We start from the raw sequence: 45,342 nt of genomic DNA on the forward strand, positions 1-45,342 counted from the left end.
GCAGCCTTCCCCGGAGGTCATGCAGGCCGCGATGGCTGGCCCGGATATCCAGGACCTGGTGCCGCTGTCCGAGCAGGAGCAGCAGGGCAAGACGCTGGGGAAGATGACTCTTCCGCTGGTCTTCGCCGGTCTGCTGCTGGGGCTTGCGTCGGTGGGCCTGCTGCGCGGCACTCAGCAGCGCGTGCTGACTCTGCTGGCGGGCTCGGTGCTCGGCGGCCTGATCGCGGCTGTCGTGACGGTGCTGACGGTGGGTTTTGTGGACGGCAACCTGGTCTCCCTGTGGCTCTCCTTCACCCTTGGCATCCTGGCTGTCGCCGCTCCGGTGGCGGGCCTGGGCGCCCTGCTGGGCAGCTACGGTGCGTGGATCGGCGTGGCGATCCCGGTGCTGGCTTACCCGCTCTCTGGGGCGAACGAGCCGCGCGAGTTCCTGGGCGCGCTGGGCAACCTCGGCGAGGCGCTGGCCCCAGGTGCCGCGACGAGGCTGAACAAGCTGCTGGTGCACTTCCCGGATGCCGCGCTGTGGCAGCCGCTGCTGGTGCTGCTGGCCTGGTCGGTGCTGGGCATCGCGCTGATCGCGGTGGGTCAGTTGCGCGACCAGCAGGAGACCAATGAGGATCATGAGGTCTTCGGCGAGAACGCTGACGAGCCCGTTGGCGCGGAGGCCGGCGAGGCCGCCCCGGGCGCCGAGAATCACGCGGCCGCCGAGAATGGGGCATTGGCCGGGAGCGGCGCTGCGAACCACGCCGCTGGGGTCCACGGCGCCCAGCAGGCGAATGCTGGCGAGGTTATCGCCTCTGTCGAGGGCACTCCCACGGACCGCACCTAGCCTCTGCGAATAGCTCTCGGGCAAGACAAAGGGAGCGGCCTAGCGTGATGCTAGGTCGCTCCCTTTCGCTATGCGCCGTCCACTGGAGCATGCTTTCGGAGCACACGCCAGATATGGCGCAGGGCCGGGCGCTCGCCCGCCCCCGGCAGCGGGCTACTTATCGAGCAGCAGCTCCGCGATCTGGATGGTGTTGAGCGCCGCACCCTTGCGCAGGTTATCGCCGGCCACGACGAACACCAGGCCGCGGTTGCCGTCGACCGCCTGGTCCTGGCGGATACGGCCGACGAGGGTGTCGTCGATGCCGGTTGCCTGCAGCGGGGTCGGGACGTCCACGACCTTCACGCCCGGGGTGGCCTCCAGGACCTCGCGGGCGCGCTCGGCGGTGAGCTCGTTGGCGAACTCCGCCTGCACGGTCATCATGTGGCCGGTGAACACCGGCACGCGCACGCAGGTGCCGGAGACCTTCAGCTCCGGGATGCCCAGGATGCGGCGGGACTCGTTGCGCAGCTTCTGCTCCTCGTCGGTCTCCCCAGTGCCGTCGTCCACGAGGTTGCCGGCCATCGGCAGGGAGTTGAAGGCAATCGGTGCCACGTAGGGGCCGAGATCCTCCGCGCTGAAGACGGAGCCGTCCTCGACGAGCTGTTCCATCTTGTCCAGGTTCTCGCGCAGCTGGTTCATCAGGGTCTGCACGCCAGCCAGCCCGGAGCCGGATACCGCCTGGTAGGAGGAGACGTGCAGGTGGGTCAGGCCGGCTTCCTTGTGCAGCGCGCCCAGTGCCGGCATGCAGGCCATGGTGGTGCAGTTCGGGTTCGCGATGATGCCCTTGCCGGCACCGGTCTTATCGCCGGGGTTGACCTCGGAGACGATGAGCGGGACCTCGGTGTCCTTGCGCCAGGCGGAGGAGTTATCCACCACGGTCGCACCGGCCTCCGCGAAGCGCGGGGCGTGCTCCCGGGAGGTCGCGCCACCCGCGGAGAACAGAGCGATATCGATGCCCTTGAGCTCCTCGGTCGGCGTGGCGGCGATGTCCTCAACAACAATCTTCTTGCCACCGAACTCCAGCTCCTTGCCTGCGGAGCGGGAGGAGGCGAAGAAGCGCACCTGGTCGGCTGGGAAGTTGCGCTCCTGGAGCAGGTCGCGCATCACCTGGCCGACCTGGCCGGTGGCGCCGACGACAGCAAGCGTGGTCACGGGGAATCAGTCCTTAAAAGATTGTTTTAGAGAAGTTCTTGTGGGCGTAGTGTTTAGCGGCCGGTTCCGGCGTAGACGGTGGCCTCTTCGTCGCCGCCCAGCTGGAAGCGGTCGTGCAGTGCGGTGACGGCCTTATCGACGTCGTGCTCGCGGATCAGCACGGAGATGCGGATCTCGGAGGTGGAGATCAGCTCGATGTTGACGTTCGCGTCACGCAGCGCCTCGGTGAAGTCGGCGGTCACACCCGGGTGGGACTTCATGCCGGCGCCGACGAGGGAGACCTTGCCGACCTGGTCGTCGTAAAGGACGTTCTGCCAGTCGCCGGACTCCTGCATGCCCTTGAGCAGCTTCACGGCGCGGGCGCCGTCCTCGCGTGGGCAGGTGAAGGTGATGTCGGTGCGGTTGTCATCCAGCTTGGAGACGTTCTGCAGGACCATGTCGATGTTGATCTCGGCGTCCGCGACGGCGCGGAAGATGCGGGCTGCCTCGCCCGGCGCGTCTGGGATTCCGACGACGGTGATCTTCGCCTCGGAGCGGTCGTGGGCAACGCCCGTGAGTACTGCTTCTTCCACTGGAATATCCTCCATCGATCCGGAAACTAGGGTGCCATTGTCGTTGCTGTATGAGGAGCGCACGCGCAGGGGGACGTCGAAGGCCCGGGCGTACTCCACGGAGCGGAGCATGAGGACCTTGGCGCCGACGGCTGCCATCTCCAACATCTCCTCGAAGCTGATGTTATCCAGCTTCTTTGCATCGCTGACGATGCGTGGGTCGGCGGTGTAGACACCGTCGACGTCGGAGTAGATCTCGCAGACGTCTGCGTCCAGAGCCGCGGCGAGGGCGACGGCGGTGGCGTCCGAACCACCGCGGCCGAGGGTGGTGATGTCCTTCGTCTCGCGGTTCACTCCCTGGAAGCCTGCGACGATGCAGATCTTGCCCTCGTCGAGCGCCTCGCGGACGCGGCCTGGGGTGACCTCGACGATGCGTGCGTTGCCGTGGCGCTCGGTGGTGATCACGCCGGCCTGGGAGCCGGTGAAGCTCTGCGCGTCGGCACCGAGGGATGCGATTGCCATGGCCACGAGGGCGTTGGAGACACGCTCACCGGCGGTGAGGAGCATGTCCATCTCGCGGGCCGGTGGTACGGGGTTGACCTGCTCGGCGAGGTCCAGGAGTTCATCGGTGGTGTCACCCATGGCGGAGCAGACGACGACCACGTCGTTGCCCTGCTTTTTAGTGTCCACGATCCGTTCCGCCACGCTGCGGATGCGCTCTGCTGATTCCAGCGAGGAGCCGCCGTATTTTTGCACGATGAGTGCCATGTAGTTTTGGCCCGCCTTCCCGGATGCTCGGAGTTGATTGGGGTGGTTTTTCTTATTGCCGTTGTGGGGCGTTTTCCGTGTTACACAGATTACAGCAGGGGCTAGTGCTCCCCTATAGGAGGGCGTTGGCCGGGGGCAACCGCTTGTTGGTTTAGGGTGGAGGCCGATGATGCATAGCAACGCACTGGCGATCCTCTTCGGCCTCGCCTCCGCGCTCACGATCGCGTGGGGCACGGTGGTTCGGCACCGGGTCGCCGAGGATTCCGGTGGGACGGATACCTCTTCTGTGGTCGCGGCGATCACCCGTGTGCGGTGGTGGGCCGGGTTGGGCCTGTCTTTTTTGGGCTATGCCTTCCAGATCGTGGCGTTGGGATTCGGCACCTTGTTGGTGGTGCAGCCGATTCTGGTGCTCTCCTTGATGTTCACCTTGCCGCTCTCGGCGAAGCTTTCTGGTCGCCGGATTTCGAAGTCGGAGACGGCGTGGGCGGCGTTGCTCACGGTCGCGGTGGCGGTGATCGTGGTCTTGGGTCGCCCGCAGGCCGGGGTGGCGCAGCCTTCCCTGCCGCGGTGGTTGACGGCGCTGGGCATCGGCGTGGTGATCTTCGCGGTGATGTACCTGATTTCGCTGCGGTCGCGGAGCTCGAATCGGGCGCTGATCTTGGGCTCGATCACCGGCGGGATCATGGGCTATGTGGCGGTGCTGTCCAAGGCTGTGACGAATATTTTCTCCCACTCCGGAGTGGTGGATCTGCTGATCAGTTGGGAGCTGTGGGGGCTGATCGGCCTGGCTGTGATCGGCACGGCCGTGCAGCAGGCCTCCTTCAACGCGGGCCCGTTGAAGAACTCCCTGCCGGCGATGACGGTGGTGGAGCCGATTTTCGCTTTCGCCCTGGGGTACACGATCCTGGGCGAGAAGTTCGACGTCTCCGGCTACGAGTGGATCTACATGGCCGCCGCGTTGGTGATCATGATCGTCTCCACGGTGGTGCTCTCCCGGAAGACGATCACCGACTAGGCGGAACTAGCCACGCGGGCCGGGGTGGCTGGCTTATCATCGTGAGTCGGGCTTGATTCAAACCCCCAACTACTGCCCTCAATTGTCCGGAGGAACCCCACCGTGAGCACTGCACCGTCCCAGAACAGCTCTTCTGACCAGGCTAAGCCGTGGCTGAAGTTCTATACGGAAGGGACCGTCCCGAACCTGGATTACGGGGAGACCACCCTGGTCAGCATCTTCCGCGACGCGGTGCGGAAGTACGGCAAGCGGGATGCGATGTGGTTCCTGGGCACGCAGATCACCTACAGCGAGTTCGGGGAGCTGGTGGATAAGGCCGCGGCCGTCCTGAAGGAAAGCGGCGTGAAGCGGGGCGACCGGGTGGCCGTCGTCCTCCCGAACTGCCCGGCGAACCTGGTGGCGTTCTACGCGATCGTCTCCCTGGGGGCCACGGCGGTGTATCACAACCCGCTGTACACGGCGCACGAGCTGGAGGGTCCGTTCGCAGATCACGGCGCGAAGGTTGCGGTGTTCTGGGATAACGCGGCCGATATTGCGCAGCACCTGGTGGATACCACCCCGCTGGAGAAGGTGTTCACGGTGAATGTCACTAAGTCGATGCCGCTGCTGCAGCGGGTCGCGCTCTCCCTGCCGGTGCCGGCGCTGCGCAAGGCGAAGGCGAAGCTGACGGGTGGGCCGACTCAGTTTGAGGACTGGGACGCCGCCGTCGATGCGATGGCACCGGGGTTGGGTCGCCGCGCGATTCAGGACGCCCTGCCGATGGTGCGGCCGGAGTCCCCGGCGCTGATTCTGTACACCTCGGGCACGACTGGTTCGCCGAAGGGTGCGGTGCTGAGCCACCGGAATATTTGCGCGAATCTGATCCAGGGCAAGGCGTGGGTGCCGGGTCTGGGCGAGCAGGCTGATCCGGAGCGGATGCTGGCCGCACTGCCGATGTTCCACGCTTATGGCATGACGATGAACGGTGCGCTGGCACCACTGATCGGCGGGGAGTTGCTGCTGCTCCCGGCCCCGGAGCCGAGCCTTTTGCAGCAGGTGATTAAGAAGAAGAAGCCGACCTGGGTGCCGGGCGTGCCCGCGCTGTACCAGGCGATCGTGAAGCTGGCGGAGGAGAAGGACCTCGACCTGTCCACGATGCGAAACTCCTTCTCCGGCGCTTCCGCCCTGCCGGTGGCGACGGTGGAGAACTGGGAGAAGCTCACCAACGGCCGCCTGGTGGAGGGCTACGGCCTGACCGAGACCTCCCCGATCGTGCTGGGCAATCCGATGAGCGCGGACCGCCGCCCGGGCTACGTCGGTGTTCCGTTCCCGGATACGGAGGCCCGCGTGGTGGATCAGGACGACCCCACGAAGGTGCTGGACTACGGCGAGGAGGGCGAGCTGGTGGTGCGCGGCCCGCAGGTCTTCGGCGGCTATTTGCACCAGGAGCAGCTCAACGAGAAGATCTTCGCCGATGGCTGGTTCCGCACGGGTGACATGGCCGTGATGGAGGCCGATGGCTTCGTGAAGATCGTCTCCCGGTTGAAGGAGATGATCGTCACCGGTGGCTTCAACGTCTACCCCGCCGAGGTGGAGGAGGCTCTGCTGGAGCACCCGGAGGTCAAGGAGGCCGCCGTGGTGGGCCTATCGAAGGAGGACGGCTCCGAGCGCGTGGTCGCTGCGGTGACGCTGGCGGAGGCTGCGGAGGGCGAGGAGCATGAGCCGCGCCGCGTGGGCGAGAAGCTGCACGAGTCGCTGCGCCAGCACTGCAAGAAGGTGCTGACTGGCTATAAGGTGCCGCGGGAGTTCTTCCACGTGGCAACGCTGCCGGCAGACCAGATGGGTAAGGTTCGCCGCACGGAGATGCGCGCGATCCTGGAGGAGCTGGAGCGCCGCTAGTTCGGACGAGACCGGCCTAGGGGATGAGGCCGGACCTCCGTCTTTGGGCTTGACATGCAATTGACAGAACTTACTTAGCCCTGCTTAACTACCTCCTAATCTTTCGGCGCCCGCCGGAGGTCTACTCACTTTCACTAACTTAAAAAGGAGTGGGATGAAGAAGGTCATCTCCACCACCGCGACGCTGGCACTGCTGGGCGGCGGTATGTTGTTCATTCCCCAGGCTTCCCTCGCGGAGACTACTTCCGCCTCCATGTCCCTGAGCTGCCAGGCAACCCCCGCTACCAGCCTGGCAGGGCCACAGGAATTCAGCACGGATAACGTCACCGTCAATATCGATGCGCCGAAGAGCGTTCGCATCGGCGAGGAGTTCCGCGCTGGCTTCTCCATTGACCCCGTGGAGGTCGACCTGCCCTCGCTGCCATTGAGGGCGAAAATGGAGAGCGCTAGCCGCCTGAAGCTGGACATGGCGCTGCCGGCAGGCGTCGAGTTCCTGGGTGCAGAGATCGACGAGTCGAAGTCCAACCTGAAGGGCATGAAGATCCTCCAGGTGGATGCCGCGGGCAACCCTAGCTCTACTGGAGAGTTCCTCCGCGTGACCAGCTCCGATAACGCCACCATCGGCAATGGCCCGAACTCTTCCCGCAACCGCGAGGGCGGGATCAAGTACACGCTGAATGGCTCCAAGATCGACCTGCGCTTCCCGGAGATCACGCTGCGCCTCAAGGCGAAGACCGCCGGGGAGAAGGCGCTGGGCGTTCGCACCCAGGGAGAGGCGGGCACCTTCGCCAGGGACGAGAACTTCCTCACGATGCTGGGCAGGGTCTCGGCCCCCTTGGTTGGCACCATCTGGGCCCCGGTGCAGTGCTCGCCCCGTGCTAGCGCTGGCGCACCGCTGGACTCCCGTGCCGCCAAGCTGGCGAGCGTCACCGTTGAGGACGCCTCCGAGGTGGCCCTGAACCTCGAAGCCACCGGCACTCCGGTCGCCGGCCAGCCCGCAACCCTGAGCGCTCGCCTCGAGCCTGCGGCCGAGGGCACCGTGGAGTTCACCTCCGGTTCCCTGAAGACCAGCGCCCCAGTGGTCGATGGCGTGGCCACCGCTGAGCTGACCTTCCCCATCACGGGCGAGCACGAGGTCAAGGCCAACTTCCAGCCGAAGAACTCCGGTGAATTCAAGCCAGCCACGGCCACCACCACCGTGACGGTCGCGGGCCAGGACGCCGGCCTGAACGTCGAGGTTCCCGAGAATGCCCCGGCGCGTTCGCGCGTGGAGGTCAAGGCCACCGTGGCGCAGGGCGCTGAGGGCACCGTCCGCTTCCGCCTGGGTGATTCGACGGTGACGGCGAGGGTCAACGATGGTGTCGCCACCGCTGAGCTGCCCACCGGACCGAACCCAGGCCAGCAGGAGATCACCGCGGAGTTCACCCCCGCGCCACGCAGCGCATTCGCGGCGGGCACGGCCAGCGCTCCGATCACGATCGATGCGGTCACCGGTACAACGATCGAGCTGAGCGCGGACCAGACCGGCCCAGTTCGCCCCGGTCAGCCGGTCAACATTAGCGCCACCGTCACCCCTGCCGAGAACACTGAGCGGGCAGAAGGCACCGTGGAGTTCCTCATCGACGGCGAGCGGATCACCCGCCCGCTGGAGGACCACGCCACCAGCGTGGAGTTCACCCCAGACCGCGAAGGCGATTTCCCGGTGGAGGCCAAGTTCATCCCGGCGGATGACACTCAAACCCCCGCCGAGGATGTGCTGACTGTGCAGGTGAAGGGCGCTACCAAGACCCAGCTGGAGGTCGACGCCCCGCAGGGCGTCGAGCCTCTGGTTGAGGCCCCGACCACCGTGACCGTGACTCCGGCGGCTGCTGGCACCGTCACCGCAGTGATCGACGGGCGCCGCATCTCCGCGGAGGTTCAGGAGGACGCGGGTACAGCCACCCTGCCGCTGGTGTTCCCACGCGAAGGGGAATTCGAGGTCCCTATCACCTTCGTCCCGGCTAACCCGGCAGACGCGAAGCGGGCGACGACCACCACGACGATCACCGTGGCTGCCCCGGCAGCGAGCGACGTCGCGATCGCCCTCGACGGGCCGGATGCCGCGGAGAAGGGCCAGAGCACGAGCTACACCGCAACCCTCACCCCAGAGGTCGGTAGCCAGCGCAGCGTGACGGGCTTCCTGGAGATCCTCATCGACGGCAAGCCGGTCACCAAGGACGGCGAGCCTGCCCGCATCCCGGTTGTCGAGGGAATCGCGGAGTTCGACGTGCTGTGGAACCGCGCCGGCGCGCAAGAGCTCACTGCGGTCTTCCACAATGCCTCCGGCGAGGAGGTCTCCCGCACGGCGACGACTGTGACCGTGGCAGGCGATACCGGCACGCCGGGCGACGGGAATAACCAGAACCCCGGCGATGGCAATGACAACCAGGTGTCACCGGGTGGCTCCAGCTCCTCGGCGACCAACCCCTTCGCCCCGCTGATCGACTTCTTCCGCATGCTGTGGGAGTGGCTGACCTCGCTGTTCTCCGGTGGGGGTTCCTCCTCCAGCAGCTCTAGCGCGTCCCGTGACTAAGCCCTCCCCCACTCCTACTCCTGCAAGGACTTTTCTATGACTCTGTTGCCTTCTCGTCGCTCGGGCCGCCTCGCCCTGGGCGCCATCACCTCCCTGTCCCTGAGTTTCACGCTGCTTTCCGCTGCCCCCATGAGTGCTGCCGCGCCGGTCAAGAAGTCGGTGCGGGTCAACCACCAGTGCGTTGAGGACAAGGGAACCTTGTCCACTGGTTCTGGATTGACGCTTTCACCGGATAATGTCGCCGTCGAGTACCCGGAGACCGTGCTGCCGGGCCAGACCTTCACCGTCAAGGTCCAGCCAGGCGGGATGCGCACCGGCGACAAGGACACGGGGCGGATGAAGTACGACATCGCGCTGCCCCAGGGGGTGAAGATCAGCAACCTGCGACTCGATGGCGGGGCCTCCGGGTTGAACGCGAACCCGGCAGCCGTGGTGCAGCGCGTTGACGCCTCGGGCAAGCCCAATGCCAATGGCGCTTTCGCCCGCATCTGGGACGGCGCGCACTCGGTGAATAACGGCGGTCAGGAAAACGACAACTGGGGATTGAGGACCGGTCGCGCTGGCCTGGCGGTGGATAGGAAAAAGTCCTTCCGCCTGCCACGGATTGCCTTCGATGTCACCGCCCCCACCACGGTCGGTTCGAAGATCGTGACCGGCCTGCGAGCAGCAGGCACCGGCGCGGGCCCCGCCAGCAAGGAGAATCGGGACAACACGCTCTCCATGCTCGCCAGATCCCTCCGTACTGACGCGGTCTACTGCACCGCGGATGCCGCTGGCAAGACCCTCACCAGCACCACGGTGGCCCTGCGCGATACGCAGACCGAGTTTGATGAGACCTCAACCGACCTTGAGATCACCAGCGGCGAAGGGGAGGTCACCCTGAAGGCCCTCGTCAAGGGCACGGATGGCCAACCCATCACCGAGGGCAAGGTCGAATTCGATCTGGGCGACGGTCAGCGCCGCACCGTGGACGTTCGCGATGGTGTCGCGGAGCTGCGCTACACCTACGCCGAGCTGGCGGACCGCGAGTCCGTCAAGCACAAGGTTGTGGCCCGCTACCTGGGAGTCGAGGGGCGCACGGGTGCTTCGGAGGCAACCACGACGGTGACGGTCAACCCGAAGCCGCGCACCCCGCTGAAGGCCACCGTTGACCTCACAGGCGAGGTCGACGCTACTGCCCCAGCAGACGGCAAGCTGCCGCTGAACCTGCGCGCGGCCGTCGGCGCTGAGCTGGCTGATCCGGCAGCGGACCCGGACGCTGACACCACCCTCGAGGACGGCGTGGAAGTCGTCTTCTTCAACGGTGACCAGGAAATCGGCCGCGCGAAGACCGCCAACGGGGTGGCGGAACTGCAGACCACCGTGCCGGATGAGCCGGCCACGCTGCAGCTGCGCGCCGTCGTCGCGGACTTCGAGAACGACACCCAGGAGGTCTCCGGCGCCGAGGACACGCTTGAGCTGAAGGTCGCTCCGTTGTCGAAGACGACCCTGCAGCTGGGCTCGGTCGAACCGGCCTTGGTCGGCGAGAAGCGGACGCTGAGCGCTCGCTACGAGGTGTCCGCGGGTTCCCCCGAGGGCGCCGAGGTGATCTTCCGCGCCAATGGGATTCGCGTGGGCACCGCGCAGACCGACGCTGAGGGCAACGCGAGCGTGCAGCACGTCTTCGATCAGGCGGGTCCGCAGAAGATCACCGCGGAGGTTCGGGAGCGCGAAGTGGAGGGCCGGATCTTCAGCAAGGCTGTGGCAGAGCCCGTCACGTTCCAGGTTCTGGATGCCAAGGATGTGGAGACCGGGACTACGCTGACCCGCGAGGGTGTCTCGGTGGACCTGGATGCAACCCCGCTGACCGGCGATGCGGTGGCTTTCATCGCGAAGGTGACGGTCCAGGGTGAGGAAAAGATCACGGAGGGAGCCACGGTCTCCTTCTTCGACGGCGAGAAGTTCCTGGGCACCGCGCCGATTGACCCGGCTACCGGGGAGGCTCGCTTCGAGTACCGCTTCCCGACCCGCGGTGAGCACCAGGTGCGCGCGGTCTTCGGCGGCCAGGAGGTCGTCAATGACGAGGGCGTGGTCACGGCTGTTTTGAAGCCTTCCACCTCCGAGGAGCTCACCGTGGAGGTCAAGGCCCACGAGATCGAGGTTGAGGACACCCCCGGTGCCGGTGACGGCAACGACGATGACAACGGCGATAACGGTGGCAACGGCGATCAGAATCAGGGCGGTTCGGACGGCTCCGATATGGGCTCGGCGGACGGTTCGATCCTGCGCAAGCTGCTGATTGCGCTCGGTGCGATCGGCGTGATCAGTGCGGTGATCGCTGCGGTGATGCACGTTCTGAACCAGCGCTAAGCGGCCTAGTGTGAACCCAGGGTGCGGACCCCGCGCCCTGGGTTTTTCTTTGTTTCCCTCAACCGGCGCCCATCCCCTCTGAACGCCTGCCTCTGCTTCTGGTGTGAGGCGGAGGTTCGTGCCCGCCCGGGGATAGCGGTTCTTGGCATCGAGATCCTGCCGGCGCGGCATGTAATGCAAAGCAGAAAGGGCGGGCTCAGCGTTATGTGCTGAGCCCGCCCCTTCTTTATGCGCCTACCCCCTGAGCTGGGTGGCGCGATGCACGCGCCACTCCCCTGCCTAGGTTTGACCTTTAGGCGGTCTTGCGGCGGCCGAGTAGGAGGCCCGCGCCTGCGAGCGCGGCACCGATGAGCCCCAGAAGGCCCACGCCGTAGCCGCCGGTCTTGGGGAGCGTTCCGGACGCGGTATCGACAACCGTCAGGATCATCGCCTCGCCCGTGCCGCTTGTTGTGATCAGACCGTTGCTCGTACCAGCCGAAATCGTGTATTTCTCGGTGTTCTGATCCATTGCGATTTCGAACTTGACAGGGTGCGGCAGCAGGTTCAGACCCTTCGGCGCTTTGGTTTCCACGAGGAAGAACGTGCCGGTTGTCTTGACCTCAATCGATTCCTGGCCAGGCTTGATGGTGTACAGCGGTTTTCCAGCGCTGTAGTCAGGCTTGCCGTCCTTAGCCGGGTAGATCTCAAAGGTCGCGCCGCCCAGTCCTGGCATTTCTGTGATCTTGCCGTCCTTATACTGGGCCTTTTTGAAGGTCAGCTTTCCTTTCGCTTCCGGCGTCTTGTAGTTGTCAACCACACACGACACACGTGACAGCTTCTTGTCCTTTTCACTCATGTTCACGGTGAAGCCGAACTCGCCGACATTCTGGACTGGAATCTGTACGGTGTTGCCTTCACGAGTTTCGTGGCAGACAGCGTTGGCATTGTCGCGTTTGTACAGCGAGTAGCCCGGCTGCTGGCTTTCAACAAGTGTGAGTTTTTGCTCTTCTTCACTTTGGATTCCCCAGCGTGCGGTGCCTCGGTCTTCGTCCCGCGACGAAGTGACTTTGCGCCACTGCGTGACGAGTGAACCATTTCCGGGATCAATGACCTTTTGACCGTTAGCCGACAGGGTGAACTCCCAGCCGGGTTCACCGTCGGACAGAACCTTGCCGTTCTCATCGACGATGCGCTTCTTGACGATTACTTCGCCGTTGCACTTCTTGGTGAGGTCCTGAGCCATCGACTTCATCTGTGCGGCCAGTTTTCCATAGCCTTCGATGCGAACCGTGTCCCCAGTACCCGAGATGTCTTCACCCATTTGCTTGACGTCACGTGTACCGTAGGTCCACCTCGATTGATTGAGAGTGATCGTCTCCTGTCTCCCATTGGGCATACGCTCAAACACTTGCAAGGTCTGGCTGCCTGCCGCGTCGTACGCCATTTTCAGATTCGCCAAGGTGTCAGTGTTGATGTAATTGGCGTGCAAAGCCTTCGGGTGATCACTTCGAATTTTGTAGTAGATGCCTGGGGCTTGTCCCGGATCTGCTGTCCAGGCAATGCGTTTGGCGTCTTTGAGCACAAGATCATTCTGCACAACGGGGCGTTGGCTGCTTCGTCCGCCAAGTGTCAGATCAACCATGAGCGGGACAACGCGCGTGCCAGCTTTTTTCAGTTCGTTCGCTGCGGCAATTGCATCGTTGAGTGCACTTGCCTGGACGAACTCTGCACCGATTCCTTTGCTTTTTATCGTGCTCGATGTCGTAGGCATACCGTCGGTAATGAAGTACACGACGTCATAGTTCCCAGCTTTGACCTGTTGCAAACCAGCTTGCCAGTTCGTCCCGCTGTTGCCCGGGTTATAAGCCCAGTTTTCGACGAGTTGTTTTGCCTGGTTGACTCCTGCTTCTGTCTGCATGGAAATGTAGGGCGGGTTGTTGCCAACGGTCGATCCTGCGCCATTCGCTGGAGCGCTACTCGCAAAGTTGTAAATACCGAGCTCTGCGGGGGTGCCTGCGAGAGCATCGATGAAGGCTTTTGTCGCTTTTTTCGACTCATCGAAACCATTCGCATTGTCCGCGTGACTCAACGACGTCGACAGGTCAGCGACAACCGCAATGCGCAGGCCACAGATCATGGGAATCTGAGGGTTCGCTACGCGCCCGTGCACCCAGTCCGCTCCGTCCGGCGGGGAAATGATGGGTGGGTCAGTGGGATCTGCAGACTTTGTGCCGTAAGCGTCCAGCTCAACTTCGAGCTTCTTGTTCTGGGCGAGGTTGTTGGTGAATGTGAACACTGCGTCCTTGGGAAGAAACGCCGAGTCGACCTGTTTGCCGCTCTTCATCGGCACAACGTCCATTGTGATGTAGCCGTTGCCGATTTTGACGTTGCGCTTCTGCAACGTCACACCGTCTTCGATCTTGTCGACCGTCAGCTGGTAGTGCTGCGGATCGAGGAACGTCGCGTCGGTTTTGATGCGCACGGTGATGTAGTTCAGCTTCGCGTCTTCCCCAACCTTCGCGGTGAAGCTGTTTGGCTTCTTGGGGTCGACGGGATCACCTTGCAGAGCAAAGCCATGACCGGTCGCCTTGAATGCGCGTGTTGCGCCATCCGGCAGGGTTGGCTGGTCATCTGAGCAGTCTTTCACCGCGCCGCTGAAGTCGAAGGACCACTCGGCCTCCGCATCGGCAGCGAACTGGTATCCCTCCTGGGGCTTGGCGGTGACCTTAACGGTGGCCTTTTTTCCCTCGTAGAAGTGCTGACCGGCTTGCTTGCGCTCGCCACCAATGAAGTAGTCGACACCCTTCGTGTCTGGAATGTTGATGTAGCCCTTCTCAACACACGATGGCGCGGTGGCTGGATCAACTGCGGTTGGCGCCGCAGGAGTCACGGACGCCCCCGGGTTCGGTTCCGGAGTTGGCTCTGGGTCAGGCTGCGGCTCCGGGTTCGGCTCGGTTGGCGGAGGGGTACTGCCGCTCAAAGTGCCCTTCGGGCTAACGGACACCGTTCCCGATACTTTAGGCGCAGTAAAGTACGGCGAAATTCTAATGATTTCGCCCTTTTTCACTGCAATATTCAGACCATCATGGGTAACCGTCAACGGAGCTTGCTGTGCACTGCCCGATGGTGAAATTTTCGGGGAAAGTGTAGTGTTCCCGACCTTCAGCTCGTATGCCTGCAGCCAGCCAGATCCACCAATTTGAAAATCAAGGCTCGTGATCGTGGCGTCTTCCTCAACCGTGAACTCGAACGGCGGGTTGTACTTTCTGGTATCCAGGTTTTTGAAGTCTCGCTTTTGTGGGCTCACCGGGATCGCCGTGGCCTGCGCCTGCGCAACAGGGGCCGGCAGGCTCGGCAGCGCGCCCGGGACAGCGACGCCGAAAATCAGCGCGAGCGCGGCGGTCAGCGCGGCCGCTACACCCATGAACTTTGTTTTCATTGTCGCTACCCTTCTTGCTTTCGCTTCTTCGTGATCAACAGCATCAACAGTCCGGCGCCCATCAGCGCCACCGCGGCGAGGACAAGCCCGACGATCTGCACACCAGTCATCGCCAGGTCGCCCTGTCCGCGTTCTTGCTCATCACCCGGCCCGGGGGTCTCCCCTGGTGGCGGGGTCTCACCCGGCGGGGTGTCCCCTGGGGGCGGGGTGGTAGGCGGCGTCGACGGTGGCGTCCCCGGTGGGGTCGACGGCGGCGTCGTCGGAGGTTCGGTCGGCGGGGTGGTCGGCGGAACCGTCGTATTCGTCTTCGCCACGATCACGCCCTCCACCGGGCGAGGGTTATCAGCGACGGTGTGGAAAGGCACCGCCACGAGGAAGGGCTCGATTTCCCGGTACTCCCCCGCCGCAGCACCAGTCGGCGCCTGGGAGGTGACCAGGTAGATGCCCTTCTCGAGCCCCTGGAAGCGGACCTGGCCGGCGTCGTTGGTCACGGCCGTGATCGTGCGGTCGGTCGGCCAGTTCGCGATCTTGTCAGCACTGGTATTGCGGATCTTCGCCATGTCCGCAGCGTTCTCCGGGTCGATGCCTTTCAGCCGCTCCAGCTTGATGGTCACGCCCGCGACCTTGCCCGTGGCTGGGCTGAGTGGATCGCCATTGCCCGGGGAGAGCGTGATGCTCAGCGTGTCGGTCCCGTAGTCGCGGGACACGCCGGGCTGATCGCTCAGCCCAGCAACCTTGGCTGCATCGGCGATACCGACGGCACCGTGTGCGCCGCCGAGCAGGCCAGCGCTGAGGGCGATGGCCACCACAAGGCTGCGGCTGATCCGCACCGCGCGTGCGTGGCTAGTCATCTGATCCAGCCCCTTCGTTATTCATCGTCTCTGTCGTTTCTTGGGATTCGTTATCTCGCTTTTGCTTCAGCAGCCACCGCAGCAGCAGGAGCAGCACCAGCGCTGCTGCCGCGACGAGGGCGTACATCCACCACTGCCACCCAGCACCGTGGTTCTTGTCGAAGATCTCGTGGTCCGATTCGTCCAGCGGAACCTGGTGGCCGCGCACCAGCAGACGGTGCGTGTTGATCCCGTAGGGGGTGCAGGTAATCAGGGTGATGTAGTCCTTGTCCTGCTCCGGGCGGAGGTCCTCGGTTTCGGTGGGGAGCACAACCTTGATCTGGTCGACCACGTACTTCAGTTTCTCGCCGGAGACCTGGACGTAGAAGGCATCACCCTTCTCCGCCTTGTTGAGGTGATCGAACATGGTGGAGTTCGCCAGGCCCGTGTGGCCAGTGATCACCGAGTGCGTGCCCTTACCGCCGACCGGCAGGTCGGAGCCGAAGAGATGCCCCAATCCCTTTTGCAAAGTGTCGTTATCTGTCCCGTGGAAGATCGGCAGGTCTGCCTTGATCTTGGGGAAGATGAGGCGCGCCATCGCGTCGTTCGCGTCGAGTTGGTCCAGGTATTCCTGGTAGTCCGGGTTGTTCTCGTCGAAGCGGGCGAGCCAGGGGTCGAGGATGGGGCCGGTGGTTCGGTTCTCGTTGTATTCGTGGGCGTTATCCCACTGCGTGTTTTTGACTTCTTCTGGGATGCTTTTTTCGAGTTCCGCGTAGTCTTGCGCGACCTTCGTGGCGACGTAGTTGTTCCACAGGGTGGACGTCACCGGGTACAGCATCACGAGCACCCCGAGGATCACGAGCACCGCGGCCAGCACGGGGCTGGTCTTGGTGCTGTTGGCACGGCGTGGTTCCTTCTTCGGTTCCGCGTCGGTGCTGAGGGTGTGATCCACGGGGTACTCCTGGGGCTGGTTCTGCTTGAGCTTGCTTGGGTGAAACCTTCACCCGTGGAGTTGTCCGTTGGGTGAAGGTTTTACCGGTTCAGCGGGCTATTAGTTCTTAGCGCCGCGGCGTGCGAACCATGCACCGGCTGCCACGATGGCGGCACCGATGGCGGCCAGGATGCCGACACCCATGCCACCGGTCATTGGCAGGTTCGGGGTGTCGCGCTTAATGTTCTCAATCTCGGAGACGAGGGTTACCGCGTCGTCGCCCTCACCAGTCTTCGAAATCTCTGCACGGGTGAAGTTGATTTCAATCGGCTTGTCGAGCTTGGCGTAACCAGCCGGAGCCTTGGTCTCCTTCAGGCAGAACTTCTTGGTTGCGGGAGCTTCCTTGTTGTCCTCGAAGTCGGTGACGTGCAGACCATCGATGATGAAGGTGCCGTCAGCACCGGTGGTCCACTTGTCTGCACCGTTGACGGTCAGCGGATTCTCGCCCAGTTCGGTGGCGGAGGTGCACTGGTAGAGCTCGAACTCTGCACCCTCGAGGACCTTGCCCTTTTCCTCGCCATCCTTCTTCACGACCTTGAGCTTGCCGTGGTAAGTGACGACCTCGTTGGTCTTGTTCTTGACCTCGTTGTCGGTGTTCGGGTTGTTGAAGATGACGTCAGCCTGGTTCTTCAGCGCAGTGGTGTCACCGACGGTGGTGCGCTTGGTTTCGAAGGTCAGGGACAGCCTGTCACCGGAGTTCACCTTCGCCAGGCCCTGTTCGGTCAGGGTGACTACCAGCTTGTTGCCGTTAGCCTTCGGGTCGTTGACCGTGTAGTCCCCCTCGCCGAGAGCGGTGTTACCAGCCTTAACCTCGGTGACCTTCTGGAAGTCCAGGCGCTGGTCCAGCTGATCCTCGAAGCGGAAGGCGGTCAGCTTCTTGCCCTCGCCCCAGGTCGGAGCGTCCGCGTTGATGGTGTAGGTGTACGCGTCCTGGATGTTCTTGTCGGCATCCTTGACGGTCTTCTCGGTCTTGGTCTCGGTGTTCTTCGGGTATGCGACGACGTCGTAGTTCCAGGCGTCGGATGCCTCGTTGACCATCGGGATGGAAACGATGAACGGTGCACCGGAAACAATGCCAGCCGGAGCATCGGTCTCCTCAACCAGGTAGATACCCAGCGGCAGGTCCGAGAACTTGGCTTCACCCTGACCTGATGTTGTCTTTTCATAGGTCGTGGTGGTCTTATCAGTGTCCTTGACGTCAGCCGCGGTCTTCGGGAAGTTCGTCCAATCGCCGTTCTGCAGGTCGAAGTTCAGCTTCGTGATCTTGAAGGTCACGCCGTTAAGTGCCTCACCCGGCACGTTCTGCATTTCCTTACCGGTGGCCGCATCGCTTGACTCAGCACCCTTCTTCTTGAAGAGAGTCAAGGAGCCCTTCTTGCTGAAGTCGATGTTGCCCTTCTGGACCTGGGCTTCAGCTGCCGGGCTGTCCTGCGCAACGGCGATCGAACCCGGGGCAGCGATACCCAAGGAGAGACCAGCGATGGCGGCGAAAGTGACCGAACGAATGGTCAGAGAGTTCTTCTTCACTGGAGTGAATTCCTTTACATCAGTAGTGACTGGAGCGCCCAGCGCCCCTCGACGTTCAGCGACCCGCTCCGGTTAGCTGCTTTTAAGCTTGCCGCCCTTTCGGCCACGACACCTTAAAATTCGCTGGTGGTCACACGGACCCAAAACCCCTTTGTTGACAGATCACCTTTGTTGTGGTGTCACCAATTTTCGAGTTTCAGTCCCGCGATCCCCACCTTGTGGATCGCACACATTTAACATATAACAAACGCCGCATCTCCAGTATCCCCGCAGCTAAAACGTATTGAGGCATACATTATTCCTCCCCCAAAACGAACCCACCGGGCGCAACATAAAACTCACCCTACCTGGACTGTTGAACATTCTTTCTTTATAAATGCACAAGCAATAACCTCCCCCCTAATTGGGGTACAAATCGATAAGGGTCTCACAGGAAAAATTGAGCCTTTCCGGACCTCACAGCGAAGAATAGACTTCAGTTCTCCAGGCTCAACCGGAGCGAACACTAGCCCCTTCAACAGAAGTTAAGACCAATGACAGACCAATCCCCAGCGCCGAACACGACGGACGCGCCCCCGGTCCGCCGAGGCAAGAAACTGAACGTCAACGCGATCATCGCCGTCGTCCTCATCCTTGCTGGCCTGGGCGTGCTGCTGTATCCGGTGCTCGCCACACAGTGGAATAACTACCAGCAGTCCCGCGCCGCCGAGGCCTACTCACAGCTGGAAAAGGGTGTCCCACCGGAGATCCTCAACAAGGCCTGGGAGGAGGCCCAGCAGTACAACGCCAACCTTGGGGACATCGACCCCGGCGATGCGTGGACCAGCTCCGATGACGAGAACTCCCCCGCCTACCAGCGTTACCTGAAGTACCTCTCCGTCCTGAACGACACCGAGGCCATGGGCCGCATCGTGCTGCCCTCCATCAAGTCCGACCTGCCGATCTTCCACGGCACCTCCGACCGGGTACTGGCCCGCGGGGTGGGCCACCTCTACGGCACGGATCTACCCGTCGGCGCACCAGGGGAGCTCGGTGAGGATGGCTCCATCCCGCCCGCCCCACCGGAGGGCCGGCTGTCCGCACTGTCTGCCCACACTGGCCTGCAGAACGCCACCCTGTGGGACAACCTCGACCAGATCGAGAAGGGCGACCCGGTCTACGTCGCCGCAGCGGGCGAGAAGCTGAAGTACGAGGTCCGGGACATCGAGGTCGTCACCCCGGATAAGACCAGCCTGCTGCGCCGAACGCCGAACAAAGACCTGCTCACGCTCATCACCTGCACCCCCTATGGCGTCAACACACACCGGCTGATTATCACCGCCGAGCGCGTGCCGATGGACCCGCAGGAGGAATCGGTCTTCGACGGGCAGGGCACCACCTGGCAGTGGTGGATGTGGGCCATCCTCGCCGCCGCGGCAATCATTCTGTTGCTGCTGATCCGCTGGTGGTGGAAGAACTTCCGCAAGCAGAAGGGCGAAGAGGAACCCGCAACCTCCGGCGCTGGGGACACCACGGAGAGTTAACGGGCTTTTGCCTGGTGCCTTGATTAGCATCATGAACTCATGAGCTCATCTTCCTCTCAGGCTTCTACTACCCGCCGCCTCACCACCACCGGTGCAGTCGCCCTGGCGGTGGCCACCGCCACAACCCTGGCCACCGCACCGGCCTCCGCCGCTCCCCGCCCAGTGCAGGACCCCCAGGGCTTCATCGTCTCCCCGGCGCGCACCCAGATCAGCTTCACCCACTCCCCCACCGGCTTCGTCGCCGGCACCCGCAACCAGCACGAGGCACGCCCCGGGCTATCCATCGTGAAGCTCTACATCGCGGATTACGTGTTTAAGCACGGCACGCCCGCGGATAAGGCCCGCGCCTCCGAGATGATCCGCACCTCCAACGACGCGATCGCCTCCCAGCTCTACCGCAAGTATCCGCAGTCCATCTCCGCGACCGCGCGGACCTACGGGCTGCGCAACACCCACTCGAACGCGCACTGGGGCTACGCCCGCACCTCCTCCTACGACTCCATGAAGTTCGTGGAGGCCAAGAAGCGGCGCAACTACAACGACCCGGTGCTCGTCGCGATGCGGCAGGCCACCCCGCGCGCCGCGGACGGCTACGCCCAGGACTACGGCACCGCCGTCCTGCCGGGTGCGGTGGGCACGAAGTGGGGTTGGTCGGACGACCGCCGCAGCGTCCACGCCTCCGTGACCTACGGGCGGGACTTCACCGTCTCCGCGAATACCTGGGGCAACAAGCATGCCCTGACCAACGACGTCCGCGGCGCCTTCCGCGGCACCATGGGTGCGCCCGCTCGCCCGGCGCCAGGGCGACCACTCACCCCGGCGCAGCAGGCCGCGACCAATTGGGCCAATGACATGGAACGCGCTGCCCTCAACGCGCCAGGCTCCTCCGTGAACGAGCGCGCCATCCGCGATGCCCGGCGCGGCCTGGACCCGTGGATCATGCGGCTGCCCTAGCGTCTAACCAGCCCTAGCGCCGCACTAGCTCTAACGTCGCACCAGCCCCGCCACCGGAAGCCACTTCCCACTAGGTGAACACCCCCGCCCGGGCAATGGAACTGACATGTGTTCTGTTTCACGCTACACTGAGCCACATGATTTCCCCTCACCCGCGCAGCGGCGGCGCCATTCTCCTTATTAGCCGCGGCGGGGCCTAGTAGGTAGACACACCAAACCGACCGGCTCCCCGTCGCGGGGTTTTTGCATGCCGGTCGGTTTTTTCATTGCCACAGCACGACACCGACAACACTTAGGGAAGACACCATGAGCAACACCGACTCCTTCATCTCCGCACCAGCCCAGATCCAGACCCCCAACGGGGAGATCCCGGCCGACCAGCCCGCCTGGAACAAGCAGCGAACTCGCAGATGCCGAACCGCCGCTACCTGCCATTCTTCGAGGAAGTCGACCACATCACCCTGCCGGACCGCACCTGGCCAGATAAGGTCATCGACCGCGCCCCACAGTGGTGTGCCGTCGACCTGCGCGACGGCAACCAGGCCCTGATCGACCCCATGAGCCCAGAACGCAAGCGCCGCATGTTCGACATGCTGGTGGAGATGGGTTACAAGGAGATCGAGGTCGGCTTCCCGTCCGCATCCCAGACGGACTACGACTTCGTCCGCGAGATCATCGAAGAGAACAAGATCCCGGACGACGTCACCATCCAGGTCCTGGTCCAGGCCCGTGAGCACCTGATCCGCCGCACCTTCGAAGCCTGCGCCGGCGCGAAGAACGTCATCGTCCACTTCTACAACTCCACCTCCGAGCTGCAGCGCCGCGTCGTCTTCCGCAAGGACAAGGAAGGCATCAAGAAGCTGGCCACCGACGCAGCCCACCTGATCAAGGAAATCGCCCAGGACTACCCGGACACCAACTGGCGCTGGGAGTACTCCCCGGAGTCCTTCACCGGCACCGAGATCGAGTACGCCAAGGAAGTCTGCGACGCCGTCGTCGAGGTCATCGACCCGACCCCGGAGAACCCGATCATCATCAACCTGCCCTCCACGGTGGAGATGATCACCCCGAACGTCTACGCGGACTCCATCGAGTGGATGCACCGCAACCTGAACCGCCGCGACTCCATCATCCTCTCCCTGCACCCGCACAACGACCGCGGCGAGGGCGTGGCCGCCGCCGAGCTGGGCTACCTGGCCGGCGCCGACCGCATCGAGGGCTGCCTGTTCGGCAACGGTGAGCGCACCGGCAACGTCTGCCTGGTCACCCTGGGCCTGAACATGCTGACCCAGGGCGTGGACCCGCAGATCGACTTCTCCGACATCGACCAGATCCGCCGCACCGTGGAGTACTGCAACCAGCTGCGCGTCCCGGAGCGCCACCCGTACGGCGGTGAGCTGGTGTTCACCGCGTTCTCCGGCTCCCACCAGGACGCCATCAACAAGGGCCTGGCAGCCATGGCGGAACGCGACGCCGCCGAGGACACCCCGGAGGACCCGGCAAACGCGGACTCCGAGACCCTGACCGAGGCCGTCCGCAACGTCACCTGGGAGGTGCCGTACCTGCCGATCGACCCGAAGGACATCGGGCGCTCCTACGAGGCCGTGATCCGCGTGAACTCCCAGTCCGGTAAAGGCGGGGTCGCCTACATCATGAAGACCGACCACAACCTGGATCTGCCGCGCCCGATGCAGGTGGAGTTCTCCGGCATCGTCCAGGCAGTCACCGACGCCGAGGGCGGCGAGGTGAACCCGAAGGCCATGTGGGACATCTTCGCCACCGAGTACCTGGACCGCACCGCGCCGGTGGACGTGATCTCCACGACCGTCGACGGCGGTCAGAACGAGGGCGAGGAGTCCGCCGTAACCTCCCAGATCGAGTTCAACGGCGAGGCGAAGACCCTCAAGGGCCGCGGTAACGGCCCGATCGCCGCCTACTGCAACGCCCTGGAGTCCCTGGGCGTGGACGTGGAGGTCCAGGAGTACAACCAGCACGCCCGCACCAGCGGTGACGACGCCGAAGCCGCAGCCTACGTGCTGGCCGAGGTCAACGGGCAGCGCGTTTGGGGTGCCGGTATTGCGGGCTCAATTACCTACGCCTCCCTGAAGGCGGTGACCTCCGCGGTCAACCGCGCGCTGAATAGCTAACAGGGAGGCTCCTGGGGGACGGGGCGGGGCACGGGCGCATTGGTAGCGTTCCGGCCCCGCCCTTCGTCGTGCGTGGGGTGGGTGCGGGGAATAGCCCACGGGGCGCTATCCGGGATCGCGCGCCCGCGGGGTGGGTGCGGGGTGCGTGGACTAACATGGTTCCCAATGAATAACCAGCAGTTTTCGGATTCGGGAGACCGCCCCGCACCCCGTCGCCGCGCCCGCCGCAGGGTCAGCCGCCGCGCCGGCTCCCCGTCGGCGGCAGCCGTCGCCTCCGCATCCGCCGTCGAGGCCGCCGAAGCGCTCCGCCCGGGTAGCCGACGCTCGGACGCAGACGGCGCCAGCTACCCCACGACCAGCCGGGACGGCTCCGACCAGACCGGCTCCAACCAACCCAGCTCCGACCAGTCCGGCCCGGGGCACTCGGGTTCCGGCAGCGCAGGCGCAAACTCCGCAGGCACGAGCGCCGCGACGACCGGCAACGCCGCCGAACCCTCCGAGCACCCCAGCCCGGCCCACACCATCCCCATCCCGCCCAGCGTTGCGGACGCCCCCACCGTCGCGGTGGCCGTCACCACCAGCGGGATTCACCCGACCACGGCCCGGCTCATCGCCCTAGCCGGAGTCTACTACGACGCCGACGGCGCCGAGGTCGGCCACTTCGTCCAGGCCCTCAACCCCAGCGAGGACCCCGGCCCGTGGCACACGCACGGCTTCGACGCCGGCGAGCTCGCCCAGCAGATCGGTTTCGCCACCGCCGCCGCGGAGATCAAGGCAGCCCTCGACGGCCGCGAGGTGATCCTCCACGACGCCCCCTTCGCCTGGGGATTCATCACCCACGAGTTCCGCCGGGCCCAGCGGGCCGCCAACCGGGGCCGCGGGCGTGGCCGCTCCGGCAGGGGTCGTGGGCGCGGCCGCAGCAAGGCCATCCCCACCCCGGAACCGGCGGCACTGATCGACACCCTGGCCACCACACGTCGCCAGGAAATGCCCGCCGTCGACCCCCGCGCCCGGGCTGTCGCGCAGCTCTACCCACACAACGCCCCGGCCGATGCTCTCCCGGAGTTCGGCGCGGCGGCGTCCGACCAGCGGGCAGCAACCCCTGCCGAGGAGCTCCTGGTCGCCGACGCCCGCCTACTCGGGGCACTGCATGCCACGCAGCAGGAACGGGCAGACCAGGACGGCGGCGACGTCGTCCGCCTTGACCCCGAGGACCTGACCGCGGACCAGTTCGGTTTGCAGCGCAGCGCCATCCGCGTGGACGCCATCAATGCCCCGCGCCCGCTCGAGAACCCCGGCACCCCGGATCACGACGACGGCAGCTGGCAGCTCGTCGCGGGCATGGAATTCGTGGTCAGCCCGGACGTCGCCCGCGACCCCGACGAGCTCATCGAGCAGGGCGTGGCAGCCGGGCTGGTGTACTCCGAGAAGCTGAACCGCACCTCCAGCCTGGTGGTCTGCAATCAGAACTTCGAGCTGCGCGGCAAGGCCATGCACGCCGATCGGAAGGACATTCCGCTGCTCAGCGACGAGGAGTTCTTGGGCGCGCTCGAGGACGTCGCCGAAGGGACGCGGAACACCGACGCGGGCCGCGGTGGCGGGCAGCGGGGTGGTCAGCGTGGTGGTGGTCAACGAGGGAATGGCCAGCGCAGTGGGAGCGGTGGCGGCCGTGGCGGTAGTGGCCGTGGTGGTGGCCAGCGCTCCGGTGGTCGCGGCGGCGGCCGGTCTAGTTCGGGCGGCTCGGGGTCGGGCTCCGGTAACCGGCGCAAGCGCTCGCGCGGGGGACGTCGTCGTAGTGGCGGCGGCTCGCAGGGCGGCGGCCGTAACAACGACGGCGCTCACAACGGTTCCGGCAGCGGCAGCAGCCACGCCGGGAAGAACAACTCCGGTGCCCAGAAAACCGACAGCAAGAACCCGAAGAACACGGGGAAAAACAACTCCGAGCAGCCGAAACGTAAACGTAAGCGCGGTGGGCGCCGCCGTGGCCGCGGCGGACGCGGGTCGAACGGACAAGGCAGCAAGACTAACGTAGGCAAACGTGAAAACTAAGAATCCGAACGGCAACGGCGGCACCCGCCGCATGAGCCTGCGCAGCCGCATCGCCTGCCAGGCCGCAGACCTCGCGACGTGGGCGTCCCAAAAGACCGGCCGCGGCGCGGGCGGAATGATCGGCGGGCTCATCGCCAACGCCATCGACCCGAACCTCCTCGCGCAGCTCGGCCAGGGCCGCCCGACCGTGCTGGTCACCGGCACGAACGGCAAGTCCACGACCACCCGGATGCTCGCGCACGCGTTGGAGTCCCGCTACAGCGTCGCCACCAACGAGGGCGGCGACAACATGGACGCCGGCGTCATTTCCGCGCTGCTCGCAGGAAGGGACAAGGAGGTGGTCGCGCTCGAGGTCGACGAGCTCCACGTCCCGAATATCGCGGAGAAGCTGGACGCGGACGTGCTCGTCCTGCTCAACCTCACCCGCGACCAGCTGGACCGCGTGGGTGAGATCAACAAGATCGAACGCGCGCTGCGGGCCTGCGTGGAGGCGCGGCCGGACATGACGGTGATCGCGAACTGCGACGACGTCCAGGTCACCTCTGTGGCGTGGGACGCGCCGAACGTCGTGTGGGTCTCCGCCGGCGCCGGCTTCGTCGGGGATTCCACCAGCTGCCCGCGCACCGGCGGGCACATCGTGCGCACCGAGGACGACTGGTACGCGGTGAAGAAGCTCCCGGATGGGCGCGAGTTCCGCCGGCCCGAGCCGACCTGGTGGGTTGATAAGGCAGGGCTTGGCCATGCTGGGGACGGGACTGGTGCGGGTGACGCTGGCGCTGACGGGGCTGGTGCGGGTGCCACGACAAACGCGAGCGGGGAAACCCTGCCCATGAACCTGCAGCTCCCCGGCCGCGCCAACCGCGGCAATGCGGCCCAGGCGATCGCGACAGCCGTCGTCATGGACGTGCCAGTCAAGGATGCGCTGCGCGCCGCGGAGGAGGTCACGGACGTCGCCGGGCGCTACTCCCTTGTCGAATTCGAGGGCCGCACGCTGCGCCTCATGCTCGCGAAGAACCCCGCGGGCTGGCAGGAAGCGCTGTCGATGATTGACCGCGACGTGGACTCCGTTGTGATTGCCGTGAACGGGCAGGTCGCGGACGGTCAGGACCTCTCCTGGATTTGGGACGTCCGCTTCGAAGACTTCGAGGGGCAGCAGGTGCTCGCCGCGGGTGAACGCGGCACCGACCTGGCCGTGCGGCTGGGCTACGCCGGGGTGCGGCACACGCTGATCAAGGACACGGTCGATGCCGTGCTCGCGTGCCCGCCCGGGCGCGTGGAGGCGCTCGCGAACTACACCGCCTTCCGCGACCTGAAGCGCGAGCTGGAGCGGCGCGGCGCGACAACCGTCGGGGCTGATGAGGCCGTTGAAGCTGACGGCACGGACGCCACCAGCACCACCGGCGAGGCGACAACCACCGCGACCGAGGAGGACGCACGATAATGGCAGAGCTCAACATTGGCCTGGTACTGCCCGACGTGCTCGGCACCTACGGCGACGACGGCAACGCACTCGTGCTGCGGCAACGCGCCCGCCTGCGCGGCATCACCGCGGAGATCCACACCATCCGTTACGGGGAGGCTGTCCCGGAGACGCTTGACGTCTACACCCTGGGCGGCGGCGAGGACGTCGCCCAGCTGCTGGCCGCGGAGCACCTGCGCGCCGACGGTGGTCTGGTGCGCGCGGTTGGGTCGGGGCGGCCGGTGCTCGCCATTTGTGCGGGCCTGCAGGTGCTCGGCGAGTCCTTCCACGCTGGTGGAAAGCTTGCGGAAGGGCTCGGGCTGCTGGATGCGACGACATCCCAGCTGGGCGAGCGCATGATCGGCGAGCTGCACTCGGAGCCTTACCGGGGTGCGCGTGCGGGTGCCGGTGCGGGGACCAGCGCTGACGGTGCGAATGCTGGCGACGGGGCGGGCGCCCAGTCGCTGGCCGCTGACCTGAGCGAACTGACCGAGCCACTCACCGGCTTCGCCAACCACATGGGGGCGACGATTCTTGGTCCCGATGCGCGCCCGCTGGGCATCCTGCGGGCCCGCGGCGGGATGGTCGGAAACACGGACGCGCACGGTGTTGAGGCTGCTGACGTCGTCGTGAAGAACAGCGAGGAACAGCAACGCTACGAGGGCGCGGTGCAGGGTTCCGTGATCGCGACGTACATGCACGGGCCGGCGCTGGCGCGGAATCCGCAGCTCGCGGACGTGCTGCTCGCGCGTGCGCTCGGGACGACCGTGGCTGAGCTGCCGGAGCTGGGTGCCGGCAGCATCGCGGAGTTCGAGGGAGTCCCGGCCGGGGACGCTGGCCACGGCGCGGGCCGCGCTGCGAGCGCTGGCCGGGCGGGCGCTGGTGCAGGTGCTGATGCTGGTGCCGGGAGCCCGGACGGCCGTGAATTCGCGGCACAACTCACCGCTGAGGTGGAGCAGCTGCGCCGCGAGCGCCTGAGCTAGTCCCCAAGCGTCGCGTCCCTAGCCACGCGCGCCAACCTTCATGCGTTTTGCAGAGTTTGTTGTCGCTTTTGGATCAATTTCCGGCATTAAACTCTGCAAAACGCGGAGGGGGAGAGTAAAACACATCGGGCCCCGGGCCTAGCCCCGCGCCCCCTTCACGCGCGGCCCGCACGCCCCTTCACGCGCCAACCCCTTTGCGCACCCCTTCGCGCGCCCGCCCCGCGCCGGTCCCCGGCGGCCAGCGGGAGAGCGTCCGCGCCCTCGGTATATTCGATACACATGGTCGCCAATATCCACGATTGCATCATCGTCGGCGCCGGCCAGGCCGGGCTCTCCACCGCGTTCTACCTGCAAAGACGCGGGATCACCCCCGTGATCCTCGACAATCAGCCCGGCCCCGGCGCAGCGTGGCGGCACGTGTGGCCCTCCATGACGCTGTTCTCCACCCCGGGCTTCTCCAACATGTCGGGCATGCTGATGCCGAAGTACCGCGGGCCCGGGGACTACCCGGACGCCCAGCACGTCATCGACTATTTCACCGCGTACGAGCAACGTTATGGCTTCGACATTCGGCGTCCTGTTGACGTCCTGAAAGTAAACGCAGACACCGCGGGCGGCTTCGTCCTCGACACCAGCGAGGGCGAGTTCCGGGCGCGCACCGTCGTCGCAGCGACGGGCACGTGGTCGGCACCATTCGTCCCCTTCCTGCCCGGCACCTTCCGCGGGCGGCAGCGGCATTCCGCGACGTACCCGGGGCCGGAAGAGTTCCGCGGCAAGAAGGTCGCGGTGGTCGGCGCGGCGAACTCGGGGGCGCAGATCGCGGCGGAGTTGACGGACGTCGCGGAGGTCACCTGGTTCACCCGCCACGAGCCGCGGTGGATGCCCGACGACGTCGACGGGCGCGTCCTGTTCCGCCGGAATCGGGAACGCGCGCAGGCTGTTTTTGCTGGTGAGGACGACCCCGGCGGCGATCGTAATCTCGGGGAGATCGTGATGTTGCCGAAGGTGCTGGAGGCCCGGGATTCGGGTGCGCTGCGGGCAACACCAATGTTCGATTCGCTGGATGAGCTGACGGAGGCGGGCTTCGATGAGCTCGTGTGGTGCACGGGTTTCCGCCCGGCGGTGCGGCCGTTCCGCGAGCTGGTGCGGACGACGGATGCGGGGCGGTTGCGCTCCGTTGTATCCGGGTTTTACCTGGTGGGTCTCGGGGAGACGACGGGCCCCGGTTCCGGCACGATCATGGGTGTGCAGCCTTTCGCGCGCGAGGTGGCTGGGGAGATCGCGGAGGAGCTGGGCTAGAGCTTCAGCTGGGTGCGGCCCGCGAACGCGCGGGAGAGCGTGAGCTCGTCCACAAACTCCAAGTCCCCGCCCATGGGAATCCCGCTGGCCAGGCGCGAAACTGTCAGCCCTGGGAACTCCTTCAGCAACCGCCCCAGGTAGGAGGCAGTGGCCTCGCCCTCAGTGTTCGGGTCGGTGGCGATAATGACCTCGGTGATCTCGGGGGCTTCGCGGTACTCGACGTCGTCGGCAGTGTTCTCGCCGCCGGCCCCACCAGCAGCGCCCGAGCCAGCGCCCTGGCTGCCCACACTCGCGCTGTTACCGCCCGCACCCGAACCCGTGCCAGAGCCGTCACCAGCAGCGCCCGCACCCGCGCCCCCATGGCCCAAGCCAGCCCCACCAGCGCCGCCGTCCATCAGCGACCCCTGCACCGGCCCGCCGGCCGACGCGTGCGGCGCACTCACCGCCACATCCGGCAGCACGCCACCGATCCGCTGCACCAGCGCGGTCACGTTCAGCTCCCCCGGCCCCACACCATTCAGCGGGTCCAGCGCTCCGCCGAGCACGTGGTACCTGCCCCGGTACTCACCGGTGCGCTCGATGACCTGAATATCCTTCGGCTCCTCAACCACGCACACCAGGCTGGCGTCCCTGGAGGAATCCGCGCAGATGCGGCAGACGTCCTCCTGGGAGATGTTGTGGCAGATACGGCAAAACGCCACGCCGGAGGGCAGATTCCCCAGCGCGGCTTGGAAACGTTCGATGTCCTCGCCGGTCGCGGTTTCCAGCAGGTGGAGGGCAATGCGCTGCGCGCTTTTCGGCCCGATGCCTGGGAGGCTGGCGAACTCGTCGATGACGTCCTGAAGCGGACCTTCAAACAAAGTGAGCTTTCCCCGTTTCGTCTGTGGCGTTTAGCCGTAGTGCGTGCCCCGCGCGCACCCGCCCCCATGGGCCGCGCGGGTTCGAAGTGTTAGAAAGGCAGTCCGCCGCCACCGAGGTCAGCCAGCGGGCCCATCTTCTCCTGGGCGAGGTCCTGCAGCTTCTGGTTGGCGTCCTGGAATGCGCCGATGATGAGGTCCTGGAGGGTTTCGACGTCCTCCGGGTCCACGACCTCCGGGTCGATCTTCAGGTCCTGGACTTCGCCGCCGCCGGAGAGCACGAGGGTGACCTTGCCGTTGCCGGCTTCACCAACGATGGAGGACGCGACAATTTCCGCCTGCGCCTCCTGCAGCTGCTTCTGCATGCGCTGGGCCTGGGCCATGATGTCGTTCATGTTTGGCTGAGACATTTTCCTTGTTCCTTCGCTTCTCGGTTTCTAGGGTTTTTGTTCTTCTTCGGCTGCCACTTTACCCATTCGGTCGGAGGTTGTCGGTGGCAGTTCACTGTGTATTTTCCTGTGCGTTTTCCTAGCGTGTGCGCTCGCCGCCGAGGATGTTTTCGATGAGCTCACCCGCGATCTCCAGGGCGGGCCGCGTTTCGCGTTTCCCGGCCTCACCCGTGGCGAGGTCGTCCATGATTTCGTCTTGCTGCCTGCGGAGGGCTTCCTCTGGGTCGGTGGGTTGGGTCCTTTGATTTGGGACGTCAACCCCTTGGCCTCCGAAAGCGCTACCGTTGTTGGGCTGCCCGGCGGGGTGTGGGCCGCCCGACTGGTCGCCCTGTGGGGCTCCGCCGGCCGGCCCGGGGCCTGCGTTGCCTGCATCTGGTGCGGGGCCGTTGGGGTAGCCGCCGGGGCCGGAGTCCCAGGGGTCCTCCGGAGGTTCGTCCGGGAGGGGCACGCCGTTGAAGCCGTTGGCGAGCTTGTATTCCCTGCTGGCGGCGTATTTCGCGGCGCGGGCACGCCAGCCGCTCTGGGGCTTGGCCTCTTCTTGATGGCTTGGCCCCTGGGGGGCTGGGGTTGGGGCCGTTGCCTGGGCAGCGCTGGCTTCGGCCATGCGACGGGCGCGCTCGAGGGCGCTGCTGCCCGCGCTGGGCTGGGAAGTCTGGGCCGGCTGAGTTGGCTGGCTGGCCTGCTTCGGCGCAGTCTGGCTTGCTCCAGCTTCTCCACCCGGCGCGAACTGGTCGGACTGCGTCGGGGCAGCCTGGCCCGCACCGGCCTCCTCGCCTGGCTCGTGCCTGCCGGCATCGCTCACACCGGTCGGTGCAGGCGACGCAGCCTGCGAGGAGTCCGCCTGGCTGTGCTGACTGGGCTCTGTCTGGCTTGCCGTTGGCTGGCTTAACGCTGACTCGCTAGCCTCCGCACCGTTGGCGCTGTTCCCGCTGGTCGTGCTGGTTAGTGTTGCCGACTCAGCCGGGGCCTCCTCAGCTGAGCCGGCCTGGGCTTTTCCCGGGTTAGTCCCGCCAACGGTGGCGACCACCGTGTGCGCGGTGCCGAGGACCTCCTCGGCCGCCTTGCTATAAATCGGTGCGTTGCGGTCGCTGTTGACGAACTTCGCCAGCGCGCCCGTGGCGTGCTCCACCACGATCTGATCCGCGGTGGGTTGCTCTGCTGCCAGGGTGGCGTCGCGGCCAGCGATCCACGCGCTCAGGTCGTGCTCGCGCACCTTTTCGAGGATCTGTTGCCAGGCCTGCTCGTCGACGTGCGCGGCTTCGCCGGATGGCGCAGCCTCGGTGTTCGCAGCAGCCTCGGTGGGTTGTGTAGCCTCGGCGGGCGCCTCAGCAGGTTCCCCGGACGGCTGCCCGGAAGGTTGCTCGGGGTTCTCGGCCTGGGAATTTCCAGGCTGAGACTGCTGAGCACGAGTCTCTTCACCGCTGGTCGCTGGGCTGGCCTGCGACTGCGACACAGCACCAGCGCCCTGACTCTGATCCGCAGCCGCCCGCTGCGGTGCCTGACCTGCAGACGGCTGCGGTGCTTGACCCGCGTTCGCGCGGGCGGCGGCACGGCGGCGGTCCATGATCTCCCGTGCCTCGCGGGCCTGGGCGATCGCCGGGTCTTCATCCGGAGCACCGGCAGTGCTGTTCTCCTGCCCGGCAGCCTGCGCTGAATCATTCACATCTTGCGCCGCTGCTGCAGCACCCTGCTGTTCCTGCGCGTCATTCGCAGGCTGCTGGGCACGAGCTGCCTCCGCGGCCTCCTGCACGGCTGGCTTCTCCGGCTGGGGCGCTGCCTCCCGACCTGCTGATGCGGCGGCCGGGGCAGCGCCCTGTGCGGCGCTCTGCTCACCGCTCTGCGTCTCTGTCTGCTCGCCAGGCTGACCGGACTGTGCAGGCTGACCACACTGAGCAGCAGCATTCCCCGGCTGTTCTGGCTGCTGCGACGCCACGTTCTGCTGCGTCGCCTCCTGCGGCGCCGCGTCCTGCGACTTCACAGCACCCGACTCCACCGACGCAGCCGCCACCGATGCAGCCTCCGCCGACGCCTTACGGCGCCGCGGCCGCTCATAACGCTTACCGCTCGACAGACCGGATGCATCCCCCTGCGGGGTCGCCCCAGCGCCCACAGCCGGGCTCGCCAGCCCACCGCTAGCCCCCATCGGCCCGGCAGCGCGCACCCCCGTGCCCTGCTCCAGCGCCTCAACACGCTGCGCGAGCGCCTCCACCGTCATACCCGCGGCCGGAAGCGCCATCCGCGCGCACAAAATCTCCAACAGCAACCGCGGCGACGTCGCCCCCCGCATCTGCGCGAGACCATCGTTGACCACCGCAGCACACCGCGTCAGCGTCGCCGGCCCCAGCGCCTCGGCCTGCTGCCGCAGCCCGTCCTGCTCCTGGGCCGGCACATCCACCAGCCCGCGCTCGAAAGCATCCGGCACCGCCTGGACAATCAGCAGGTCGCGGAAGCGATCCAACAGGTCCATCGCAAAGCGGCGCGGGTCGTAACCGGCGTTGATGACGTCGTCGACAACCGCGAACAAGCCCGCCTGATCCTGGGCAGCCAACGCCTCCGCGGAACGGTCCAGCAGCGAAGAATCCGTCACGCCCAGCAGCGCCACCGCACGCTGGTAAGTCACACCCTCCGGGCCAGCACCGGCGAGCAACTGATCCATAATGGACAGCGAGTCACGCGGCGAACCCCCGCCCGCGCGCACGACCAGCGGATACACGGCGTCCTCGACCACCGCGCCCTCGTCGGCAACGATGCGCTCCAACAGGCCGCGCATGTCCGGCGGGGTGAGCAGCCGGAAAGGGTAGTTGTGCGTCCGCGAGCGGATCGTCGCCAGCAGCTTCTCCGGCTCAGTGGTCGCGAAGATGAAGATGAGGTGCTCCGGCGGCTCCTCCACGATCTTCAGGAGGGTGTTGAAGCCCTCCGTGGTGATCATGTGCGCCTCATCGATGATGAACACGCGGTAGCGGGAATCAGCCGGCGCGTAGAACGCCCGGTCGCGCAGCTCCCGCATGTCGTCCACACCACGGTGGGACGCGGCGTCCAGTTCGGTGACGTCCAAGCTGCCCGGGCCGCCAGGGGCGAGCGCGATACAGGAATCGCACTTCCCGCACGGCGTGGACGTCGGCCCCTCCACGCAGTTCAGCGAGCGCGCGAGGATGCGTGCCGAGGAGGTCTTACCGCAACCGCGCGGGCCCGAGAACAAGTACGCATGGTTGATGCGCCCACTGTCCAGCGCGACGGACAGCGGCTCGGTTACATGCTCCTGCCCCACGACCTCGGCAAACGAGGCCGGGCGGTACTTCCGGTATAAAGCCACGCCCCTAGGTTACCCGGCGGGGCAGACACGCCAATTCGGTCCTTCTCTCCCAGTACCTTTGCGGTCCGGCTTACTTCTTTGGGGCCGCCCTCCCCTTTTTTTATGACGACGACGCCGCCCGCACCGTCACGGTGGACTGTCACGGCACCGCCCTCGACGTCGTTGCCCCTGCGACCGGCAGGATTACCTGCGGCGTGCCCCGCGGCGTCACAACAGCGGGTAGCCGTCCCCGTCCTCGAAATATGGGCCGGCGCCCAGGAGGATCATGATGAACTCGACCATCGACCAGATGTACACCGCGAGGAGGATCGGGATGCCGATGAGGAGGATGGAGGTGGCCCAGCCGAAAATCGTGAGCCCCAGCTGCCACTTCGCCCGGCGCTGATAACCCAGGTAGAAGTTGTGCACGCCCAGCGTCCCCAGGAATACCGCCAGCACCGCAGCGACGATCGAGTTGCGGGAGCTGGAGCGCATGGCATCAAAATCTTGAGAACCGTGGCTCGGGTAACCGGGCACCGCGGAGGACGCGGCGAGACCGTCGCTTCCGTAGTCGGTGTCGCCACGACGGCCACCCTCGGCATAGTCCATGCCGGTGGGGAATCCGGGCAACCCCTGGTACTTGGGCTTGTACTGCTGTCCGGACCTGTACTGGGGCTTGTTCGGGTACCCGGGCTTGTTCGCGGCGTGGTCTGCCTGCAGGTCGTCGTAGAGGTCGCGGTACTCGTCGGCGATGGGGTTGTATGGGTTTTGGAAGTCCCCGAGCCCGCCCATCGGGTCGCCGATGAACGGATCCTCCCCATGCGGATTGGAGTGCCCGTGAGAGTACGGGTTCTTCGCCATCATCGCCTCCAAGCACCTCCTATCCTCAATCCTTCGGCTTATATGTGCCACCTGCGGGAACGACCAGCGGGCTTGCGGGACCGTCGCCGCAGGACTCGCAGTCTGACGCAGCCTAGCGCATCAGGTCGTTGATATTAACCTGCTGCTCGACCAAGTAGTTCTGGAGCTCGTCCACGCCGTTGCGCCCCTCGTCGGCAGCACGGTCGAGGATGTCCAGCTCGGCGTCGGTGATCATCACCAGCTGGGCGGGCACCGTCAGCCGGCCCGGGTGCGTGTAGTCGAAGCCCTTGTCGCTGACCGGGCCATCCTCACCGATCTGGTCGGCCTTCTTGGCGCCGTCCCCGCCGTCGCCCGCGATCTCGTGGACCTGCGGAACACCCTTCTCCCAGAGGAAAGGCACGATCAGCAGCCCGTGACGAGCGGACAGCCCCTCGCGCACGTGGTCACCCAGACCACGCATCACCGTGCCCGGCTGCGGGGTCCACACACCCGGGTCCTGGGAGACCATCGTCGCGGCGGCAGCCACCAGGTTCGGCGCGAGATCGTCGTGACCGGCAGCCACCGTGACGAACTCGACGCGCACCTCGGTGCCCGGTTCCGCCTCCAGGCCGACCTCGATGCGCCCTGCGTCCAGGCTCATCGCGACGGTCTCCGGCGCGGCCGTGCCGTCCCCACCGAGGGCGACGGATGCGGCGGCGAACTCCGGGAAGGACTCACCAACCCGGTAGGTGTCCACCTCAAGCGGTTCGGGCAGCAGCTGCTCGACCCAGGCGAAAGTTTCCTCTTGGTTCATGTGTCCTCCTTAAGCTCCGACGTGGCCAGGCCTTAGGCCCCGGCCTCCACGGCCTCGATCGCGGCGAGCAGCACGCAGGTCGCGAAGCCGTCCATCGCCAGGCGCACCTGCTCCAGCTCCGGCATCGACGGTGCCAGGCGCAGGTTCTGATCCTTCGGGTCCTGCTTCAGCGGGAACGTCGACCCCGCCCCGGTCAGCGCAACGCCAGCCTCCTTGGCCAGCTCAACGACACGGCCGGCGGTCCCCTCGACCACGTTGACGCTGATGAAGTAGCCACCAGCCGGGTCGGTCCACTCCGCAACACCCAGGCCGCCGAGGCGCTCCTCCAGGATTTCGACGACCGCGCGGAACTTCGGGGCCAGGGATCCCGCGTGCTTCCGCATCAGCGCGCGCACGCCCTCGGCATCGCCGAAGAACTGGGCGTGAGCCAGCTGGTTGACCTTATTCGGCCCGATGCCGCGCACGATCGCGTGGCGCTTCCACCAGTCCAGGTTCTCCTCGGAGGAGGCGAAGAAGGCCACGCCGGAACCCGCCTGCGTGATCTTGGAGGTGGAGGACATGCACCAGAAACGATTCGGGTTGCCCGCCTCCGCGGCGAAGCCGAGGACGTCGTACACCGGCGGGAACTCGTCCGTCAGGGTGTGGACGACGTAGGCGTTATCCCACACGATGCGGAAGTCCGGCGCCGCCGTCTCCATGGACGCCAGCTCGCGGCAGACGTCCTCGGAGTACAGGGTGCCCGTCGGGTTGGAGAACATCGGGACAGCCCACATGCCCTTGACCAGCGGGTCCTTCACCAGCTCGCGGACCTGATCCAGGTCCGGGCCATCCTCGAGGAGGTCCACGGTGATCATCTCGAAACCGAAGTGCTCGGTGATGGTGTGGTGACGGTCGTAGCCCGGCACCGGGCAGATCCACTTGAGCTTCCCGCCCTTCTCCGCTGCCTTCGCAGCCTCGGCTGCCCACGGCTTGACGGAATCGTTGGTGCCGAAGGTGTATGCCCAGGCCACCAGGTCGAAGGCCATGTTCAGGGAGGAAGCATCGCCGCAGACGATGTTCTCCGCGGCCACGCCGATAATCTCCGACCAGATATTGCGGATATCCGCGATGCCGGTCAGCCCGCCGTAGTTGCGGGTGTCGGTGCCATCAGCGGCGATGAAGTTCTTGCCCGGGCGGCTGAGCAGGTCCACCGCGTAGTCCAGCTGTTCGGTGGACGGCTTACCGCGGGTGAGATCCAACTTCAGGCCCTGGGCCTTGAGATCTGCGTACTTCTTCTCAACCTCGGGCTTGAGGGAAAGAAGCTGGTCACGGTCGATGTTTGCGAGCTGCACGGTGCTGGCGCCTCCTGCGTATGGGGCTCAAAGAATTTAGTGGCAAATACCATTTTTGATTCTAACAAGCGCCCCAGACACGGGCTTGGTCTGTGCACACAAGCTGAGCCCCCACCAGCAGCTCCCACCGGATCAGTTCACTGTGCCCCTACGCAACGAACGAAACCCCAGGTAGCGAACTACCTGGGGTTTCCCAACTGCGGAGGATGAGGGATTTGAACCCTCGAGGGGCGTGAGCCCCGCACGCGTTCCAGGCGTGTGACATAGGCCGCTAGTCGAATCCTCCGCTGACTACTATACCCAGGCCCACCAAGCGCACAAAATCCCCAGCGCTCGCAGCATTTCCGACCCCGCGAGGCGAAGCGCACAGCCGACCCTGGAACCGCCGTGAGGCCGGGCTCCAACCCCACTGGAATCAACCCCACGTCCCCGCAAGCCAGCGCCCGAAAGATTGACCCGCACGATCGAGCGTTGGCCAGGGCCGTGGCGATGCGTTATGCTTTAGGCGGATTCCGCGTGGCGTGCATCTTGTGAACTCCCCCAGGGCAGGAATGCAGCAAGGGTCAACGAGCTCTCACGGGTGCGCGGGGTCCTTTTATTTTGCCCAAAAAACTTCGCCGCTACCTGCCAGCCTGCTGATCGCGCGCCCGTTCCGCACGCACGGACGCCACCATCAGGCCCACGAAATTCAGCCCGATCAGGCAACCAACGAGCAGGAAGACCAAGCCCGCAGCCCACAGTCCCGAGGAATCATCGGCGGCAGCCCAAAAGGACCACGCGAGCGAGAACCCCGCGGTGAAACCCAGCACAACGCCCAGCGCGCCGGCGAAAAGCCAGCGGGTCCGCAGCGAAAGCATCACCACCGCACACACCGCACCGACACCGCACGCAACCACTTGCCAATCTGCATAGGGGCCACCCATTGGCAGGCCCAGCTGGTCAGGGGTCCAGCTGAGGAAAAGAACCCAGACCACGAGCCCGGCAAAGAAGGCCCACACCCCAGCGCGCACCGTTCCAAGCAGCTTCCGCCGATCGCCACTCGACACCACACCCTGCCCGTTCTTCTGCTCACGGCGTTGCACAAGCCAGGTCGCGAGCAGCTGCAGGCCGAGGGGAAGTGGCCCGACAATGACGTACACCAGCAGTACGCCAAGCACGAGATTGATAACTGAACTCATGGAGCAATTTTACCGCCAAAAGCTCTCCCGGCCGCACTCGCGACCGCGTGATGAAGAACACCTCCCGGGCCCTCGCCACGCAGCTTCCGCAATCCCCCGCGCAGCACCGCACCCGTGGGTTAGCGTGATCCCATGACAGCCCGCAATGAACACTCTTCCGCCGCAGCACCGGACAGCGCCCACAACGACGACCCCGCCTCCCGCCACGGCGAGGTCACGCTGAACGTCGAGGACGGCATCGCCTACGTCACCCTTCGCCGTCCCGGCAAGCTGAACTCGCTCACCCTGTCCGTTCTCGACGACCTGGTCGCCACCGCGCACAAGATCCGACGCGACCGCACGATTCGGGCCGTCATTCTCGCAGGTGAAGACCATAATTTCACCGCGGGTTTGGACTTCGGCTCCGCGTTGAAGACCCCCGCGGGCATCGCCAAGGCCTTCGCTCCCCGGCCGTGGCGCGGTACCAATACCTTCCAGGAGGCGTGTTGGGCTTTCCGTCGCCTGCCCGTGCCCGTCATCGCGGCAGTCGAGGGCTTCTGCTTCGGCGGTGGTGTGCAGCTCGTCGCGGCCGCGGATTACCGCTTCACCACCGCGGACGCCCAGTGGTCCGTGTTGGAGGCCAAGTGGGGCCTGATCCCGGACATGTCGGGGATTTTCTCCCTCAAGCAGCTGCTGCCCATCGATACCGCCAAGCGTCTGACCATGACCGGCGAGGTTTTCGACGGCACCCGCGCCGTAGAGCTGGGGCTCGCCTCCGAGGTTGCGGAAGACCCGGCCGCAGCCGCCCGCGCACTCGCCGAGGAGCTGGCAACCCGCTCCCCGGATTCGGTGGCCTACGCCAAGCGCATCATCGACGAGACCTGGACCGCCGGCCCGCGCCGCACCTTCTTCATGGAGCGCGCCCGCCAGGCCCGCCTGCTCGTGGCCAAAAACACCAAGATCGCGCAGAAGGCGGCGGCCAAGGCGCGCGGCGCAGTTGTGGACGCCCGCTTCAAACCCCGCGAGGTCCGCTAGCCCACGCTCGACCGCCCCCTCCCGTTCCGGACGGTTCCGCCGTTCTTGAGTGCGTTGTTCCCGCGAGGTCCGCTAGCCTAGGTACGTCACCGGCTCGCGGGAGAGCAGCTCCGGGCGGAAGCTCTCCGCCCAACCTTCGAGGATTTCCGCCGGTGATGCGCCCTGCGCCAGGGCGTCGCGCACCCTCGCGGCAGTCACGCCCACGGCCTCCCCCAGCGATTCGCCGATCCACGCCAGGGCATCCTCCACCCCGAGCTCGCGCATCGTCACCGCCCCGTCGCGCTTCGCCAGGCGCTTGCCCTCCGGCCCGAGCACCAACGGCACGTGCAGGTATTCCACCTCCGGCAACCCCAGCAGCCCAGCCAGGTACGCCTGCCGGGGTGCAGAACTCAGCAGGTCATCCCCGCGAACCACCTGGTCCACGCCCGCGAGCGCATCGTCCACCACGACGGCCAGGTTGTACGCATACTCGCTGCCGTCCAGCTGCGCGGTGTTCCCGCCGCGCCGCAGCACCATGTCATCCACCTCGCCGGTATAGGTCCCTTCTTTTAGGACGTCACCGCCCAGCGCTTCCCTGGCCGCGAAGTGCTCGGTGATCGTGTGGGTGGTGACCAGGCTGGCCGGGGTGGCGTCGGAGGAAGAAAGGTCACCGACGCGCAACCGCAACGCAGGACTACGACCTGCCTCGGCGAGCTCCGCCCGGCGCGTAGCTCGTTCCTCCTCGCTGAGGTTCCGGCAGGTCCCGGGGTAGGCCCCTGGGGCGGCGTGCGGGGCGCGGGAGGCTTCCTGGATGTCCTTGCGGGAGCAGTAGCACTCGTAGACCCGCCCCTGGTCAGCCAGCTTTTGCAGGGCAGCCGCGTAGTGGTCGAGGCAATCGCGCTCGTAGACGATCCTGCCGTCGTGGGTGATTCCGAGTTCTGCGAGGTCAGCGAGCTGCCGGCGGGCGGATTCCTCGGAGGAGCGCTGGGCGTCGATGTCGTCGACGCGCAGGTGGAAGGCCCGGCCGGTGTGCCGGGCGAAGAGCCACGCGAGGATCGCGGTGCGCAGGTTGCCCAGGTGCAGGTCGCCGGAGGGGCTCGGCGCGTAACGCCCGGCGCCCCGCGGTTCCAAAGCAGCGTCGCGCTGTGTCAAAGCAGCGTCCTGATGAGTCTCGCCCTCATCCTGCTTAGCCAAGGCGCTGCTCCCAGCCCGGCCCGTAGTAGCGGCCCATGAACTCCGCACGGTACTCCTCGAAGCGGCCCTCCAGCATCGCCTCCCGGATGTTGTCCACCAGCTTGATCATGAAGTGCAGGTTGTGCAGCGTGCACAGCGTGCCCGCGAGGTATTCCTTCGCACGCAGCAGGTGGTGGATGTAGGCGCGGGTGTAGTTCTCGCTCACATAGCCACCCACCTCGGCGTCCACCGGCGTGAAGTCCCGGCGGAAGCGCGCGTTAGAGAGGTTCATCCGCCCATCGAGCGTGTACACCCCACCGCGGCGGCCGAGCCGGGTGGGCGCCACGCAGTCGAAGGTGTCCGCACCAGCGGCGATGGCAGTGAAAAGGTCATCCGGCTCGGAGATGCCCAGCAGGTGCCGTGGCTTGTCGTCCGGGAGCTCCTGGGAGACCCACTCCACGATGGTTCCGAGGTTCTCCTTCTCCAGGGCCCCTCCGATCCCAAAGCCACCGAAGCCCCGCTTACCCTCCGCCTCGGCCTCCTCAGAAAGCTGCACCAGTCCGCGGGCCGCCTGCCGGCGCAGGTCCTCGTACTGGGCGCCCTGCACCACGCCCCACAGGGACTGCGGTGGTCGGTGGCTGCGTAGCTCCGTCTGGCGCTGGTGCTCCTCCAGGCAGCGCTTCGCCCAGCGGTGGGTGCGGGCCACCGACGCCTCCTGGTAGGCCCGGGTATTCGCCAGCGTGGTCAGCTCGTCGAAAGCGAACATGATGTCCGCCCCCAGCTGGTGCTGGATCTGCATGCTGACCTCCGGGGTGAAGCGGTGCTTGGAGCCGTCGATGACGCTGCGGAAGTCCACCCCGTCCTCGTCCACGATCGCCATGCGCTTCTTCTGCTGCGCGATGACCTTATCTTCGGAGACCTTCGAGTCCATCGCGAGGACCTTCTTGTACCCCACACCGAGGCTCATGACTTGGAACCCGCCGGAGTCCGTGTAGGTCGGCCCGTGCCAGTTCTCGAAGGTGGCCACGCCACCGGCTTCGTCGACGATGTCCGGCCCGGGCTGCAGGTAGAGGTGGTACGCGTTGGAGAGGATCGCCTGCGCCCCCGCGGATCGCACCTGCTCCGGGGTCAGGGTCTTCACCGTCGCTTTGGTTGCGACGGGGATGAAGGCGGGGGTGTTGATGTTCCCGTGCGGTGTTTTGAGCACGCCCACCCGCCCCTGCGTCAGCCGTGTTTCCCGGTCCCCTTCGCCGGAGTGCGATGCGATCGGGTCGGTCACCTCGCCCAGGGGCTTGAGGAGCTCGAAGGACGTATCAGTGGCAAACCCGGCCGCGTCGTGCGGTGGCTGCGAGTGGGATCCGGAAGTCATAACCGACAGTCTAGTGCTCGCCCCGGACATGCCCGTGGCGAACTGCTGGGCGGTGTCCACGAAGGCTCAGTGATACCCCGCGCCGCACGTGGAAAACTCATACTGAGAATAAGACTGGGAATATTTCACAGTGTCATTCCAAGTTTACAAGTATTACTAATACCCATTCGACCTGCACTAACGTCAGCATTACCCAACGCGCCCCTTTAAAAACTTCAAGCCCTAGCCCGCAAACTCTTGTTTTTAGAGGTTTAAACCTTTAAACTCGCAATCATGACGTGGGATTCGGCACGCATTCAGCAAGAGGTCTCCTGGTTTCGCCTCCGTCAAGGGGACTCAACAACCGTCGAGGTAAAACGCGCTGCCCACGGCCTGCCAGAAAACTTAGGGGCAACAACCTGCGCTTTCGCAAATATGCCCGAGGGCGGAACGATCATCCTCGGCATCGACGAGCGATCAAACTTTGACATTGTGGGAGTGCCAGAACCCGTGAAGCTCGAAGCCGGGATTGTCGATCAGGCGCGCAACGCCATCTCCCCGTGCCCGTACATCAACACGTACTCAGTGAGAATGGGCACCGCCGAAGACGCCCCGACCGTCGTTGTCGCCGAAGTTCAAGGTTTGCCGATCCAGGAAAGACCCGCGCGGTATAAGCATCGCGCCTATCTCCGACAGGCTGATGGCGACTACGAAATGCACGCATCCGACCTGCGGATGATCGAGGCCGCGAAGTCTCCGGAAAACCCCACGGCGGACTACGACATGCGGCCCGTGCCCAACACGTCGGCCAAAGACCTGGACGAAAAACTCGTCCAGCAAGTCGCCAACGACCTGCGCCAAGCGGTGCGCCCCTTCCGGGATATCGACGATGACCACGAAATCCTCAGGAAAATTACGGCCGTGCTACCCACCGGGGAGCTCAGCGTGGCCGGGTACTACGCCCTCAGTACTTTCCCCCAAGGGGTCTACCCAGCTCTCAGCGTGACCTGTGCGGTCCGGCTCCCCGACACGTCCCCTTCACACAGCCAGTCGTCCGCAAGAACCCGGAACCTCGAGCGTTTCTCTGGTCCACTGCCCACCCTCCTCGACCAAACGATGGAGTGGATCACCGCTAACCTCAGCACGTATCAGGCCTACCTCGCCAACGGGCACATGGTCGACCGTCCAGAGCTACCGCTCAACGCCATCCGAGAGGCCGTGGCCAATGCACTCATCCACCGCGACTTAGGCCCCGACACCCTCGAAGAGGGCCGCAGTATCGATGTCCGCATTACCCACAAGGCACTCATGATTATGAGTCCCGGTGGGTTGAAATCCCTGTCGGTCAGCCAACTGAAAAGCGACGAGCTCTGGCGCCAAGAAGTGAATCAGCGGCTCTACCGGCTCGCGAGGTCGCTGCGGGATGACGCTGGGCACAGAATCATCGAGGGTGAAGGCGGTGGCGTCCAGACCATCCTGAAATCCCTTCGCGAACAGGGGCTCAAGCCGCCCACATTCGTCGACACGGGTGTGAAGTTCACCGCGTTCTTCTGGCGCGATACTGAACCCCAGCTGCGCCCCGACATGGGTGGCGAGACTGCTGCCCCCGAGACTACTGCCCCGGAGCCGACCGATTCCCAGGCCTCTCCGGCGCCTACGCCGGCCCCCGCCTCAAAGGCAGAGCCATCCCTGCAGCCATCTCCTGCAGCGCAGCCCCTCCCCGATCTGGAGAAGCTCGGCAAGAATGCCCCGGCTGTGTACAAGGCAGTACACACCGCGGGGGTTGGAGGGGCCACGGTAACGCTAAAAAGCATCATCGACGCAACCAACCTCAGCGAAAGCCAGGTAAGGTACGCGCTCAAACCACTGATCGAGCAGGAGCTCGTCCACATGCATGGCGGTCAAGGGCGACGCGGTACCACCTACACCGCTGCACGGTGACCAGCTCCCCCAACCACACGCCTAGCGCTCGGCAGCCTCGCCGATCTCCCCGCTCGCGAAGGCCTTCTCCAGCGCCGAGCCCTCCACATCCACGGTGGGCAGCACCTTGTCCAGCCACTTCGGCATCCACCACGTCCCCTTACCGAAGAGGAACATCAGCGCCGGGACGAACGTCATACGGATGAAGAAGGCGTCGAAGAGCACGCCCGCACCGAGTGCGAAACCGAAGATCTGAATGAACGGCAACGGCTGGAAAACGAAGGACGCGAACACACCGATCATGATCAGCGCCGCCGCCGTCACTACCTGGGCACCCAGCGAGAAGCCACCGATGACGGAATCCTCCACCGCGGTGTAACGAGAACCACGCGCCGCGGCCTGCGAATCGTGCAGGAAGCGTTCGCGCATGCGGGAGACGATGAACACCTGATAGTCCATGGCCAGGCCGAAGGTCACGCCGATGAGGAAGATCGGCACGAAGCTGACCAGCGGGCCCGGCGAGTGCCACAGATCCCACAGCCCCTCCTGCCAAAACAGCACAGTCACGCCGAAGGCCGCGCCCACGGAGAGCAGGAACCCGAGCGCCGCGATGAGCGTGACCACGATGGAGCGGAAAACCATCAGCAGCAGGATCAGCGCCAGACCCACCACGAGCCCCAGGTAGATCGGCATCGCGTCGGCCAGCTTGTCGGTGACATCCTGCTGGATCGCGGTCAGGCCGGTAATGCCGATCGTCGCGCCGGTCGCCGCCTCGATCTCCGCCTGCTGCGCCCGCAGCGTGTGGATCAGCTGCACGGTCCGGTCATCCGTCGGGCCTGCCTTCGGGGTCACCAGCAGCTGCGCTGCGGTTTCGTCCTCACTCATGCCGACGATCTGCGCGTTGACCACGTCCGCGTTCTGCCGCATCTGGTCCGCGGCGTACATGAACGTCGCTTGCGCCGGGCTCGGTTGATTTTCCGACGTCGGTTCCGTGCCGCCACGGTAAGGCTTCAGCGCCTCCGCATCCCCGCGGGCCTCGGAGCCGTCCACCACGACGAGCATCGGGGCGTTCTTGCCGCCGCCGAAGCCCTCTTCGAGCATCTCCGCGGACTTACGCTGCGTGGAGGTGACGTTCGCCGTCTTATCCGAGGGCAGCGCGAGCTCCAGGTTCAGCACCGGGATCGAGAGCCCGGCCAGTACCACCATCACCAGGGCGAGCATGAGCCCCGGGACGCGGTGCACCAGCTTCACCCACCGCACGCTGAAAGTGTTCTTCTGCTTCTCTGGCGGCACGGCGCGGGCCTCGGTGTCGTGTGGGCCGGCGGCCTCCTTCTTGAACACCCGGTCCCCGAGCACGCCCAGCAGGGCGGGCAGCAGGGTCAGGGCCACCAGCACGGCGATGAAAACATTCGCCGCGGCCGCGTAGCCCATATATGTCAGGAAGGTGATGTTCGCCAGGCGCAGCGAGACCAGCGCGATAATCACCGTGAGGCCCGCGAAGACCACCGCCGAGCCCGCAGTGCCGGTCGCCAGGCCGATCGCATCCAGTCGGCTGCGCCCGTGCCGCAGCTCGTCGCGGTAGCGGGCCATGATGAACAGCGCGTAGTCGATACCGACCGCCAGACCCAGCATGAGGCCCAGCGTTGGCGTCATAGAATTCAACGGCACAAAGAAGGTCGCGCCGACCGTCAGCAGCGTGCCGATGCCGATGCCAACCACCGCAGTGAGCAGCGGCAACCCGGCGGCGAGCAAGCTGGCGAAGGTCACCCACAGGATGATCATCGCCACCGCCAAGCCGGCGATCTCACTGATCGGTTCGACGGCGACAGGGTCCGCAAAACCCAGGCCACCGGCCTCGACGGTAAGCCCCGCGTCGCGAGAGATGTTCATCGCCTCGGTGACGGCGGCACGGTCCTCGTCGGTGACGTCCGCGGGGACGGGGACGTCGAAGGTGAAGCTCAGCACGCCGGTGCGGCCGTCGTCGGAAACAGCGCGGAGGGTGTGCGCGTCCAGCAGTGCGGTCTCGCGCGGCAGCCCCATGTCCATTTCCTGCTTGACGAGCTCCTTCTGCAGCCCGTCGTTCATCGTCACGGGATTGTGCAGCTGGAGGGTGTCGCCGAGGTTCTGGACGTCCTGCTTGATGGCTTCGACGGTGCGGTCCATCGCCGCCATGTACTCGGGGTCCTTCAGCTGCTTGCCCTCCGGGGCCTGGAAGACGACGTTGACGATCGACTCCTCGCCAGGGTCACCCATCTCAGGGAACTTCTCCTGGAGCAGCTCGGTGGCGTGAGTGGAGGGCATGTCCTCGATTTCGAAGACGTCGTTGAAGCCCTTCTGGCCCGTGAGAGCGGCCGCGCCGATGCCGACGAGGGCGACCAACCAGATGCCGATGGCGAGCCACTTACGAGTAAACGACCAGCGTCCGAGGTGAAACAGGAACTTCGCCACGAGCTAAGGCAGCCTTCCATGCCGGGAAAAGGGGTATCACTCCCAGCCTAGTGGCTGATGGCTAGGTGCCCTAAGCGTGGTTTTTGAGCACTCAAAGGTTGTTGACAATCCACCGCGTCGCAGTAGACTTTGCAAATGTAAGCCCCCAGGGACGCGATTTCATCGCCTGCCTGGGGGCGCCTGTTATTTTTGAGATATGAATGAGCTATCTCGAGATCTGGATGTATCGAGGGAGGCCGGGGGAGCCAGATTCTCGTCTTATCGGATCGCGACGGAAAACGATCTGCAAGCCTCGCGTCTCTATATGTGGAATCTAAGCTTGGCTGCGCGGTGGTGGGGTCGAGAGTGTCCGATTGTTTGTGTGCGGGG

Annotated in this window: 29 protein-coding genes, 1 tRNA gene, 1 other RNA gene and 2 pseudogenes (1 of these 33 running past the window's edge); 15 read left to right on the forward strand and 18 right to left on the reverse strand. The window is 65.4% G+C overall.

Features of this window, described 5'->3' with window-relative positions; translation table 11 throughout:
- On the forward strand, window positions 1-826 hold the 3' portion of the coding sequence (locus tag HMPREF3097_RS01875; protein ID WP_070760570.1) for an ABC transporter permease. The gene continues 710 nt to the left of window position 1, outside the view; the window shows 826 of its 1,536 coding nt (coding positions 711-1,536); the start codon falls outside the window, past its left edge; it ends in the stop codon at window positions 824-826.
- 153 nt (window positions 827-979) lie between these two features.
- Here the strand turns inward: HMPREF3097_RS01875 and HMPREF3097_RS01880 are convergent, their stop codons facing one another.
- Window positions 980-2,017 carry an aspartate-semialdehyde dehydrogenase gene (locus HMPREF3097_RS01880; protein ID WP_070760493.1) on the reverse strand — a complete coding sequence of 346 codons (1,038 nt, stop codon included), beginning with the start codon at window positions 2,015-2,017 and terminating at the stop codon, window positions 980-982.
- Between the two features lie 53 nt (window positions 2,018-2,070).
- Window positions 2,071-3,336, reverse strand: coding sequence for an aspartate kinase (locus HMPREF3097_RS01885; RefSeq protein WP_012361123.1), 1,266 nt, complete (start codon window positions 3,334-3,336; stop codon window positions 2,071-2,073).
- Window positions 3,337-3,505: 169 nt separating this feature from the next.
- Between HMPREF3097_RS01885 and HMPREF3097_RS01890 the strand changes: the two genes are divergently transcribed.
- From HMPREF3097_RS01890 to HMPREF3097_RS01905, 4 genes are all read left to right on the forward strand, one after another.
- Window positions 3,506-4,351: a DMT family transporter gene (locus HMPREF3097_RS01890; protein WP_210398507.1), complete on the forward strand. Its 846-nt coding sequence runs from the start codon at window positions 3,506-3,508 to the stop codon at window positions 4,349-4,351.
- A gap of 102 nt (window positions 4,352-4,453) precedes the next feature.
- Entirely contained in the window at window positions 4,454-6,229 is a 1,776-nt protein-coding gene (locus tag HMPREF3097_RS01895) for a long-chain-fatty-acid--CoA ligase (protein ID WP_070760497.1), read from the forward strand.
- A 154-nt stretch (window positions 6,230-6,383) separates the two neighbouring features.
- Window positions 6,384-8,801, forward strand: coding sequence for an Ig-like domain-containing protein (locus HMPREF3097_RS01900; protein ID WP_070760499.1), 2,418 nt, complete (start codon window positions 6,384-6,386; stop codon window positions 8,799-8,801).
- A 36-nt stretch (window positions 8,802-8,837) separates the two neighbouring features.
- Entirely contained in the window at window positions 8,838-11,150 is a 2,313-nt protein-coding gene (locus tag HMPREF3097_RS01905; protein WP_070760501.1) for an Ig-like domain-containing protein, read from the forward strand.
- A 292-nt stretch (window positions 11,151-11,442) separates the two neighbouring features.
- Here the strand turns inward: HMPREF3097_RS01905 and HMPREF3097_RS01910 are convergent, their stop codons facing one another.
- From HMPREF3097_RS01910 to HMPREF3097_RS01925, 4 genes are all read right to left on the reverse strand, one after another.
- A complete protein-coding gene (locus tag HMPREF3097_RS01910) occupies window positions 11,443-14,568 on the reverse strand; it encodes a SpaA isopeptide-forming pilin-related protein (RefSeq protein ID WP_070760503.1) in 3,126 nt (1,041 codons plus the stop codon).
- Between the two features lie 5 nt (window positions 14,569-14,573).
- Window positions 14,574-15,419 carry an isopeptide-forming domain-containing protein gene (locus tag HMPREF3097_RS01915; protein ID WP_070760505.1) on the reverse strand — a complete coding sequence of 282 codons (846 nt, stop codon included), beginning with the start codon at window positions 15,417-15,419 and terminating at the stop codon, window positions 14,574-14,576.
- Window positions 15,412-16,350: a class C sortase gene (locus HMPREF3097_RS01920; protein WP_070760507.1), complete on the reverse strand. Its 939-nt coding sequence runs from the start codon at window positions 16,348-16,350 to the stop codon at window positions 15,412-15,414. The genes HMPREF3097_RS01915 and HMPREF3097_RS01920 overlap by 8 nt, the downstream gene beginning before the upstream one ends.
- A gap of 99 nt (window positions 16,351-16,449) precedes the next feature.
- Entirely contained in the window at window positions 16,450-17,916 is a 1,467-nt protein-coding gene (locus HMPREF3097_RS01925; protein ID WP_070760509.1) for a SpaH/EbpB family LPXTG-anchored major pilin, read from the reverse strand.
- A gap of 533 nt (window positions 17,917-18,449) precedes the next feature.
- On the opposite strand from HMPREF3097_RS01925, the gene HMPREF3097_RS01930 reads away from it, so the two are divergent.
- From HMPREF3097_RS01930 to HMPREF3097_RS01960, 7 genes are all read left to right on the forward strand, one after another.
- On the forward strand, window positions 18,450-19,439 hold the full coding sequence (locus HMPREF3097_RS01930) for a class C sortase (protein WP_070760510.1): 990 nt from the start codon (window positions 18,450-18,452) through the stop codon (window positions 19,437-19,439).
- A gap of 39 nt (window positions 19,440-19,478) precedes the next feature.
- Window positions 19,479-20,393: a hypothetical protein gene (locus HMPREF3097_RS01935; RefSeq protein WP_070760512.1), complete on the forward strand. Its 915-nt coding sequence runs from the start codon at window positions 19,479-19,481 to the stop codon at window positions 20,391-20,393.
- A gap of 410 nt (window positions 20,394-20,803) precedes the next feature.
- A complete protein-coding gene (leuA, locus tag HMPREF3097_RS01940; protein ID WP_070760515.1) occupies window positions 20,804-22,540 on the forward strand; it encodes a 2-isopropylmalate synthase in 1,737 nt (578 codons plus the stop codon).
- 165 nt (window positions 22,541-22,705) lie between these two features.
- Window positions 22,706-24,589 (forward strand): DNA polymerase III subunit epsilon, encoded by a 1,884-nt coding sequence (locus HMPREF3097_RS01945; protein ID WP_070760517.1) that lies wholly within the window; start codon window positions 22,706-22,708, stop codon window positions 24,587-24,589.
- A 31-nt stretch (window positions 24,590-24,620) separates the two neighbouring features.
- A complete protein-coding gene (locus HMPREF3097_RS01950; RefSeq protein WP_083317922.1) occupies window positions 24,621-26,030 on the forward strand; it encodes a MurT ligase domain-containing protein in 1,410 nt (469 codons plus the stop codon).
- Complete coding sequence (locus tag HMPREF3097_RS01955; RefSeq protein WP_070760521.1) at window positions 26,030-27,031, forward strand: type 1 glutamine amidotransferase; 1,002 nt, start codon at window positions 26,030-26,032, stop codon at window positions 27,029-27,031. The genes HMPREF3097_RS01950 and HMPREF3097_RS01955 overlap by 1 nt, the downstream gene beginning before the upstream one ends.
- Window positions 27,032-27,310: 279 nt before the next feature.
- Window positions 27,311-28,330 (forward strand): FAD-dependent oxidoreductase, encoded by a 1,020-nt coding sequence (locus HMPREF3097_RS01960; protein ID WP_070760523.1) that lies wholly within the window; start codon window positions 27,311-27,313, stop codon window positions 28,328-28,330.
- Here the strand turns inward: HMPREF3097_RS01960 and HMPREF3097_RS10055 are convergent.
- The 8 genes and pseudogenes from HMPREF3097_RS10055 to HMPREF3097_RS01995 all read right to left on the reverse strand — a co-directional run.
- A pseudogene (locus HMPREF3097_RS10055) lies at window positions 28,327-28,545 on the reverse strand (toprim domain-containing protein); the annotation flags it as partial. The gene HMPREF3097_RS01960 and the pseudogene HMPREF3097_RS10055 sit on opposite strands and share 4 nt — an antisense overlap.
- Before the next feature lie 222 nt (window positions 28,546-28,767).
- Window positions 28,768-29,190, reverse strand: a pseudogene (locus tag HMPREF3097_RS10060) (recombination mediator RecR); the annotation flags it as partial.
- Window positions 29,191-29,279: 89 nt separating this feature from the next.
- The gene (locus HMPREF3097_RS01970; protein ID WP_015382056.1) at window positions 29,280-29,597 is read right to left on the reverse strand and encodes a YbaB/EbfC family nucleoid-associated protein; all 318 of its coding nucleotides are present in this window, start codon (window positions 29,595-29,597) and stop codon (window positions 29,280-29,282) included.
- 118 nt (window positions 29,598-29,715) lie between these two features.
- Window positions 29,716-32,949: a DNA polymerase III subunit gamma and tau gene (locus HMPREF3097_RS01975; RefSeq protein WP_070760527.1), complete on the reverse strand. Its 3,234-nt coding sequence runs from the start codon at window positions 32,947-32,949 to the stop codon at window positions 29,716-29,718.
- A 207-nt stretch (window positions 32,950-33,156) separates the two neighbouring features.
- Window positions 33,157-33,792 carry a TM2 domain-containing protein gene (locus tag HMPREF3097_RS01980; protein WP_070760529.1) on the reverse strand — a complete coding sequence of 212 codons (636 nt, stop codon included), beginning with the start codon at window positions 33,790-33,792 and terminating at the stop codon, window positions 33,157-33,159.
- 109 nt (window positions 33,793-33,901) lie between these two features.
- Window positions 33,902-34,582, reverse strand: a complete 681-nt coding sequence (locus HMPREF3097_RS01985; protein WP_070759770.1) for a hypothetical protein — start codon at window positions 34,580-34,582, stop codon at window positions 33,902-33,904.
- A 32-nt stretch (window positions 34,583-34,614) separates the two neighbouring features.
- Complete coding sequence (locus HMPREF3097_RS01990) at window positions 34,615-35,913, reverse strand: aspartate aminotransferase type Ic (protein WP_070760531.1); 1,299 nt, start codon at window positions 35,911-35,913, stop codon at window positions 34,615-34,617.
- A 200-nt stretch (window positions 35,914-36,113) separates the two neighbouring features.
- Window positions 36,114-36,199: transfer RNA gene (locus HMPREF3097_RS01995), tRNA-Ser, on the reverse strand.
- A gap of 218 nt (window positions 36,200-36,417) precedes the next feature.
- On the opposite strand from HMPREF3097_RS01995, the gene ffs reads away from it, so the two are divergent.
- Window positions 36,418-36,512, forward strand: an RNA gene (gene ffs, locus HMPREF3097_RS02000) — signal recognition particle sRNA small type.
- Window positions 36,513-36,533: 21 nt separating this feature from the next.
- On the opposite strand, the gene HMPREF3097_RS02005 is transcribed toward ffs, so the two are convergent.
- A complete protein-coding gene (locus HMPREF3097_RS02005) occupies window positions 36,534-37,091 on the reverse strand; it encodes a hypothetical protein (protein ID WP_070760533.1) in 558 nt (185 codons plus the stop codon).
- A 132-nt stretch (window positions 37,092-37,223) separates the two neighbouring features.
- On the opposite strand from HMPREF3097_RS02005, the gene HMPREF3097_RS02010 reads away from it, so the two are divergent.
- The gene (locus HMPREF3097_RS02010) at window positions 37,224-38,105 is read left to right on the forward strand and encodes a crotonase/enoyl-CoA hydratase family protein (protein ID WP_070759773.1); all 882 of its coding nucleotides are present in this window, start codon (window positions 37,224-37,226) and stop codon (window positions 38,103-38,105) included.
- Window positions 38,106-38,177: 72 nt separating this feature from the next.
- On the opposite strand, the gene gluQRS is transcribed toward HMPREF3097_RS02010, so the two are convergent.
- Both gluQRS and tgt read right to left on the reverse strand, forming a co-directional pair.
- The gene (gene gluQRS / locus HMPREF3097_RS02015; protein WP_371260059.1) at window positions 38,178-39,278 is read right to left on the reverse strand and encodes a tRNA glutamyl-Q(34) synthetase GluQRS; all 1,101 of its coding nucleotides are present in this window, start codon (window positions 39,276-39,278) and stop codon (window positions 38,178-38,180) included.
- A complete protein-coding gene (gene tgt / locus HMPREF3097_RS02020) occupies window positions 39,271-40,626 on the reverse strand; it encodes a tRNA guanosine(34) transglycosylase Tgt (RefSeq protein WP_246821184.1) in 1,356 nt (451 codons plus the stop codon). The genes gluQRS and tgt overlap by 8 nt, the downstream gene beginning before the upstream one ends.
- 273 nt (window positions 40,627-40,899) lie before the next feature.
- Here tgt and HMPREF3097_RS02025 point away from each other — a divergent pair, with 273 nt between their 5' ends.
- Entirely contained in the window at window positions 40,900-42,546 is a 1,647-nt protein-coding gene (locus HMPREF3097_RS02025; protein ID WP_070760537.1) for an ATP-binding protein, read from the forward strand.
- Window positions 42,547-42,567: 21 nt separating this feature from the next.
- Here HMPREF3097_RS02025 and HMPREF3097_RS02030 read toward each other — a convergent pair whose 3' ends face one another.
- Window positions 42,568-44,973, reverse strand: coding sequence for an MMPL family transporter (locus HMPREF3097_RS02030; protein WP_070760539.1), 2,406 nt, complete (start codon window positions 44,971-44,973; stop codon window positions 42,568-42,570).
- Between the last annotated feature and the right edge of the window lie 369 nt (window positions 44,974-45,342).

Source organism: Corynebacterium sp. HMSC27B11 (assembly GCF_001815985.1).
In the GTDB taxonomy this organism is placed as follows: Bacteria; Actinomycetota; Actinomycetes; order Mycobacteriales; family Mycobacteriaceae; genus Corynebacterium.

Coding starts and splice junctions, on each gene's coding strand:
- HMPREF3097_RS02010 (WP_070759773.1), top strand. CDS start 37,224: ATGACAGCCCGCAATGAACACTCTTCCGCCGCAGCACCGGACAGCGCC.
- HMPREF3097_RS01930 (WP_070760510.1), top strand. CDS start 18,450: ATGACAGACCAATCCCCAGCGCCGAACACGACGGACGCGCCCCCGGTC.
- HMPREF3097_RS01905 (WP_070760501.1), top strand. CDS start 8,838: ATGACTCTGTTGCCTTCTCGTCGCTCGGGCCGCCTCGCCCTGGGCGCC.
- leuA (WP_070760515.1), top strand. CDS start 20,804: ATGCCGAACCGCCGCTACCTGCCATTCTTCGAGGAAGTCGACCACATC.
- tgt (WP_246821184.1), bottom strand. CDS start 40,626: ATGACTTCCGGATCCCACTCGCAGCCACCGCACGACGCGGCCGGGTTT.
- HMPREF3097_RS01970 (WP_015382056.1), bottom strand. CDS start 29,597: ATGTCTCAGCCAAACATGAACGACATCATGGCCCAGGCCCAGCGCATG.
- HMPREF3097_RS02025 (WP_070760537.1), top strand. CDS start 40,900: ATGACGTGGGATTCGGCACGCATTCAGCAAGAGGTCTCCTGGTTTCGC.
- HMPREF3097_RS01985 (WP_070759770.1), bottom strand. CDS start 34,582: ATGAACCAAGAGGAAACTTTCGCCTGGGTCGAGCAGCTGCTGCCCGAA.
- HMPREF3097_RS01885 (WP_012361123.1), bottom strand. CDS start 3,336: ATGGCACTCATCGTGCAAAAATACGGCGGCTCCTCGCTGGAATCAGCA.
- HMPREF3097_RS01935 (WP_070760512.1), top strand. CDS start 19,479: ATGAGCTCATCTTCCTCTCAGGCTTCTACTACCCGCCGCCTCACCACC.
- HMPREF3097_RS01980 (WP_070760529.1), bottom strand. CDS start 33,792: ATGATGGCGAAGAACCCGTACTCTCACGGGCACTCCAATCCGCATGGG.
- HMPREF3097_RS01915 (WP_070760505.1), bottom strand. CDS start 15,419: ATGACTAGCCACGCACGCGCGGTGCGGATCAGCCGCAGCCTTGTGGTG.
- HMPREF3097_RS02005 (WP_070760533.1), bottom strand. CDS start 37,091: ATGAGTTCAGTTATCAATCTCGTGCTTGGCGTACTGCTGGTGTACGTC.
- HMPREF3097_RS01960 (WP_070760523.1), top strand. CDS start 27,311: ATGGTCGCCAATATCCACGATTGCATCATCGTCGGCGCCGGCCAGGCC.
- HMPREF3097_RS01955 (WP_070760521.1), top strand. CDS start 26,030: ATGGCAGAGCTCAACATTGGCCTGGTACTGCCCGACGTGCTCGGCACC.
- HMPREF3097_RS01910 (WP_070760503.1), bottom strand. CDS start 14,568: ATGAAAACAAAGTTCATGGGTGTAGCGGCCGCGCTGACCGCCGCGCTC.
- HMPREF3097_RS01900 (WP_070760499.1), top strand. CDS start 6,384: ATGAAGAAGGTCATCTCCACCACCGCGACGCTGGCACTGCTGGGCGGC.
- HMPREF3097_RS01890 (WP_210398507.1), top strand. CDS start 3,506: ATGCATAGCAACGCACTGGCGATCCTCTTCGGCCTCGCCTCCGCGCTC.
- HMPREF3097_RS01945 (WP_070760517.1), top strand. CDS start 22,706: ATGAATAACCAGCAGTTTTCGGATTCGGGAGACCGCCCCGCACCCCGT.
- HMPREF3097_RS01950 (WP_083317922.1), top strand. CDS start 24,621: ATGAGCCTGCGCAGCCGCATCGCCTGCCAGGCCGCAGACCTCGCGACG.